The 47,914-nt window shown below is 72.8% G+C and carries 49 protein-coding genes (1 of these 49 only partly in view); 23 read left to right on the top strand and 26 right to left on the bottom strand.

Features of this window, described 5'->3' with window-relative positions; translation table 11 throughout:
- Positions 1-468: 468 nt before the first annotated feature.
- Positions 469-1,110: a DNA-3-methyladenine glycosylase gene (locus ACFYWQ_RS40370; RefSeq protein ID WP_389524781.1), complete on the bottom strand. Its 642-nt coding sequence runs from the start codon at positions 1,108-1,110 to the stop codon at positions 469-471.
- A gap of 147 nt (positions 1,111-1,257) precedes the next feature.
- Here ACFYWQ_RS40370 and ACFYWQ_RS40365 point away from each other — a divergent pair, with 147 nt between their 5' ends.
- From ACFYWQ_RS40365 to ACFYWQ_RS40355, 3 genes are all read left to right on the top strand, one after another.
- Complete coding sequence (locus ACFYWQ_RS40365; RefSeq protein ID WP_389524778.1) at positions 1,258-2,040, top strand: sporulation protein; 783 nt, start codon at positions 1,258-1,260, stop codon at positions 2,038-2,040.
- A gap of 42 nt (positions 2,041-2,082) precedes the next feature.
- Positions 2,083-2,622, top strand: coding sequence for a YbhB/YbcL family Raf kinase inhibitor-like protein (locus ACFYWQ_RS40360; RefSeq protein WP_389524775.1), 540 nt, complete (start codon positions 2,083-2,085; stop codon positions 2,620-2,622).
- Positions 2,623-2,833: 211 nt separating this feature from the next.
- Positions 2,834-3,340 (top strand): HNH endonuclease, encoded by a 507-nt coding sequence (locus ACFYWQ_RS40355; RefSeq protein ID WP_389524772.1) that lies wholly within the window; start codon positions 2,834-2,836, stop codon positions 3,338-3,340.
- Positions 3,341-3,434: 94 nt separating this feature from the next.
- Here the strand turns inward: ACFYWQ_RS40355 and ACFYWQ_RS40350 are convergent, their stop codons facing one another.
- From ACFYWQ_RS40350 to ACFYWQ_RS40340, 3 genes are all read right to left on the bottom strand, one after another.
- Positions 3,435-4,385: an SPFH domain-containing protein gene (locus ACFYWQ_RS40350; protein WP_389524769.1), complete on the bottom strand. Its 951-nt coding sequence runs from the start codon at positions 4,383-4,385 to the stop codon at positions 3,435-3,437.
- A 141-nt stretch (positions 4,386-4,526) separates the two neighbouring features.
- Positions 4,527-4,958 (bottom strand): NfeD family protein, encoded by a 432-nt coding sequence (locus ACFYWQ_RS40345; protein WP_389524767.1) that lies wholly within the window; start codon positions 4,956-4,958, stop codon positions 4,527-4,529.
- A gap of 65 nt (positions 4,959-5,023) precedes the next feature.
- The gene (locus ACFYWQ_RS40340; RefSeq protein ID WP_389524764.1) at positions 5,024-5,821 is read right to left on the bottom strand and encodes an ABC transporter ATP-binding protein; all 798 of its coding nucleotides are present in this window, start codon (positions 5,819-5,821) and stop codon (positions 5,024-5,026) included.
- 154 nt (positions 5,822-5,975) lie between these two features.
- On the opposite strand from ACFYWQ_RS40340, the gene ACFYWQ_RS40335 reads away from it, so the two are divergent.
- Positions 5,976-6,764: a hypothetical protein gene (locus tag ACFYWQ_RS40335; protein ID WP_389524761.1), complete on the top strand. Its 789-nt coding sequence runs from the start codon at positions 5,976-5,978 to the stop codon at positions 6,762-6,764.
- Positions 6,765-7,117: 353 nt separating this feature from the next.
- Here ACFYWQ_RS40335 and chpE read toward each other — a convergent pair whose 3' ends face one another.
- The 3 genes from chpE to ACFYWQ_RS40320 all read right to left on the bottom strand — a co-directional run bounded on the left by chpE (position 7,118) and on the right by ACFYWQ_RS40320 (position 9,331).
- On the bottom strand, positions 7,118-7,363 hold the full coding sequence (chpE, locus tag ACFYWQ_RS40330; RefSeq protein ID WP_389524758.1) for a chaplin ChpE: 246 nt from the start codon (positions 7,361-7,363) through the stop codon (positions 7,118-7,120).
- A gap of 188 nt (positions 7,364-7,551) precedes the next feature.
- On the bottom strand, positions 7,552-8,193 hold the full coding sequence (locus tag ACFYWQ_RS40325; RefSeq protein ID WP_389524755.1) for a response regulator: 642 nt from the start codon (positions 8,191-8,193) through the stop codon (positions 7,552-7,554).
- Positions 8,186-9,331 carry a GAF domain-containing sensor histidine kinase gene (locus ACFYWQ_RS40320; protein WP_389524752.1) on the bottom strand — a complete coding sequence of 382 codons (1,146 nt, stop codon included), beginning with the start codon at positions 9,329-9,331 and terminating at the stop codon, positions 8,186-8,188. The genes ACFYWQ_RS40325 and ACFYWQ_RS40320 overlap by 8 nt, the downstream gene beginning before the upstream one ends.
- Before the next feature lie 270 nt (positions 9,332-9,601).
- Between ACFYWQ_RS40320 and ACFYWQ_RS40315 the strand changes: the two genes are divergently transcribed.
- The 3 genes from ACFYWQ_RS40315 to ACFYWQ_RS40305 all read left to right on the top strand — a co-directional run bounded on the left by ACFYWQ_RS40315 (position 9,602) and on the right by ACFYWQ_RS40305 (position 12,626).
- Complete coding sequence (locus ACFYWQ_RS40315) at positions 9,602-10,300, top strand: SDR family NAD(P)-dependent oxidoreductase (protein ID WP_389524749.1); 699 nt, start codon at positions 9,602-9,604, stop codon at positions 10,298-10,300.
- On the top strand, positions 10,297-11,460 hold the full coding sequence (locus tag ACFYWQ_RS40310; RefSeq protein ID WP_389524747.1) for an S-adenosylmethionine:tRNA ribosyltransferase-isomerase: 1,164 nt from the start codon (positions 10,297-10,299) through the stop codon (positions 11,458-11,460). The genes ACFYWQ_RS40315 and ACFYWQ_RS40310 overlap by 4 nt, the downstream gene beginning before the upstream one ends.
- Positions 11,461-11,873: 413 nt before the next feature.
- Positions 11,874-12,626 (top strand): transglycosylase SLT domain-containing protein, encoded by a 753-nt coding sequence (locus tag ACFYWQ_RS40305; protein WP_389524744.1) that lies wholly within the window; start codon positions 11,874-11,876, stop codon positions 12,624-12,626.
- Positions 12,627-12,714: 88 nt separating this feature from the next.
- Here the strand turns inward: ACFYWQ_RS40305 and ACFYWQ_RS40300 are convergent, their stop codons facing one another.
- Complete coding sequence (locus tag ACFYWQ_RS40300) at positions 12,715-15,312, bottom strand: FHA domain-containing protein (RefSeq protein WP_389524741.1); 2,598 nt, start codon at positions 15,310-15,312, stop codon at positions 12,715-12,717.
- 247 nt (positions 15,313-15,559) lie between these two features.
- On the opposite strand from ACFYWQ_RS40300, the gene ACFYWQ_RS40295 reads away from it, so the two are divergent.
- Together ACFYWQ_RS40295 and serB are read left to right on the top strand one after the other, a co-directional pair.
- Positions 15,560-17,953: a streptophobe family protein gene (locus ACFYWQ_RS40295; RefSeq protein ID WP_389524739.1), complete on the top strand. Its 2,394-nt coding sequence runs from the start codon at positions 15,560-15,562 to the stop codon at positions 17,951-17,953.
- Positions 17,954-18,122: 169 nt separating this feature from the next.
- Positions 18,123-19,337: a phosphoserine phosphatase SerB gene (gene serB / locus ACFYWQ_RS40290; RefSeq protein WP_389524735.1), complete on the top strand. Its 1,215-nt coding sequence runs from the start codon at positions 18,123-18,125 to the stop codon at positions 19,335-19,337.
- 247 nt (positions 19,338-19,584) lie between these two features.
- Here the strand turns inward: serB and ACFYWQ_RS40285 are convergent, their stop codons facing one another.
- From ACFYWQ_RS40285 to ACFYWQ_RS40270, 4 genes are all read right to left on the bottom strand, one after another.
- Positions 19,585-20,103, bottom strand: coding sequence for a SixA phosphatase family protein (locus ACFYWQ_RS40285; protein ID WP_389524732.1), 519 nt, complete (start codon positions 20,101-20,103; stop codon positions 19,585-19,587).
- Positions 20,104-20,209: 106 nt separating this feature from the next.
- Positions 20,210-20,419, bottom strand: coding sequence for a hypothetical protein (locus ACFYWQ_RS40280; RefSeq protein WP_389524730.1), 210 nt, complete (start codon positions 20,417-20,419; stop codon positions 20,210-20,212).
- Positions 20,420-20,589: 170 nt separating this feature from the next.
- Positions 20,590-20,706 carry an SGM_5486 family transporter-associated protein gene (locus tag ACFYWQ_RS40275; protein ID WP_385077999.1) on the bottom strand — a complete coding sequence of 39 codons (117 nt, stop codon included), beginning with the start codon at positions 20,704-20,706 and terminating at the stop codon, positions 20,590-20,592.
- A 147-nt stretch (positions 20,707-20,853) separates the two neighbouring features.
- Entirely contained in the window at positions 20,854-22,143 is a 1,290-nt protein-coding gene (locus tag ACFYWQ_RS40270; RefSeq protein ID WP_389524726.1) for a CynX/NimT family MFS transporter, read from the bottom strand.
- Positions 22,144-22,213: 70 nt separating this feature from the next.
- Between ACFYWQ_RS40270 and ACFYWQ_RS40265 the strand changes: the two genes are divergently transcribed.
- Complete coding sequence (locus ACFYWQ_RS40265; RefSeq protein WP_389524723.1) at positions 22,214-22,903, top strand: FadR/GntR family transcriptional regulator; 690 nt, start codon at positions 22,214-22,216, stop codon at positions 22,901-22,903.
- A 15-nt stretch (positions 22,904-22,918) separates the two neighbouring features.
- Here ACFYWQ_RS40265 and ACFYWQ_RS40260 read toward each other — a convergent pair whose 3' ends face one another.
- The 3 genes from ACFYWQ_RS40260 to fabG form a co-directional block, all read right to left on the bottom strand.
- Positions 22,919-23,284, bottom strand: coding sequence for a hypothetical protein (locus ACFYWQ_RS40260; RefSeq protein ID WP_389524720.1), 366 nt, complete (start codon positions 23,282-23,284; stop codon positions 22,919-22,921).
- A gap of 171 nt (positions 23,285-23,455) precedes the next feature.
- Positions 23,456-24,223 (bottom strand): enoyl-ACP reductase FabI, encoded by a 768-nt coding sequence (gene fabI, locus ACFYWQ_RS40255; RefSeq protein ID WP_389524717.1) that lies wholly within the window; start codon positions 24,221-24,223, stop codon positions 23,456-23,458.
- A gap of 5 nt (positions 24,224-24,228) precedes the next feature.
- Positions 24,229-24,948, bottom strand: coding sequence for a 3-oxoacyl-[acyl-carrier-protein] reductase (gene fabG, locus ACFYWQ_RS40250; RefSeq protein ID WP_389524715.1), 720 nt, complete (start codon positions 24,946-24,948; stop codon positions 24,229-24,231).
- Positions 24,949-25,315: 367 nt separating this feature from the next.
- Between fabG and ACFYWQ_RS40245 the strand changes: the two genes are divergently transcribed.
- From ACFYWQ_RS40245 to tyrS, 3 genes are read left to right on the top strand one after another with little or no spacing between them, the layout of a single operon-like run.
- The gene (locus ACFYWQ_RS40245; protein ID WP_389524713.1) at positions 25,316-26,839 is read left to right on the top strand and encodes a TldD/PmbA family protein; all 1,524 of its coding nucleotides are present in this window, start codon (positions 25,316-25,318) and stop codon (positions 26,837-26,839) included.
- Positions 26,836-28,239, top strand: coding sequence for a metallopeptidase TldD-related protein (locus tag ACFYWQ_RS40240; RefSeq protein ID WP_389524710.1), 1,404 nt, complete (start codon positions 26,836-26,838; stop codon positions 28,237-28,239). Before ACFYWQ_RS40245 ends, ACFYWQ_RS40240 begins: the two co-directional genes overlap by 4 nt.
- Positions 28,240-28,296: 57 nt before the next feature.
- Positions 28,297-29,568 carry a tyrosine--tRNA ligase gene (gene tyrS / locus ACFYWQ_RS40235; protein ID WP_389524708.1) on the top strand — a complete coding sequence of 424 codons (1,272 nt, stop codon included), beginning with the start codon at positions 28,297-28,299 and terminating at the stop codon, positions 29,566-29,568.
- Positions 29,569-29,700: 132 nt separating this feature from the next.
- On the opposite strand, the gene ACFYWQ_RS40230 is transcribed toward tyrS, so the two are convergent.
- On the bottom strand, positions 29,701-29,982 hold the full coding sequence (locus ACFYWQ_RS40230; RefSeq protein ID WP_389524706.1) for a GlsB/YeaQ/YmgE family stress response membrane protein: 282 nt from the start codon (positions 29,980-29,982) through the stop codon (positions 29,701-29,703).
- Between the two features lie 201 nt (positions 29,983-30,183).
- Between ACFYWQ_RS40230 and ACFYWQ_RS40225 the strand changes: the two genes are divergently transcribed.
- Entirely contained in the window at positions 30,184-30,603 is a 420-nt protein-coding gene (locus ACFYWQ_RS40225; RefSeq protein WP_389524704.1) for a DUF3099 domain-containing protein, read from the top strand.
- Positions 30,604-30,790: 187 nt separating this feature from the next.
- Positions 30,791-31,027 carry a hypothetical protein gene (locus tag ACFYWQ_RS40220; RefSeq protein WP_389524701.1) on the top strand — a complete coding sequence of 79 codons (237 nt, stop codon included), beginning with the start codon at positions 30,791-30,793 and terminating at the stop codon, positions 31,025-31,027.
- 11 nt (positions 31,028-31,038) lie between these two features.
- On the opposite strand, the gene moaA is transcribed toward ACFYWQ_RS40220, so the two are convergent.
- The 3 genes from moaA to ACFYWQ_RS40205 form a co-directional block, all read right to left on the bottom strand.
- Positions 31,039-32,028 (bottom strand): GTP 3',8-cyclase MoaA, encoded by a 990-nt coding sequence (moaA, locus tag ACFYWQ_RS40215; protein WP_389524698.1) that lies wholly within the window; start codon positions 32,026-32,028, stop codon positions 31,039-31,041.
- A gap of 171 nt (positions 32,029-32,199) precedes the next feature.
- Positions 32,200-33,825 (bottom strand): cation acetate symporter, encoded by a 1,626-nt coding sequence (locus ACFYWQ_RS40210; protein WP_389524696.1) that lies wholly within the window; start codon positions 33,823-33,825, stop codon positions 32,200-32,202.
- The gene (locus ACFYWQ_RS40205) at positions 33,822-34,178 is read right to left on the bottom strand and encodes a DUF485 domain-containing protein (protein ID WP_389524693.1); all 357 of its coding nucleotides are present in this window, start codon (positions 34,176-34,178) and stop codon (positions 33,822-33,824) included. The genes ACFYWQ_RS40210 and ACFYWQ_RS40205 overlap by 4 nt, the downstream gene beginning before the upstream one ends.
- A gap of 318 nt (positions 34,179-34,496) precedes the next feature.
- Between ACFYWQ_RS40205 and ACFYWQ_RS40200 the strand changes: the two genes are divergently transcribed.
- Both ACFYWQ_RS40200 and ACFYWQ_RS40195 read left to right on the top strand, forming a co-directional pair.
- Complete coding sequence (locus ACFYWQ_RS40200; RefSeq protein WP_389524690.1) at positions 34,497-36,026, top strand: S8 family serine peptidase; 1,530 nt, start codon at positions 34,497-34,499, stop codon at positions 36,024-36,026.
- A gap of 215 nt (positions 36,027-36,241) precedes the next feature.
- On the top strand, positions 36,242-37,954 hold the full coding sequence (locus tag ACFYWQ_RS40195) for a CoA transferase (protein WP_389524687.1): 1,713 nt from the start codon (positions 36,242-36,244) through the stop codon (positions 37,952-37,954).
- 209 nt (positions 37,955-38,163) lie between these two features.
- On the opposite strand, the gene ACFYWQ_RS40190 is transcribed toward ACFYWQ_RS40195, so the two are convergent.
- A complete protein-coding gene (locus ACFYWQ_RS40190) occupies positions 38,164-38,886 on the bottom strand; it encodes a VIT family protein (protein WP_389524684.1) in 723 nt (240 codons plus the stop codon).
- Positions 38,887-39,103: 217 nt separating this feature from the next.
- On the opposite strand from ACFYWQ_RS40190, the gene ACFYWQ_RS40185 reads away from it, so the two are divergent.
- The 5 genes from ACFYWQ_RS40185 to ACFYWQ_RS40165 all read left to right on the top strand — a co-directional run bounded on the left by ACFYWQ_RS40185 (position 39,104) and on the right by ACFYWQ_RS40165 (position 44,022).
- The gene (locus ACFYWQ_RS40185; RefSeq protein ID WP_389524682.1) at positions 39,104-40,102 is read left to right on the top strand and encodes a DEDDh family exonuclease; all 999 of its coding nucleotides are present in this window, start codon (positions 39,104-39,106) and stop codon (positions 40,100-40,102) included.
- Positions 40,103-40,307: 205 nt separating this feature from the next.
- Positions 40,308-40,541 carry a hypothetical protein gene (locus ACFYWQ_RS40180; RefSeq protein ID WP_130437465.1) on the top strand — a complete coding sequence of 78 codons (234 nt, stop codon included), beginning with the start codon at positions 40,308-40,310 and terminating at the stop codon, positions 40,539-40,541.
- A 48-nt stretch (positions 40,542-40,589) separates the two neighbouring features.
- Positions 40,590-41,381, top strand: a complete 792-nt coding sequence (locus ACFYWQ_RS40175) for an SURF1 family protein (protein WP_389524679.1) — start codon at positions 40,590-40,592, stop codon at positions 41,379-41,381.
- A gap of 92 nt (positions 41,382-41,473) precedes the next feature.
- Positions 41,474-43,261, top strand: a complete 1,788-nt coding sequence (locus tag ACFYWQ_RS40170) for a glycoside hydrolase family 15 protein (protein ID WP_389524677.1) — start codon at positions 41,474-41,476, stop codon at positions 43,259-43,261.
- A 5-nt stretch (positions 43,262-43,266) separates the two neighbouring features.
- Entirely contained in the window at positions 43,267-44,022 is a 756-nt protein-coding gene (locus ACFYWQ_RS40165; protein WP_389524674.1) for an SDR family oxidoreductase, read from the top strand.
- Positions 44,023-44,410: 388 nt separating this feature from the next.
- On the opposite strand, the gene amaP is transcribed toward ACFYWQ_RS40165, so the two are convergent.
- From amaP to ACFYWQ_RS40140, 5 genes are read right to left on the bottom strand one after another with little or no spacing between them, the layout of a single operon-like run.
- Entirely contained in the window at positions 44,411-44,998 is a 588-nt protein-coding gene (amaP, locus tag ACFYWQ_RS40160) for an alkaline shock response membrane anchor protein AmaP (RefSeq protein ID WP_389524671.1), read from the bottom strand.
- Positions 44,995-45,645, bottom strand: coding sequence for a DUF6286 domain-containing protein (locus ACFYWQ_RS40155; RefSeq protein WP_389524668.1), 651 nt, complete (start codon positions 45,643-45,645; stop codon positions 44,995-44,997). Before ACFYWQ_RS40155 ends, amaP begins: the two co-directional genes overlap by 4 nt.
- Complete coding sequence (locus ACFYWQ_RS40150) at positions 45,642-46,061, bottom strand: Asp23/Gls24 family envelope stress response protein (protein ID WP_389524665.1); 420 nt, start codon at positions 46,059-46,061, stop codon at positions 45,642-45,644. The genes ACFYWQ_RS40155 and ACFYWQ_RS40150 overlap by 4 nt, the downstream gene beginning before the upstream one ends.
- Positions 46,058-46,243, bottom strand: coding sequence for a hypothetical protein (locus tag ACFYWQ_RS40145; RefSeq protein WP_389524663.1), 186 nt, complete (start codon positions 46,241-46,243; stop codon positions 46,058-46,060). Before ACFYWQ_RS40145 ends, ACFYWQ_RS40150 begins: the two co-directional genes overlap by 4 nt.
- Before the next feature lie 35 nt (positions 46,244-46,278).
- Positions 46,279-46,761 carry an Asp23/Gls24 family envelope stress response protein gene (locus ACFYWQ_RS40140; RefSeq protein ID WP_389524660.1) on the bottom strand — a complete coding sequence of 161 codons (483 nt, stop codon included), beginning with the start codon at positions 46,759-46,761 and terminating at the stop codon, positions 46,279-46,281.
- 86 nt (positions 46,762-46,847) lie between these two features.
- Here ACFYWQ_RS40140 and ACFYWQ_RS40135 point away from each other — a divergent pair, with 86 nt between their 5' ends.
- Positions 46,848-47,591, top strand: coding sequence for a nucleopolyhedrovirus P10 family protein (locus tag ACFYWQ_RS40135; protein ID WP_389524658.1), 744 nt, complete (start codon positions 46,848-46,850; stop codon positions 47,589-47,591).
- A 207-nt stretch (positions 47,592-47,798) separates the two neighbouring features.
- On the opposite strand, the gene ACFYWQ_RS40130 is transcribed toward ACFYWQ_RS40135, so the two are convergent.
- Positions 47,799-47,914: the 3' end of an enoyl-CoA hydratase/isomerase family protein gene (locus ACFYWQ_RS40130; protein ID WP_389524656.1), read on the bottom strand. Its footprint extends 688 nt past the window's final position; 116 of the gene's 804 nt are visible here — the last part of the coding sequence; the start codon falls outside the window, past its right edge; its stop codon occupies positions 47,799-47,801.

Genomic DNA, 47,914 nt, shown 5'->3' with positions numbered 1-47,914 from the left:
ATTTTTGGCACGCTGTTGAGTTCTCAAGGAACGGACGCTTCCTTTGTACTCACCCGAGAGACTCTCTCAGGCTTTCCTCCGGGCTTTTCCCTTCGATCTTGCGTTTCCGACTCTATCAGATCTTTTCTCGATCCGATTTCCTCGGCGCTTTCCAGGTTTCCGCTCTCGCGGTTTCCTTTCCGGCGGTTCCGACTCTATCAGACCGTTTCCGATCCGATTCCCTGTCGGCGGGATTTGCCTGGGGCCTTCCGGCTTTCGCCTGTCGGCCTTTCGACATTCACTACGTTAGCCGATTCCCTCGCGAGCTCATAATCGAGTTCCGTCGAGTTCGAATTCGGGCGTGCGGGCACGACGAATTCGACCCTGCTGAGGGGCGTTCTAGGTAGTGGGTTGGCCGCTTCCGGCTGCAGGCGAATGCCGTACCCGGTTCAGCGGCTCGGGCTACGTTACGCGCCCGTCAAGAGCGAGTCAACTTCGACGGCGCCTAGGGACATGGGGGCGGTAGGGGCTCACCGTCGGGTCGTCGTCGACCCAGTAACGCCATGGGTGGACGGCTCCGTCGCCGGAGACTCCCGTCCTGGGGCCGTTGCGTACCTGCTCGGGAGGTACGGGGGTGCCTGCCAGGATGCGGAGGGGGGTGTCTCCGGGGGTGCAGGCGTCCGTGCCGTCGAGGGCGCGGTCCACGTCCAGGGCTGTGGCCAGGCGGGCGGGACCTTTGGCCAATTCCTTGTCGTTGCGGGCCGAGAGTCGGCGGGTGCGGGCCAGCTCGGCGCCCTCGACGATCTCGCCGGCCCGCAGCAGGACGGCGCTCGCGCTGCCGTCCGGGCCGCAGACGAGGTTCATGCAGTGCCACATGCCGTAGGTGAAGTAGACGTACACGTGTCCGGGCGGACCGAACATCACGCTGTTGCGGGCGGTACGGCCACGGAAGGCGTGGGAGCCGGGGTCGTTCGGGCCGTCGTAGGCCTCGACCTCCGTGAGGCGCAGGGTGATCGGACCGTCCGGGGTCGTGCGGACGAGAAGGCGGCCGAGGAGGCCGGGGGCGACCTCCAGGACAGGGCGGTCGAAGAAGGACCGGGGAAGGGGCGTACGGTCGGGGGTCGCGATCATGCCCTCCGAGCGTAGTGCAGGGGGGTGGGTACGGCGGGGTGGTCGGCGGGCCCTCGGCTTGCCAGGGTGTGGGTGACGGAACCGGCCACGGCCGGGTCGCGTTTAGAGGATCAAGGATCCAGTCGTAGAGGTCGTAGAGGGGAAGTCATGGCGTTCAAGAAGCTGCTCGCGAGTCTCGGGGCCGGCGGGGCTTCGGTCGAGACGGTGCTGACCGAGGTCAACGTGGTCCCGGGCGGCGTGGTCCAGGGCGAGGTGCGGATCCAGGGCGGGTCCGTGAACCAGCAGATCGAGGGGCTGTCCGTCGGGCTGCAGGCCAAGGTCGAGGTGGAGAGCGGCGACCAGGAGTACAAGCAGGACATCGAGTTCACCAAGCAGCGGCTGGGCGGGGCCTTCGAGCTGCAGGCGGGTGCGGTGCACGCGGTGCCGTTCGGCCTGGAGATCCCGTGGGAGACGCCGATCACGATGATCGACGGGCAGGCGCTGCGCGGGATGAACATCGGTGTGACCACCGAGCTGGAGATCGCGCGGGCCGTGGACTCCGGCGACCTGGACCCGGTCAACGTGCACCCGCTGCCCGCGCAGAAGGCGATCCTGGACGCCTTCATCCAGCTGGGCTTCCGCTTCAAGAACGCCGACCTGGAGCGCGGCCACATCCGGGGCACCCGGCAGAAGCTGCCGTTCTACCAGGAGATCGAGTTCTTCCCGCCGTCGCAGTACCGGGGCCTGAACCAGGTCGAGCTGAGCTTCGTGGCCGACGCGCAGGCCATGGACGTCGTGCTGGAGATGGACAAGAAGCCCGGGCTGTTCGGTGAGGGCAGCGACACCTTCCGCTCGTTCCAGGTGGGGCTGAACGACTACCAGGGGACCGACTGGGCGGCGTACCTCAACCAGTGGCTGTCCGAGGTCGGCAGCAAGCGCAACTGGTTCTAGGCTCGGAACCACTGACTCCAGAACTGTTCAGGAGGTACCGAGGTGACCGAGCACAAGAGGCGGCCGCTCCCCCACGACTTCCATCCTCCCGTCCCGTCGTTCACGGTGACGAGCGAGGACGTCGAGGAGGGCGCGACCCTCAAGAGTGCGCAGGTCCACGCGGAGGGGAACACCTCGCCGCAGCTGCGGTGGGAGGGGTTCCCGCCCGAGACCAAGAGCTTCGCCGTGACGTGCTACGACCCGGACGCCCCCACGGGCAGCGGGTTCTGGCACTGGGTCCTGTTCGACATCCCGGCCTCGGTGACCGAGCTGCCGGTGGGTGCGGGCAGCGGGAAGTTCGACGGCCTGCCGGAGGGCGCCGTCCACGCGCGCAACGACTACGGGACGAAGGACTTCGGGGGCGCCGCGCCGCCGCCCGGGGACGGTCCGCACCGCTACGTCTTCACCGTGTACGCGGTGGATCAGGACAAGCTCGGTCCGGACGCGAACACCTCGCCCGCCGCCGTGGGCTTCAACCTGCGGTTCCACACGATCGCGCGCGCCCAGCTGATCGGTGAGTACGAGAACCCCGCGCAGAGCTGACGCCGTCGGCTGAGCGAGCTCATCGTTCATTCAACGTTTGTCCGCCCCTGGTCTTGGAAGTGATCAGGGGCGGGCATTTTTGTTGCCGGGGGTCGCGGGGGTCACCCCCCGTGGGAGCAGCAGATATTGCGTTGTCCATCCCGGCGTGCCCGGCCAGAGTTGATCCCAGCCCGCCAGGGGGTGGGCCGGTGCACACGGGAGGTGGGCTGGTATGCGGGACACGCTGGTACTCAACGCGAGCTTCGAGCCGTTGTCGACGGTGACGCTGAACCGAGCCGTCGTTCTGGTGCTTCAGGACAAGGCCGTCGTCGAACAGTCCCACCCCGAACTGCGTATGCGAGGGGCCGCCGTGGACATACCGGCGCCCCGGGTGATCAGGCTCTGCCGGTACGTGAGGGTGCCGTTCCGAAGACAAGCACCGTGGTCGAGGCGGGGTGTGCTGGTCAGGGACCGGCACCGGTGCGCGTACTGCGGGCGGCGGGCGACGACCGTGGACCACGTGGTGCCGCGGGCGCAGGGCGGGCGGGACTCGTGGCTGAACACGGTCGCCTCGTGCGCGGAGGACAACCACCGCAAGGCGGACCGGACTCCGGAGCAGGCGGGAATGCCGTTGCTGCGGCTGCCGTTCGAGCCGACTCCGCAGGACGCGATGCTGTTGGCCCTGGGGCAGGAGGACTTCGCCGCGCTGCCGGAGTGGCTGGCCGTGGACGCGGCTTAGCGGTGCGCCGCGGGGCCGCCCTGTGCGGCCCGTGTACGGACGGAGCCCCGCACCCCTTCGAACGGGGTGCGGGGCTCTCCGCTTTCCGGTTCCGTCAGTCGATCGACGGCTTCTCGCGGCGCTCCGGGATCTTCTTCTCGGTGCCGCCGTTGGAGCCCGAACCGCCGCCCATCGCGCCGAAGTTGCCCATCGCGCCGGAGAGGCCCTTGAGGGCGTCGCCGATCTCGCTGGGGACGATCCAGAGCTTGTTGGCGTCGCCCTCGGCGATCTTCGGGAGCATCTGGAGGTACTGGTAGGAGAGCAGCTTCTGGTCCGGGTCGCCGGCGTGGATCGCCTCGAAGACGGTGCGGACCGCCTGGGCCTCGCCCTCGGCGCGCAGGGCGGCGGCCTTGGCCTCACCCTCGGCGCGCAGGATCTGGGACTGCTTCTCGCCCTCGGCGGTGAGGATCGCGGCCTGGCGCGTACCTTCGGCGGTGAGGATCGCGGCGCGCTTGTCGCGGTCGGCGCGCATCTGCTTCTCCATCGAGTCCTGGATGGAGGTCGGCGGCTCGATCGCCTTGAGCTCGACACGGTTGACGCGGATGCCCCACTTGCCGGTGGCCTCGTCGAGGACGCCGCGCAGAGCCGCGTTGATCTCCTCGCGGGAGGTCAGGGTCCGCTCCAGGTCCATGCCGCCGATGATGTTGCGCAGCGTGGTGACGGTGAGCTGCTCGATCGCCTGGATGTAGCTGGCGACCTCGTAGGTCGCGGCCCGGGCGTCGGTCACCTGGTAGTAGATGACCGTGTCGATGTTGACGACCAGGTTGTCCTGGGTGATCACCGGCTGGGGCGGGAACGGCACGACCTGTTCACGCAGGTCGATGCGGTTGCGGATGGTGTCGATGAACGGGACGACGATGTTGAGTCCGGCGTTCAGCGTGCGCGTGTAGCGGCCGAAGCGCTCCACGATCGCGGCGCTCGCCTGTGGGATGACCTGGATCGTCTTGATCAGGGCGATGAAGACCAACACCACCAGAATGATCAAGACGATGATGACCGGTTCCATCGTGCTCCCCGTCCCCTTCTCCGCCTCGGCGCTTTCGGAAGATCTTAGGCTTGTTGAAGATCTTGCTGGTCGAGTCTGACAGACGGTCGTGCGGCTCGTGGTGTGTTCTGTCCACTTGCGTGGTGCGGGAGTTGTGCAAGGTCAGATGACGATCGCCGTGGCTCCCTCGATGTCCACGACGTCGACCTCCTGACCCACCTCGTAGGCGTGGTCGGTGTCGAGGGCGCGGGCCGACCAGACTTCGCCGGCGAGTTTGATGCGTCCGCCGGAGCCGTCGACCCGTTCCAGTACGACGGCCTGTTTGCCCTTCAGCGCGTCGACACCGGTGACGAGTTGGGGGCGCTGTCTGCTGTGGCGGGCCGCGATGGGCCGTACGACGGCGATGAGGGCGACCGAAACGGCGAGGAAGACGAGCACTTGGGCGACGGTGCCGAGGCCGAGGCCCGCGGCGACGGCGGCCGCGACGGCGCCGACCGCGAGCATGCCGAACTCCGGCATCGCGGTCACCACGAGCGGTATGCCGAGCGCTGCCGCCCCCACGAGCCACCACACCCACGCGTCGATGTCGTCCACGCGTTCATGGTAGGACCGAGGGTCGTGCCGCCGACAGAGCGCGAAGGGGGGCGGTCGGGACGGGGTCAGGACAGCGGCAGGCCGTGGGCGGTCCAGCGGTCGCCGACCTGTTCCACGACGAGGGGGAGGCCGAAGCAGTGGGAGAGGTTGCGGGAGGTGAGTTCGAGTTCGACCGGGCCGGCGGCGAGGACCTTGCCCTGGCGGATCATGAGGACGTGGGTGAAGCCGGGGGCGATCTCCTCGACGTGGTGCGTCACCATGATCATCGACGGGGCGATGGGGTCGCGGGCGAGGCGGCCGAGGCGGCGGACGAGGTCCTCGCGGCCGCCGAGGTCAAGGCCGGCGGCGGGCTCGTCCAGGAGCAGCAGTTCGGGGTCGGTCATGAGGGCGCGGGCGATCAGGGTGCGCTTGCGTTCGCCCTCGGAGAGGGTGCCGAACCTGCGGTCGAGGTACTCGGTCATGCCGAGGCGGTCGAGGAAGGCGCGGGCGCGCTGCTCGTCGACGGCCTCGTACTCCTCCTGCCAGCCGGCCGTCATGCCGTAGGCGGCGGTGAGGACGGTCTGGAGGACCGTCTGGCGCTTGGGGAGCTTCTCGGCCATGGCGATGCCGGCCATGCCGATGCGGGGGCGCAGCTCGAAGACGTCGGTGCCGGGCTTGCCGAGGGTCTCGCCGAGGATGGTGGCGGTGCCCTTGCTGGGGTAGAGGTAGCTGGACGCGAGGTTCAGGAGGGTCGTCTTGCCGGCTCCGTTGGGGCCGAGGATGACCCAGCGTTCGCCCTCCTTGACCGACCAGGAGACCTGGTCCACCAGAGCCCGGCCCTCGCGGACCACGGATACGTCCTGAAGCTCCAGAACATCGCTCATGAGCGCGTTGTCTCCCCTTGCAGTGTGGCCGGACTCGGTCGTCGCGTACGCCTGTGGCTCGGACCGCCGCGCGCGGGTGGGCGCGGCCCTCCGGGAAAATCTACGCCACCGGTCGGGGGAGCCGTTCCATCGGTCCGGTCCTTAGGGTGGGGGGATGCTTTCGGAACCGCGCTCTGGTCGCCTTGCCGCTTGGGGAAACGCACTTCTGTCCGGATTTGTCTCTCCGGACGATGCGGTGCACGCCATAGTCGGTGCCGATGCCGTGCACCGGGTGGCGGGGCTGCCCGGCGAGGCGTCGCCCGTCGGACTCACGCTCGCTCTGGGGCGGCTCCGGGCGCTGGGGGTGAGGGGGTTCCGGGTGGCGCTGCCCGCGTCCGGGCATCCGCTGGGGCTGAGCGGGCCGCCGGAGTTCAACGCGCGGGCGCTGGAGGCGGAGGAGGCGGTGATCTGCCACGGGTCCGCGCTGGGGTTGGTGCCGGAGGTGTCCGAGGCCGGGCCCGAGGGCGATGTGCATGTCGAGGTGGTGTGGCGCTGTCTCGCGGTGCGGGAGGCGCCGCCGGCCGATGTGCCGTCGCTGGGCGAGGCGGAGCGGGAACTGGCGGAGGCGTTGCGGGACGCCACGGCGGTGTTGTCGCGGCTGGACGTGGCGGGGTCCGGGCCGGTGGCGGAGGCGGCGATCGACGCGTACCGGGCTCGGTCGGAGCGTGGGCGGGAGGTGCTCGCGCCGGGGTATCCGCCGCGGGCGGTGCGGGTGCTGGAGCTGGCGCAGCGGGTGGGGTTGCTGGTCTCCCTCGCCCTGGAGCGCGGGCACGGGGGTGCGGTGAGCGCGTCGGAGATGGCGGCGCGCGGGGAGGCGCTGCGGCCGGTGGAGCGGACGGCTCGGCGGGCGCAGGTCGCCGCGTACAACGCGTATGTGGAGGAGTTGGAACGAGGGGTGCGGTGAGGGCCTCGCCGGGGTGGGCGTCGGTCGGGCGGACGGCCGACGCCGGTGGGAGCCCGCGGTACGAGGGCGGGTCACGGACGGGGTCCCGTGTTCTTCCCGACGGGGCCGGGTCGTACGGGGTCCCGTGTTCTTTCTGACGGGGCCAGGTCGTACGGGGTCCCGTGTTCTTTCTGACGGGGCCGGGTCGTACGGGGTCCCGTCTTCTTTCTGACGGGGCCGGGTCACGCACGGGGTCCTGTGTTCTTCCCGACGCGGGGCTCCGTGCGGGCCGTGCGGTCTCGGTCGGTCTCGGCGGTGAGCGGACCGGCCTCCCCCGGAGTGGGGCCGGGGGAGGCCGGTGTCCGCGAAGGGCGTCAGTGGTTGAGGCCCGAGTTGCCGAAGGCCGGGTTCAGCACGCCGATGACATTGACGCTGTTGCCGACGGCGTTGACCGGGACGTGCACCGGGACCTGGACGACGTTGCCCGAGAGGACGCCCGGCGAGCCCTCGGCCACGCCGTGGGCCGCCGCTCCGCCGGTGGCGGAGGCCATGCCGGCGCCCGCGGCGACCAGACCGCCGGCCACCATCGTCACGGCCGCTGCCTTCTTCAGGTTCTTCACTTCTGAGCCCTCCTGGCCCTCCTGGCGAGTGCCGCGGCAGTCGCCGCGGTACGCACTGGAGAACGCGGGCGCCCGGTGAAGGGTGCGCCGTCCGGGGGACATTCCCACGACGGTATGAATCTCGGACCGGAGGGAACCGCTCCGCGAGGGCGCCCCGGAACGCTCCGGATCGTGCGCCGGAGCGCATTTCAGCCGGTCACGCCATGGCGTACGGCCCACAGGGCGGCCTGGGTGCGGTCGGCCAGGTCGAGTTTCATCAGGATGTTCGAGACGTGGGTCTTGACGGTCTTCTCGGAGAGGACCAGGGCGCGGGCGATCTCCCGGTTGGAGCGGCCGTCCGCTATCAGCCCGAGGACCTCGCGCTCCCGCTCGGTGAGCGAGCCTCCCCTGCCCTGCCCGGTGGTGGCCTCCTCCTGGGAGAGCAGCGCGCCCGCGACCTCCTGCTGGAGCAGGATGTGGCCGGCGTGGACGGAGCGGATGGCGCCGGCCAGGGCGTCGGGGTCCACGTCCTTGTAGACGTATCCGGCGGCGCCCGCGCGCAGGGCCGGGACCACGGTGCGCTGTTCGGTGAAGCTGGTGACGATCAGCACGCGCGCGGGGTTGTCGAGTTCGCGGAGCCTGCGGAGGGCCTCCACGCCGTCCATGCCGGGCATCTTGACGTCCATCAGGACGACGTCGGGTTTCAGCTCCTCGGTGCGGGCGACGCCCTCGGCGCCGTCGACCGCCTCGCCGACGACCTCGATGTCGTCCTGGACCTCCAGGAAGGTGCGCAGGCCCCGGCGGACGACTTGGTGGTCGTCGACGAGCAGCACCTTGATTGGGTCAGCCACCGGGGGCCTCCATCTCGATCGTGGTGCCCTTGCCGGGCGCCGATTCCACCACCAGGCTGCCGCCGACGCCGCTCGCCCGGTCCCGCATGGAGACCAGGCCGAGGTGGCGGCCGGCCCTGCGGACCGTCGTGGGGTCGAAGCCGCCGCCGTCGTCCGTGACGCGCAGGACCGCGGCCGGGCCGCGCCGGTGGAGGCTGACCTCGACGTGCTCGGCGCCGGAGTGGCGCAGCGCGTTGTGCAGGGCTTCCTGGGCGACGCGCAGCAGGGCTTCCTCCTGGGCGGCGGGCAGGGCGCGGACGCCGCGGCTGGTGAAGGTCACGCGCGCGGAGTGGGCGCGGTCGAGGACCTGTATCTGGGTGCGGAGGGTGGCGACCAGGCCGTCCTCGTCGAGGGCGGCGGGGCGCAGCTCCACGACGGCGGCGCGCAGTTCGTCGGCGGCCTCGGCGGCGAGCGCGGCGACCTGCTGGAGTTCGCCCTTGGCGCGGGAGGGGTCGCGGTCGACGAGGGCGGCGGCGGCCTGGGCGGTCAGGCGCAGGGAGAACAGCTTCTGGCTGACCGCGTCGTGCAGTTCGTGGGCCAGTCGCGAGCGTTCCTCGGCGATCGTCAGTTCGCGGCTGCGCTCGTACAGGCGGGCGTTGGTGAGGGCGATCGCGGCGTGCTGGGCGAGGATGGAGAGCAGTTCCTCGTCGTCCTCGGTGAAGCCGCAGCCGCCGGCCGGCTTGGCGCAGTTCTTGTTGGCGAGGTACAGCGCGCCGACGACCTCGTCGCCGTCGCGGATGGGCAGGCCGAGGAAGTTGGACATGTCCGGGTGGGCGGACGGCCAGCCCTCGAAGCGCGGGTCCTGGCGCACGTCGGCGAGGCGCTCGGGCCGGGCCTCGTGGAGCATCGCGGCGAGGATGCCGTGCTGGCGGGGCAGGGGGCCGATGGCCTTCCACTGCTCCTCGCCGATGCCGTCGACGACGAACTGGGCGAAGCCGCCGTGGTCGTCCGGGACGCCGAGCGCGGCGTACTGCGCGTCGAGCAGCTCGCGGGCCGAGGCGACGATCGTCTTGAGGACGTCGCGCACCTCGAGGTGCCTGCTCATGGCCAGCAGCGCGGAGCTCACCGCGGCGAGGCCGGACCGGGGGCCTTGACTCATGCCCTCACGGTACCGGCGGGGTGTGACGGGGGGATCGGACCGGTGGCGGCGTCGGGGTGGGGCCCGGGGCCTAGGTCCGCGGTCCCGGGCGCCGGGCCTAGGTCCGAGGTCCCGGGCGCCGGGCGTAGGGCGCGCGGCGGGGGTGCGGGGACGTACGCCGAAGGGCCCCGGTGTCCCCCGCCCCGCGTCCGAGGCGGGGCGGGCGGGGCGGTTCCTACGGTGAGGGCACCGCCGAGCGGAGGCGGGTCGTCGGACGAAGGGACGGTTGTCATGCCGGTGGCGATCATCACGGGAGCGTCGAAGGGCCTGGGGAGGGCGTTGGCCGAGGCGCTGGCCGGGCGGGGCTGGGATCTGGTGCTGGACGCCAGGACGGCGGAGGTGCTGAAGGAGACGGCGGCGGTCGCGGCGGAGCACGGGACGCGCGTCGAGGCGGTGGCCGGGGACGTCACCGATCCCGCGCACCGGTCGGAGCTGGTGGCGGCCGCCCGCCGGCTCGGCGGCTGCGACCTGCTGGTGAGCAACGCGAGCGCGCTGGGCGCCGAGCCGCTGGTCAGGCTGGCGGAGCTGCCCGCGGACGGGCTGCGGCGGGCGCTGGAGGTGAACGTCGTGGCCGCGCTGGGGCTGGTCCAGGAGGCGCTGCCGCTGCTGCGGTCGGCGCGGGCGGGTGCGGTGGTCACGGTCAGTTCGGACGCGGGCGCCGAAGCGTACGGGACGTGGGGCGGCTACGGGGCCTCGAAGGCGGCGCTCGACCAGTTGGCGGCGGTGCTCGGCGTGGAGGAGCCGGGGCTGCGGGTGTGGGCGGTGGACCCCGGGGACATGGCCACGGACCTGTACGCGGCGGCCGTACCGGACGACGACGCTCCACGGCCGGATCCGCGCGCTGTGGCGCCGGCGTTCCTGCGGTTGCTGGACGAGCGGCCGGCCAGCGGGCGGTACGGGGCTCCGGCGCTGCTGGGGGGAGGGCGATGACGTCGGCCACCGGGGTCCCCCTGCACGAGCGCGGTCGAAGCCGGGGCAGTGTGCCCGAGGAGCTGTCGGCGCGGGTACCGGCCGAGCAGCGCGGCCCCGGCCGGGGCCGGGATTCCGTACGGCTGCTGGTGTCGCGGGGGACGGAGGTGGCGCACCACGCGTTCCGTGAGCTGCCCGGGCTGCTGCGGGCCGGGGACCTGCTGGTGGTGAACACCTCGCCCACGCTGGCGGCCGCGGTGGACGGGTGGATCGGGCACGCGCGCGTGGTGGTGCACTTCTCCACGCGCGGGGACGACGGGCGGTGGGCGGTCGAGCTGCGGGATCCGGACGGGAGGGGCACCACGCGCGCGCGGGTGGGGAGAGCGGCGGGCGCGGTCCGGGGGACGGAGGTGCGGCTGCCGGGAGGCGTGCGGCTCGTGTGCGAGGAGGCGCTGGGCGGGGGCGGCGGGCGGCTGTGGTGGGCGCGGGTGTCCGGCGGGCCGGTGCCGGTGCTGCTGCGGGGGCACGGGCGGCCCATCCGGTACTCCTACACGGAGCGGGACCAGCCGCTGTCGGTGTACCAGACGGTCTTCGCGCTGCCGTCGGACGACGGGTCGGGCAGTGCGGAGATGCCGAGTGCGGCGCGGCCGTTCACCGCCCGGCTGGTGACGGAGCTGGTCAGCCGCGGGGTGCGGTTCGCGCCGGTCACCCTGCACACGGGGGTGGCCTCGGCGGAGGCGCACGAGCCGCCGTACCCGGAGTGGTTCGCGGTGCCTGAGGCGTCGGCCCGGCTGATCAACGCCGTGCGGGCCGAGCGGGACGGGCGCGGGGCGCTCGCCCGGCAGGGCGGCGGGAGGCGGACGGTGGGGCGGGTGATCGCGGTGGGGACGACGGCCGTGCGGGCCGTGGAGTCGGCGTCCGGGGCGGACGGGGTGGTGCGCGCGCGGGAGGGGTGGACGGACCTCGTCGTCACGCCCGGGCGCGGGGTGCGGGTGGTGGACGGGCTGCTGACCGGGCTGCACGAGCCGGAGGCCTCGCACCTGCTGATGCTGGAGGCGGTGGCGGGCCGGGCCGCGGTCGACCGGGGCTACGAGGAGGCGCTGCGCGGGCGGTACCTGTGGCACGAGTTCGGGGATCTGCACCTCCTGCTGCCGGGGGACGGGGATCGCGGTCCCGCCTGAGCGGGGCGGTCCGATCCGGTCCGGACGAGGCCTTCCGGTCGCGGCCGGACGGGGCGGTGGCGAGCCCGCCGCGAAACCACTCACGCTCGGCATTGCTCCAGCAACTGACAGTGAGAAGGCTGAGAGGCGGATGTGAGCCCGCGCATAGGGTGCACATCACGTACGAAGGGCGTTAGGAGTCAAAAGGGTCCGGGTTGAACGGGGCAGACGTTGTGGTCTGTCCCGTTTTGCCGTTCCCTGATCCACTACCTGGCTTCGTACGTCACATGATTGCCTCCGAATTTTGCGGCCGCTAACAATGGCTGCCGTCGCTCAGCGCCGCGGGCTCTCCCCGCGGCGTTCGTGCCGAAAGCACCCGTGTCCGCCGTGGACAGACAGAGCGACCTCCGCGCTATCGAAGAGGTCATTCCGCCATGCCCAAGAACACTCGCAGGATCGCGATCGCCGGTGTCACCACGCTCGGTGCCGCCGCCATCGCCCTCTCCGTGGTGCCGGCCGACACGCACACGACCACGACGGACGCCGCCTCCCCGTCCCGCGTCGCCTACAGCTCCGAGCCGGTGAAGGACGTCAAGGCCGGCGTGACCGGCCAGCAGGCCGGCGTGACCGTGAAGCTGGACGCCATCGAGGCGAAGCAGAAGGCGGCCGCCGACGCCGCGGCCGCGCAGAAGAAGGCCGCCGCCGCTGCCGCCGCGGCGAAGAAGAAGGCCGCAGCCGACGCGGCCGCCCAGAAGAAGGCAGTGGCCCGTGCGGTCGCGAAGGCCGCCGCCGAGCGCAAGGTGCAGCAGGCCACGAGCCGGGCCTCCCTGCGCGCCGCCGTCCAGCCGGCCTCCGTCAAGAGCTACTCGAACAACCTCGACGGCTGGATCCGCGAGTCGCTCGCCATCATGAAGAAGCACGGCATCCCGGGCTCCTACTCGGGCATCCACCGCAACATCATGCGTGAGTCCTCCGGCAACCCGTACGCCATCAACAACTGGGACATCAACGCCATCAACGGCGTCCCGTCGAAGGGCCTGCTCCAGGTCATCCCGCCGACCTTCTCGGCCTACCACGTCCCGGGCACGTCCTGGAACATCTACGACCCGGTCGCCAACATCACCGCCGCCTGCAACTACGCGGCCCACCGCTACGGCTCCATGGACAACGTCAACAGCGCGTACTGAGCCTGTCGGCCGACGCCGAAGGTCCGCAGACGCCGAAGGGCGGCACCCCCGGTCGGGGTGCCGCCCTTCGGCGTCTGCCGTGTGCGGACTACTTCCGCATGACCTCGGGCTCGTGGCGGCGCAGGAAGCGGGCCACGAAGAAGCCGCAGATCACGCCGAGGGCGATCAGCGCGACCATGTCCATGGCCCAGGCGCCGACGGTGTGCTCCCACAGCGGGTCGTTGCCGACGCCCTCCTCGGGCGGGCTGATCTTGTTGAAGTCCAGCGTGGCGCCCGCGGCGGCGACCGCCCAGCGCGAGGGCATCAGGTACGAGAACTGGTTGACGCCGATCGAGCCGTTCAGGGCGAACAGGCAGCCGGTGAAGACGACCTGGATGATCGCGAACATGACCAGCAGGGGCATGGTCTTCTCGGCGGTCTTCACCAGCGCGGAGATGATCAGGCCGAACATCATCGAGGTGAAGCCGAGCGCCATGATCGGCAGCGACATCTCGAGGAGCGTGAGCTTGCCGAGGACCAGGCCCTCCTCCGGGATCTCCCGGCTGGAGAGGCCGATGACGCCGACCAGCAGGCCCTGGAGCACGGTGATCATGCCCAGCACGAACACCTTGGACATCAGGTACGCGGAGCGCGACAGGCCGGTCGCGCGCTCCCGCTCGTAGATGACCCGTTCCTTGATCAGCTCACGGACGGAGTTCGCGGCACCGGCGAAGCAGGCGCCGACGGCCAGGATCAGCAGGACCGTGGTGGCCGTGCCGTTCGGGATGATCCGGCCGGTCTTCGGGTTGGCCGGGTTCGGCAGCAGCCCGCGGTCCGGGTCGATGAGCAGGCTCACCGCGCCGAGGACGGCCGGCAGGATCACCATGAGGGCGAGGAAGCCCTTGTCGGAGACGATCACCGAGACGTAGCGGCGCACCAGTGTGACGAACTGGGACATCCAGCCCTGCGGCTTCGGTGGCCGCAGCGCCTGCATCGGCGGCATCTGTACGGACTGCGGCGCGGTGGCGTCGATGTCCGCGGCGTACATCTGGTAGTGCTGCGAGCCCTTCCAGCGGCCCGCCCAGTCGTAGTCGCGGTAGTTCTCGAAGGCGGAGAAGACATCGGCCCAGGTGTCGTAGCCGAAGAAGTTCAGCGCCTCCTCCGGCGGGCCGAAGTAGGCGACCGAGCCACCCGGCGCCATCACCAGCAGCTTGTCGCAGATCGCCAGTTCGGCCACCGAGTGCGTGACGACGAGGACCGTGCGCCCGTCGTCGGCGAGGCCGCGCAGCAGCTGCATGACGTCGCGGTCCATGCCCGGGTCGAGGCCGGAGGTCGGCTCGTCCAGGAAGATCAGCGACGGCTTGGTGAGCAGCTCCAGGGCCACCGAGACACGCTTGCGCTGGCCGCCGGAGAGGGAGGTGACCTTCTTCTCCTTGTGGATGTCCAGCTTCAGTTCGCGCAGCACCTCGTCGATGCGGGCCTCGCGCTCGGACGCCGTGGTGTCGGCGGGGAAGCGGAGCTTGGCCGCGTACTTGAGGGCCTTCTTGACGGTCAGCTCCTTGTGCAGGATGTCGTCCTGCGGGACCAGACCGATGCGCTGGCGCAGCTCGGCGAACTGCTTGTACAGGTTCCGGTTGTCGTAGAGGACGTCGCCCTGGTTGGCGGGCCGGTAGCCGGTGAGCGCCTTGAGCAGGGTGGACTTGCCGGAACCGGACGGGCCGATGACCGCGATCAGCGACTTCTCCGGCACTCCGAAGGAGACGTCCTTCAGGATCTGCTTGCCGCCGTCGACCGTGACGGTCAGGTGGCGGGCGGAGAAGGACACCTCACCGGTGTCGACGAACTCCTCGAGGCGGTCGCCGACGATCCGGAACGTCGAGTGGCCGACGCCGACGATGTCGGCCGGGCCGAGCAGCTGCGAGCCGCCCTTGGCGATCGGCTGGCCGTTGACGTACGTGCCGTTGTGCGAGCCGAGGTCGCGGATCTCCATACGGCCGTCGGGCGTGGAGTGGAACTCGGCGTGGTTGCGGGAGACCTGGAGGTCGGAGACGACCAGGTCGTTCTCCAGGGCACGGCCGATGCGCATGACACGGCCGAGGGAGAACTGGTGGAAGGTGGTCGGGCTGCGGTCGCCGTAGACCGGCGGCGCCCCCGCGCCGACGCCGGGGCCCTGCTGCTGCGGGATGGGCGCGGCGGCCTGCTGCGGCGGCTGCCAGCCGGCCTGCGGTGCCGGCGGCTGCCAGCCGGCCTGCGGTGCCGGCTGCTGCGGCGCTTGCTGGTGCGGCGCTTGCTGGTGCGGTGCCGGCTGCTGCGGTGCCTGCTGCTGCGGTGTCGGCTGGCCCCAGCCGGGGTTCGCGCCCTGCGCCGCGTACGGCTGCTGCTGCGGCTGGGCCTGCGGCGCGGCGACGCCCGCCGCCGCGCCGGAGAGGTTCAGGCGGGGGCCGTCGGTCGCGTTGCCGAGGTGCACCGCCGAACCGGCGCCGAGCTCCACCTGCTGGACCCTTTGGCCCTGCACGAACGTGCCGTTGGTGCTGCCGTGGTCCTCCAGGACCCAACCACGGCCGTTGAAGCTGACCGTGGCGTGACGCCAGGAGACCCTGGCGTCGTCGAGGACGATGTCCCCCTGCGGATCGCGTCCCAGGGTGTAGGCCCTGGACGGATCCAGTCTCCAGGTACGTCCGTTCAATTCCAGTACGAGTTCCGGCACTCCATGCCCCACTGAGTAGTCCCCCGATTTACCCCCGTCACAGGGAGTCTAGGGATGTCGAACATCGTCGGGAACTATTTCAGGCACGGCCCCCTGACCGAAAGCCGGGCCTTGTGAAGACCGCGTAGGGGCTCCTCGGCCGTATCCGTTGACGAGGTTGAAACCGGGCCGGAGAGTGGTAAACACACGCGAGAAGGGACGGAAACGGCGATCTTCGCCGCTCCGCACCGCGGATCGGGGGGTCTGCATGGGTGCCGGCACGGATGTCGGGGGCGTCGGGGGCTCGGAGCGCGGCACTGGTGTGCCGTGGGCCGACGTGCTGGTGTCCGCGATCGCCGCGGTGAGCTGGGCGTTGATCGGGATGGCGGGGACCGCGGCGCTCGGGCTGCATCTGCTGGAGGCCGACGCGGCGGGCTCGTTGGGCCCGATGACGGCGGCGGTGGTGGCGCTCGGGGCGGGTGGTGCGGTGACGCCGTCGGGGGATGTGTCGGCGTTCGGCCTCACGGGCGCGGAGGCGGTGACGGCCGTCGAGATCACGCCACTTGGCGTCGGCCTGGTCGGGGCGCTGCTGCTGTCGTGGTTCTTCCTGCGGTCCCTGCGCACGGCGGGCGCGGTGATCGCGCCCGCCGAACTCCTCGCCCGCGCGGCCACGATGGTCGCGCTGTTCGTGGCGGTGCTGGGCGGGCTGGCCTGGGCGGGACACGACGTCGTCACGATCGACGGGGGCGCGCTGGGGCTGGACGACCTGCCCGGCGGGGGCGGGGGCGGTGGGGTCGAGATCCCCGGGCTGGGCGACCTCGGGGACGTCGGTGGTCTGCTGCCGGACCGGCTCGGGGATCTGATGGACGCTCAGGCGGCCGTCGGCTTCACCGTCGACACGGTCCCGACGCTGCTCGGCGGACTGCTGTGGTCGGTGGGGGTCCTGACGATCGCCCTGCTGGCCTCGCGCCGTACACCCCTGCCGCCGGGGTGGGAGGCCGTGCACCGGGTGGTACGGCCCGCCGTCTCCGCCGTCGTCACCGTGCTGCTGGTGTCCGTGGCGGCCGGGTTCGCCGCGGCCGCGTACGGGGCGATCGGCGACGACCGCCCCGGGCGCATCGCGGGGGCGGCGCTGCTGGGCGCGCCGAACGGGGCCTGGCTCGGTCTCGGCATCGGCCTGTTCGTGCCGTGGGACGGCAGGGCGACGGGCGTCCTGACCGGTGTGCTGCCGGCTCCGCTGGACCGACTGCTGGGCATGGGCACCGAGCAGTCGGTGACGCTGGGCCGACTGGCCGAACTGGACGGTCGTGTGTGGCTGTTGGCGGTGGCGGTGGTCGTGATGATGCTGCTGGCCGGGGTGTTGGCGGCCGTACGGACGCCGTTCGAGGCGGCCCGGGACTCGGGCGCCGTCGGGGGCGCCGGCGCCGTCGGCTTCGCCGGCTTCACCGGACGGTGTGCGCTGCGGCTGGGGGTCGTGACCGGGGTGGCCCTGCCGTTGCTCGTCCGGCTGACGGACGTGTCCGCGGACGCCTCCCTGTCCGTGCTGGGGTTCGACGCCTTCGAGGCCGGGATCGAGCTGCACGGGCACCTCGGCACGGCGGTGCTGCTGGGCGTCGCGTGGGGTGCCGGGGCGGGGGCCGTCGGCGCGGCACTGGCCTGCGCGACCGGGGCGGCGGGCGGACGGGCTGCGCCGCTGGCACGGGGTGTCAGGGGGGTGGGGGTGTCGGGGGTAGTGGGTGATGGGGCAGGAGGCGGTGGTGGAGGAGGCGCTGCTGTTGGGGGCGGTGCTGCTGGGGGCGGGTTCGCGGGTGTCGGGCTCGGGGGCGCGGGCGCTACGGGTGTCGGGTACGGGGGTGAGGGTGATGCCGGTGTCGGGCGCGGGGGTGCGGCAGGTGCAGGTGTCGGACACGGGAATGCGGCAGGTGCAGGTGTCGGGCACGGAGACGCGGGGGACGCAGGGGGCGGGCTTCGGGACGCCGGGGCCGGGAAGGCGGAGCGTCCGGCCGCGGGGTCCGGCGAGGGCCGGTCCGGGCCGTACACGCCGAGCGTGCCGTACCGGCCGCCCAATCCGGCGACCAATCCGTACCTGCGCGTGCCGGACCGTCTGCGGGAGCCGGAGGACGCCCGCCCGGGGTCCCCGGGCGGGCGCGGCACGGACGCGTCCCCGCCCGAGGACGCCCGTCCCGCCCCGCCGCCGGGCGGTCCCGGGCCCCGCCCCGGTGGGGCTGCGGCGTCCACGCCTGCGCCGTCTGCGCCGGGTTTCCCGCCCAGGCCGAGCGGATCCGTGGGGCCTGCGGGCGGCGCCCGGCCCGTCGGTCCTCCTGCCCCGAACGTTCCGGGGCCTCCGGGTGCTCCGGACACTCCGGGGGACGAGCGGCGTCCGGACGGGCCGCCGCCGCTCGGCGACCTGTACGACGCGCCCACCATGGTCCGGCCAGTAGGACCGCCGCCCCGGTCGCCGCGGCGTCCCGGCGACCCTCCGCGGCCCGGGGAGCGACCGGCACGGGACGCCGACGACGGGCCGCCTCCGCCGCCCCCACCACCCCCGCGGCCCCCCTCGTCTCCCCCGCCTTCACCGCCGCACCCTCCGTCGGTTCCTCCCCCACCGCCTCCCCCGCCTCCGGCCGCGCCCCCGCCCGACAGGCCGAAACGGCCCCGCTGAGCCGTCCGACGCGTCCCGCTGAGCCGTCCGGCCGCAGGGCGGGACGTGGCACCGGCAGTCGTGGCCGCGTCGTCATGCGCGGGTCACCGGCACGCCACCCACTGTTCCGTGTCCGCTAGGCGGACCTGGGCGGCGGTCGGCACTGGGTGCCGGATACGGTGGGTACACCATGAGCGCTGAGCAGACCTCGCCGACCGACGTCCCCACCCTCCTTGTCAAGATCTTCGGCAAGGACAGGCCGGGCATCACGGCCGGCCTCTTCGACACCCTCGCCGCCTACTCCGTCGACGTGGTCGACATCGAGCAGGTCGTCACCCGTGGCCGTATGGTGCTGTGCGCGCTCGTGACCGAGCCGCCGCACGGGCTGGAGGGGGACCTTCGGGCGACCGTCCACAGCTGGGCGGAGTCGATGAAGATGCAGGCGGAGATCATCTCCGGCATCGGTGACAACCGGCCGCGCGGTCTGGGCCGCTCCCTCGTCACCGTGCTCGGCCACCCGCTGACCGCGGAGGCCACGGCCGCCGTCGCCGCCCAGATCACCAAGGTGGGCGGCAACATCGACCGCATCTTCCGGCTGGCGAAGTATCCGGTGACGGCCGTCGAGTTCGCGGTCTCCGGTGTGGAGACGGAGCCGCTGCGCACCGCCCTGGTCACCGACGCGGCCGCGCTGGGTGTCGACATCGCCGTCGTGGCGGCGGGCCTGCACCGGCGCGCCCAGCGGCTCGTGGTCATGGACGTCGACTCCACGCTCATCCAGGACGAGGTGATCGAGCTCTTCGCCGCGCACGCCGGCTGTGAGGAGCAGGTCGCCGAGGTGACGGCGGCGGCGATGCGGGGCGAGCTGGACTTCGAGCAGTCGCTGCACGCGCGCGTGGCGCTGCTGGAGGGGCTGGACGCGTCGGTCGTGGAGAAGGTGCGCGCGGAGGTGCGGCTGACGCCGGGTGCGCGCACCCTCATCCGGACGCTGAAACGACTCGGCTACCAGGTGGGGGTCGTCTCCGGCGGCTTCACCCAGGTCACCGACGACCTCAAGGAGCGGCTGGGGCTCGATTTCGCCCAGGCGAACACATTGGAGATCGTCGACGGGAAGCTGACGGGCCGGGTCACCGGGGAGATCGTGGACCGCGCGGGCAAGGCGCGGCTGCTGCGCAGGTTCGCCGCCGAGGCGGGCGTACCGCTGTCGCAGACGGTGGCGATCGGCGACGGCGCCAACGACCTGGACATGCTCAACGCGGCCGGTCTCGGTGTCGCCTTCAACGCCAAGCCGGTCGTGCGACAGGCCGCCCACACCGCGGTGAACGTGCCGTTCCTGGACACCGTCCTGTATCTGCTGGGCATCACCCGCGAAGAGGTCGAGGCGGCGGACACCCACGACGAGCGCTAGCCGGCGCTAGCCGTATCGACATCGACCCGCAGCGGTCGACGGCAGGGCCCGGCACCGTAGGGGTGCCGGGCCCTCGCGCGTGCCGGTGCGTCCCGCGTGCGAGTGCCGGCGCGTCCGCGTGCGGGTGCCGGAGCACCCCGCGTGCGGGGCCGCGCCCGCCGGGGAGGTCGGCGGGACGGTCCCCGGAGACGGAGCCGCGCCCGCCCGCGGGTGCTTCGGCCGCCCGCGGATCACTCCTGCCGCGGGCTCACTCGGACGGCGCCCAGTAGTCGGTCAGGGTGCCGACGGCAGGCTCCAGGGACTTCCAGGAGCCGTCGAAGGACACGACGGCGAAGGCGGCGGCCGGGAAGCCTCGGCGGTTCATGCGCTCGCGGGCGTCGTCCTCGGCGGTGCCGGAGAGGATGTCGGCGAGGCCGTGGATGCCCGGGTTGTGGCCGACGAGGAGGATGCTGCGCACGTCGTCGGGGGTTTCGTTGAGCAGGGCGATCAGCTCGCCCGGGGAGGCCTCGTAGATCCGCTCTTCGTAGACGGTTTTCGGCCGCTGCGGGAACTCCTGGACGGCGAGCTTCCACGTCTCGCGGGTGCGGGTGGCGGTGGAGCACAGCGCGAGATCGATGGGGATGTCGGTGTCGGTCAGCTTGCGTCCGGCGATGGCGGCGTCATGACGGCCCCGCTCGGAGAGCGGCCGCTCGTGGTCGGTCACCTGGGGCCAGTCGGCTTTCGCATGCCGGAAGAGGACGATCCTGCGGGGTTCTACGACGCTCATGGCTCCCAGCTTCGCATGAAACAGGCCATGTGGCGCAGGGAGTTGACATGCGCCTTCGCCGGTCGGCCGGGGGGTGAAGGGCGTGTCCGGGGCGTGATCGACACGGCTAGCGCGCGAGCAGGTGGCGCACGCGCTCGACGAGGTGCGGGATCGTCGGGTCGCCGGCGGCCGCCTGGGCGTCGGACGGGTTCAGTATCAGCGTGAGCAGGGCGACGAAGGCCAGGGCCGGGAGCGCCAGGGCCCACCAGGGCAGCCGGGTGGCGATGCCGCCGCTCGGGGCGACCGGGTGGGGCCGGGTGTGCGTAGGGGCCGGCATGAGTGCCTCCGCGGGTCTTCGAGTCGTCCGTGGTCCGCGTCGCGCGGTCACTTCTCGAAGGTACGGATCCGGCGGGCCTCCCCCCATCCGGTGGTCCACCCACTTGACCCTGACCCTGGCCCCCTAGGGGACAGGGGGGTTAACCCCACCGCCCAGGGGGAGCGGGCCCGTCAGGGCGAGGCGATCGTCGCGACGACGGCGATAATCACGAAGATGAGGAGGAACGAGCCGAAGACGAGCAGCATCTTCTTCTGGCCGTTCTGGGGGTTCGGGTCGAGCACGGGCATGCGCCCAGTCTCGCACCCGCCGTGCGATGCGGTGCGCCCGGGGTCGACGCGGTTCACTCCCGGGTCGACGCGGTTCGCCCCCGGGTCGACGCGGTTCGCCCCCGGGTCGACCCGGGGCGTCCGAGGTCGACCCGGTGCGCACCGAGGTCAGCGGGCGGCGGCCTCGTCCTCCACGGTGCGGTCGCGCCCGGCGAGCACGCCCACCACCGTCTGCGGGACCATCAGCGCCGCCATCAGCGCGAGGGGCAGGCCCCAGCCCCCGCTGTGCTGGTAGAGGACGCCCACCAGGAGCGGGCCGGGGATGGAGATCAGATAGCCGGTGCTCTGGGCGAAGGCCGACAGCTGGGCCACGCCCGCGCCGGTCCTGGCCCGCATGCCGACCATGGTGAGGGCCAGCGGGAAGGCGCAGTTGGCGACGCCGAGCAGCACCGCCCAGGCCCAGGCGCCGCCGGCGGGCGCGAGGTAGAGGCCGGCGTATCCGGCGAGGCCGCAGACACCGAGCGCGAGCACGATCGGGCCCTGGTGCGGCAGCCGGGCCGCCACGCGCGGGATGACGAAGGCCAGGGGCACGCCCATCACCATCGTGACGGCGAGGAGCAGGCCCGCCGTGCTCGCCGCCACGCCCGCGTCCCGGAAGATCTGCGCCATCCAGCCCATGGTGATGTAGGCGGCGGTGGCCTGGAGCCCGAAGAAGACGGCGAGCGCCCAGGCGGTGCGGCTGCGGGTGACGCGCATCCCGGCCGGCGCCTCCGCGCGCGCGGTGGCCCGCGCGTCGGGCGCCGCCTCCCGCCTGCGCACCTGTGGCAGCCACGCCAGGACGGCGACCGCCGCCAGGACCGCCCAGACCGCGAGTCCGGGCTGCCACCCACCGCCCAGCGCGTCGGTCACGGGCACGGTGATCGCCGCGGCGGTCGAGGTGCCGAGGGCGAGGGCCATCGAGTACAGGCCGGTCATGGAACCGACCCGGTCGGGGAACCAGCGCTTGACGATCACCGGCATCAGGACGTTGCTGACGGCGATGCCCATGAGGGCGAGGGCGCTGGCGGCCAGGAAACCGGGCGTGCTCCCGGCGTACGGCCGTATCAGCAGGCCCGCGGTGATCGCGGCCATGCCGGCGCAGACCACCGCGCCCGGTCCGAAGCGGCGGGCGAGGCGGGGGGCGGTGACGCCGAAGACGGCGAAGCAGAGCGGGGGCACGGAGGTGAGCAGGCCGGCCAGGCTGCCGCTCATGCCGAGGCCGTCGCGGACCTCTTCGAGGAGGGCGCCGAGGCTCGTGATGGCCGGTCGGAGGTTGAAGGCGGCCAGCACGATGCCGACCACGAGCAGGCGTTGCGCCCACGCGCGCGTGTCCGTCCGCGGCGCTTCGTCAACCGCCGGGGCGGGCGGGGCGGGGGACGGCGTCGTCCGTGTTTCCTCACTGGCCATGAGGCCCATCATAGAATCATGGGATGATTGGTTGTCCATCCCCGGGTGCCGTCGCCCCGTCCCGCCCGTGCGAAGGTGTGCCATGCCCCTGAGCCATCCCCGTCGCTCGGCGCTGTCCGAGCAGGTCATCACCGCGCTGCGTACCCAGATCACCTCGGGTGAGTGGCCGGTGGGCTCGCGCATCCCGACGGAGCCCGAGCTGGTCGAGCAGTTGGGCGTCGCCCGCAACACCGTCCGCGAGGCCGTCCGCGCCCTCGCGCACAACGGCCTGCTGGACATCCGGCAGGGCTCGGGCACGTACGTGGTGGCGACGAGCGAGCTGGCCGGCGTGATGCACCGCCGCTTCGCCACCACCGATCCGCGGCACATCGCCGAACTGCGCTCCACGCTGGAGTCCGGCGCGGCGAAACTGGCCGCCGAGCGGCGCACCGAGAAGGACCTCAAGCAGTTGGACGCGCTGCTGCTGCGGCGCGAGGAGACGTGGGAGTCGGGCGACGCCGAGACGTTCGTCGCGGCGGACGCGACCTTCCACCTGGCGGTGGTGGCCGCCTCCCACAACGACGTCATGACCGCGATGTACGCGGACCTCGGCGAGGTGCTGCGGGACTGGCTGCGCGAGGACGTGGGCGAGGAGCTGACGCCGGAGACGTACATGGACCACACGCGGCTGGTGGACGCGATCCGCGCCGGTGACGCGGAGCGGGCGGCCACGGAGGCGGCCGGCTATCCGTTCCTGTGCCGGCCCGGGCGGTTCACGGCGTCCGGTAGCTGACCCGGGCCGTGGTGCTCATGGCCTGCGGTGGCTGACCCAGGCCGCGCCGACCTCCTTCCAGCACCGGCCGGTCAGCCGTACGGTCATGGCGGGTCCGGCGTCGGCGGGGGCTCCGTCGGTGTCCAGGTCCCACCAGCGGGCGCACTCGATGTGCAGGCGGACGCGGTCGACCTCGGCGTAGGGGTTGTGGCAGTAGGCGACGACGTGGGAGCCGCGGACCGTGACGCGGCACTCCGCGCCGAACGGTTCCGGCGAGGCGGCGGGCTTCGGTGCCTGCGCGGGCGATGCCTCCCCGCGCGCGTGGGGCAGGGCGTGGTACGGCAGGGAGAGAACGACGAAGACGGCGACGGTCACTGGGGCCACGCTGCGGGACAGGCGCACAAGGGGGACCTCCTCGGCCGTGCTGGGGAGGGAAGCGCGTGCGGAACGCACACCTCATCATGGCTGGTGACGGCCCCTCCCCGCCCGGTCGAGTAGCCCGGACGGGTGACGCCCCGCCCCCCGCGAGACCCGGGGGACGGGGCGTCGGTGCTTCGGTGCTTCGGCCGGAGGTCAGGCGCCGATGGCGTGCAGACCGCCGTCCACGTGGATGATCTCGCCCGTGGTCTTCGGGAACCAGTCGCTGAGCAGGGCGACGACACCGCGGCCGGCCGGCTCGGGGTCCTTGAGGTCCCACTCCAGCGGGGAGCGGCTGTCCCACACGGCGGCCAGGTCGTTGAAGCCCGGGATGGACTTGGCGGCCATGGAGCCGATCGGGCCGGCGGAGATGAGGTTGCAGCGGATGTTCTGCTTGCCCAGGTCGCGGGCCATGTAACGGCTGGTGGCCTCCAAGGCGGCCTTGGCCGGGCCCATCCAGTCGTACTGCGGCCAGGCGTACTGCGCGTCGAAGGTGAGGCCGACGACCGAGCCGCCGTTCTGCATCAGCGGCAGGCAGGCCATGGTGAGCGACTTCAGGGAGTACGCCGAGACGTGCATGGCCGTGGCGACCGACTCGAACGGCGTGTTGAGGAAGTTGCCGCCGAGCGCGTCCTGCGGCGCGAAGCCGATGGAGTGGACGACGCCGTCGAGGCCGCCCAGCTCCTCGCCGACGATGTCGGCCAGACGGCCGAGGTGCTCGTCGTTGGTGACGTCGAGCTCGATGACCTTGGTGGGCTTCGGCAGCTTCTTGGCGATGCGCTCGGTCAGCGTGGGCCGCGGGAACGCGGTCAGGATGATCTCGGCGCCCTGCTCCTGGGCCAGCTTGGCGGTGTGGAAGGCGATGGAGGACTCCATCAGCACACCGGTGATCAGGACGCGCTTGCCCTCGAGAATTCCGCTCATGGTGATCAGTGACCCATTCCCAGTCCGCCGTCAACGGGGATGACGGCTCCAGTGATGTACGAGGCGTCGTCCGAGGCGAGGAACCGCACCGTCGCGGCGATCTCCTCCGGCTGCGCGTACCGGCCGAGCGGGACCTGCGAGACGATGCCCGCGCGCTGCTCGTCGGTGAGCACCTTGGTCATGTCGGTGTCGACGAAACCGGGCGCGACGACGTTGAAGGTGATGTTGCGCGAGCCCAGCTCACGGGCGAGGGATCGCGCGAAGCCGACCAGGGCGGCCTTGGAGGCGGCGTAGTTGGCCTGACCCGCGGAGCCGAGGAGCCCGACGACCGAGGAGATCAGCACGACGCGGCCCTTCTTGGCGCGCAGCATGCCGCGGTTGGCGCGCTTGACGACCCGGAAGGTGCCGGTGAGGTTGGTGTCGACGACCGAGGTGAAGTCCTCCTCGGACATGCGCATCAGGAGCTGGTCCTTGGTGATGCCGGCGTTGGCGATCAGGACCTCGACCGGGCCGTGCACGGCCTCGATCTCCTTGTAGGCCTGCTCCACCTGCTCGGCATCGGTGATGTCGCACTTGACGGCGAGGCAGCCCAGTTCCGTCAGGGCGGCCGGCGGCTCACCCGAACGGTACGTGATCGCGACCTTGTCGCCGGCGTCGGCGAACGCGCGGGCGATGGCGAGGCCGATGCCCCGGTTTCCTCCGGTGACGAGAACCGAGCGGCTCAACGGATCACCCTTTCCCTAGGGGTCTGACACGACCGCCCGGACGCTGGGTGACAGGCGGCTTCCCTCGAACCTATCGGTCCGGTCGCGCTCGCGGACAAGGGGGCACCGACAGTGGCGCAGGGGGCTGACTGTCGGGTCCCTACAGTTTCGCCCGGCGCCGGGCGGCAGTCGGCACCCGGCGTGGCCCACGAGGAGGCCGGGCTCCCGCGGAACGCGCCCACCGCCGTTCCCCAACTCCCCTCGGCCGCCTCACGAAACAGGGTGGACACGGCATGATCGGATGTGACGTGCTTGACTGCGGCCTGTCCCTTCCACAGAGCACGCGCAAAGAACACCTTGAGAACACTTCGATAGGGGAGAGCCTCCTGTGGCCCACGGCATCGATCCGACCTTTCTCGCGCTACCCCTACGCGCCCTCGCCGACGCCGCGCTCGCACGCGCGCGTGCGCTGGGGGCGGAGCACGCGGACTTCCGGTTCGAGCGGGTGCGCAGCGCGTCCTGGCGGCTGAGGGACGCGCGGCCCGCCGGGTCGTCCGACACCACGGACCTCGGGTACGCGGTGCGCGTGGTGCACGGCGGCACATGGGGGTTCGCCTCCGGCGTGGACCTGACGATGGACGCGGCGGCCAAGGTCGCCTCGCAGGCGGTGGCCATGGCCAAGCTCTCCGCCCGGGTGATCGAGGCGGCCGGGTCGCAGGAGCGCGTGGAGCTGGCCGACGAGCCGGTGCACGCGGAGAAGACGTGGGTGTCGTCGTACGCGATCGACCCGTTCACCGTGCCCGACGAGGAGAAGGCGGCGCTGCTGGCGGAGTGGAGCACACGGCTGCTCTCGGGCAACGGCGTCAACCACGTCGACGCCTCGCTGCTCACCGTCCACGAGAACAAGTTCTACGCCGACACGGCGGGCACGGTGACCACGCAGCAGCGGGTGCGGCTGCATCCGTCGCTGACGGCGGTGTCGGTGGACGAGTCGAGCGGCGAGTTCGAGTCGATGCGGACGCTCGCCCCGCCGGTCGGGCGCGGCTGGGAGTACCTCACGGGCACCGGCTGGGACTGGGACGATGAGCTGGAGCGCATCCCGGAGCTGCTCGCGGAGAAGATGCGGGCGCCGAGCGTCCAGCCGGGGCTGTACGACCTGGTCGTGGACCCGTCGAACCTGTGGCTGACCATCCACGAGTCCATCGGGCACGCCACCGAGCTGGACCGGGCCCTCGGCTACGAGGCCGCCTACGCCGGCACCTCCTTCGCCACGTTCGACCAGCTCGGCAAGCTCAGGTACGGCTCGGAGCTGATGAACGTCACCGGCGACCGCACCGCCGAGCACGGCCTCGCCACCATCGGCTACGACGACGAAGGGGTGCGGGCGCAGTCCTGGGACCTGGTGAAGGACGGCACCCTCGCCGGCTACCAGATGGACCGGCGGATCGCGAGGCTCACCGGCTTCGACCGCTCCAACGGGTGCGCGTACGCCGACTCCCCCGGCCATGTCCCGGTGCAGCGCATGGCGAACGTGTCGCTGCGGCCGGACCCCGCCGGCATGTCCACGGAGGACCTCATCGGGGGCGTCGACCGCGGCATCTACGTGGTCGGGGACCGGTCCTGGTCGATCGACATGCAGCGGTACAACTTCCAGTTCACCGGGCAGCGCTTCTTCCGCATCGAGAACGGGCGGATCACCGGGCAGGTGCGGGACGTGGCCTACCAGGCGACGACCACCGACTTCTGGGGGTCCATGGCCGCGGTCGGCGGTCCGCAGACGTACGTGCTCGGGGGTGCCTTCAACTGCGGCAAGGCCCAGCCGGGGCAGGTCGCGGCCGTCTCGCACGGCTGCCCGTCGGCCCTGTTCAAGGGCGTCAACATTCTGAACACCACGCAGGAGGCCGGCCGATGAGCGCGCGCACCAGCAAGGCGGTCCAGCCGCACGAGATCGTGGAGCGGGCCCTGGAGCTGTCGCGGGCCGACGGCTGTGTGGTGATCGCCGACGAGCAGTCGACCGCCAACCTGCGCTGGGCGGGCAACGCCCTCACCACCAACGGGGTGACGCGCTCGCGCACGCTCACGGTGATCGCGACGGTGAACGGCAAGGAGGGCACCGCCTCGGGGGTCGTCTCGCGGGCGGCGGTCACCCCGGACGAGCTGGAGCCGCTGGTGCGGGCCGCCGAGGCCGCCGCGCGCGGCGCCGGGCCCGCCGAGGACGCGCAGCCGCTGGTCACGGGTGCGGAGCGGTCCCCCGAGTTCACGGAGGCGCCCGCCGAGACCTCGTCCGCCGTGTTCGCCGACTTCGCGCCGGCGCTCGGCGAGGCGTTCGCCCGCGCGCGGGCGGGCGGGCGGGAGCTGTACGGGTTCGCCAACCACGAGATGGTGTCGACGTACCTGGGCACGTCGACCGGGCTGCGGCTGCGGCACGACCAGCCGAACGGGACGCTGGAGCTGAACGCGAAGTCGCCGGACCGTACGCGGTCGGCGTGGGCGGGCCGGTCGACCCGGGACTTCAAGGACGTCGACCCGGCGGCGCTCGACGCCGAGCTCGCCGTACGCCTGGGCTGGGCCCGGCGGCGGATCGAGCTGCCCGCCGGGCGGTACGAGACGCTGCTGCCGCCGACCGCCGTGGCGGACCTGATGATCTACCAGCTGTGGTCGGCGTCGGGCCGGGACGCGGCCGAGGGGCGGACGGTGTTCTCCCGGCCGGGTGGGGGCACCCGCCTCGGCGAGAGGCTGACCGAGCTGCCGCTGTCGCTGCGCAGCGACCCGCACGCGCCGGGTCTGGAGTCGGCGCCGTTCGTCGTCGCGCACTCCTCCGGCGGCGACCAGTCGGTGTTCGACAACGGGCTGCCGATCCGGGCGACCGAGTGGATCGGCGGGGGCGAGGTGAGGCACCTCACGACCAGCCGGCACAGCGCGGGCCTGACCGGGCTGCCGGTGGCGCCCGCGGGCGACAACCTGATCCTGGACGGCGGCGACGACCGCTCCCTGGAGGAGATGGTCGCGGGCACCGCGCGCGGGCTGCTGCTGACCTGCCTGTGGTACATCCGCGAGGTCGACCCGGCGACGCTGCTGCTGACCGGCCTGACCCGGGACGGTGTGTACCTCGTCGAGGACGGCGAGGTCGTGGGCGAGGTGAACAACTTCCGCTTCAACGAGTCGCCGGTCGATCTGCTGGGCCGGGCGGCCGAGGCCGGGCGCACGGAGAAGACGCTGCCCAGGGAGTGGAGCGACTGGTTCACCCGGGCCGCGATGCCGCCCCTGCGGGTGCCGGATTTCAATATGAGCTCTGTCAGCCAGGGCGTATAACCTCGTAGCCGGTAGTCGTCCCGGCTGCCCGAGGATCATCGAGGAGACACGAGAACCGTGACGGACATCGTCGACGAGCTGAAGTGGCGCGGGCTGTTCGCCCTGTCCACCGACGAGGACGCTTTGCGCAAGGCGCTCGCGGACGGTCCCGTCACGTTCTATTGCGGCTTCGACCCGACCGCGCCGTCCCTGCACGTCGGGCACCTGGTGCAGGTGCTCACCGTGCGCCGGCTCCAGCAGGCCGGGCACAGGCCGCTGGCCCTGGTCGGCGGGGCGACCGGCCTGATCGGCGACCCGCGCCCGACGGCGGAGCGCACGCTGAACGACCCGGAGACGGTCGCCGGCTGGGTCGACCGGCTGCGCGGCCAGATCGAGCCGTTCCTCTCCTTCGAGGGCGAGAACGCGGCCGTGATGGTCAACAACCTCGACTGGACGGCCGGGCTGTCCGCGATCGAGTTCCTGCGCGACATCGGCAAGCACTTCCGCGTCAACAAGATGCTGACGAAAGACTCCGTGGCCCGCCGCCTGGAGTCCGACCAGGGCATCAGCTACACCGAGTTCAGCTACCAGCTGCTCCAGGGCATGGACTTCCTCCAGCTCTACCGGCGCCACGGCTGCACGCTCCAGCAGGGCGGCAGCGACCAGTGGGGCAACCTCACGGCCGGCCTGGACCTGATCCACCGGCTGGAGCCGGACGCCTCCGTGCACGCGCTGGCGACGCCGCTGATGACCAAGGCGGACGGCACCAAGTTCGGCAAGACCGAGGGCGGCGCCGTCTGGCTGGACCCGGAGATGACGACGCCGTACGCGTTCTACCAGTTCTGGCTGAACGTGGACGACCGGGACATCTCGCGGTACATGCGGATCCTGTCCTTCCGCTCCCGTGCGGAGCTGGAGGAGCTGGAGCGGCAGACGGAGGAGCGGCCGCAGGCCCGGGCCGCGCAGCGCGCGCTGGCGGAGGAGCTGACGACGCTGGTGCACGGCACCGACCAGACGGCCGCCGTGATCGCCGCGTCCAGGGCGCTCTTCGGTCAGGGCGACCTGGCGGAGCTGGACGACCGGACGCTGGCGGCGGCCCTCTCCGAGGTGCCGCACGTGCGGGTCGCCGAGCTGGGGCCGGTCGTGGACCTGTTCGCCGAGGTCGGCCTGGTGGCGAGCAAGTCCGCCGCGCGACGGACGGTGAAGGAGGGCGGCGCCTACGTGAACAACGTCAAGGTCACCGCGGAGGACGCCGTGCCCGCCGCCGGGGAGCTGCTGCACGGGCGGTGGCTGGTGCTGCGCCGGGGCAAGAAGAACCTGGCCGCCGTGGAGGTCACCGGGGCCGCCTGACCGGTTCGCCGGCGCCCACCGCCGGCCGGCCCGGCCCCCGCGCCCCTCGGAGCATGTGTTCCGGGGGGCGCGTCCCTTCGTACGGCTCCCGTCTCACTGCCGTCCCCGGTGGTGCGGGGCGGTGCTCGCGCCTCAGGTGGTGCGGTGCTTGCGCTTGCCCAGCGTCGCCATGTACAGCATGTCGCCGAAGGCCACGATGACGATCGCGGCGATCAGCTGGAAGATGTGGCGGCTCCAGTCGATGCCGGGAGTCTCGTCGACGCCGAAGCCGCGCGCGACGGCGTTGCCCACGATCGCGCCCAGGATGCCGAAGATGGTGGTCAGCCAGAGCGGGCTGTGCTGTTTGCCCGGGATGACCGCCTTGGCGATCAGGCCCAGTACGAATCCCACGATGATCGCCCACAACCAGCCCATGGCTGCCTCCTCGTACGGCTCGACGTGAGCATTGCACCCAGTCTGGGTTCGTACGCCGTACGGCGCATGTCGGACACGGCCGTACGGGGTACGGCGCAGAAAGTCCGCCCGGGCGGGGAGCGACCCGGCCTCGAAGGCGGTCGGGGCCGGGCGTACCGTGGGTGCCGGGGAGAGTTCGATGCGGTCGGATGGTGGAATGTGATGCGGAAGCAGAACGGCGCCGGCAACGTCCAGGTGTTCCGGATCACCGGAGCCCGTCAGGGGCTCCAGGAGGACGTGCGCGGCCGGCAGCGGCGGTACGTGATCTCGATGGCGATCCGCACCCTGTCGGTGATCCTGGCGGCGGTGCTGTGGAACGTGGAACGGCATGTGGCCGTGGTGGCGCTGATCCTGGGGGGCGTCCTGCCGTACGTCGCGGTGGTGATCGCCAACGCCGGGCGGGAGAACGCGCCGGGACTGCCGTCGACGTTCGTGACCACGCCCGGGCGGCCGGTGCTGACCCCGCCGCCCGCGGAAGACGGTTCCGGGGTGTCCGGTCCGCAAGAGGAGCCCTCCGCGGAATCCGCCCGGGAGCCCGCGGACGGCGGTCCGACGGAGCGGCGGCCACGCGCCACCCCATGAGCCCGCTGTGGACCAAGCTCAAGAAAAGCTCAGATCCATCATGTTGTTCCAGTGCCGTACGGCCGGTCACCCGTGACATACTGCGTACGCGCTCCGCATCCCCCGTCGGAGCGACGGACCGACGCCGGGCAGCTCCCCCCGTGGCTGCTCGGCGTCGCCTTGTTCACCGCACCTGTGGGACGAACCAGTGAGTGAAGAGACCCCCATCTGCTCCGCCAAGGGCTGTCGTGCCGACGCCGTGTGGGTCCTCGCCTGGAACAACCCGAAACTGCACACGCCGGAGCGGCGCAAGACCTGGCTGGCCTGCGAGGAGCACCGGGAGCACCTGTCGCAGTTCCTCGGGGTGCGGGGGTTCCTCAAGGACGTCGTGAGGTTCGACGAGTGGCGGGCGCCCGAGGAGGCCGACGGGGCCCAGGGCTCCTGAGGGGTGCTCGGTCAACCGCCGATCGCGGACATGGGGCGGTCCGGCTGGACGAACGACGGGTCGTCGAGGCCCGCGCCCGCCTTCTTGCCCCACATCGCCAGGCGCCAGATGCGGGCTATCTCCTCGTCGGGTGCGCCGGAGCGCAGGGCGGCCCGGAGGTCGGTCTCCTCGCGGGCGAAGAGACAGGTGCGGACCTGGCCGTCGGCGGTGAGGCGGGTGCGGTCGCAGGCCGCGCAGAACGGGCGGGTGACGGAGGCGATGACGCCGACGCGGTGGGGGCCGCCGTCGACCAGCCAGCGTTCGGCCGGGGCGGAGCCGCGCGCGGACTCGCCCTCCGCGGTGAGGTCGAAGCGGGTGCGGAGCGAGGCGAGGATGTCGCCCGCCGTGACCATGCCGTCGCGCTTCCAGCCGTGCTGGGCGTCGAGGGGCATCTGCTCGATGAAGCGCAGTTCGTAGTCGTGGGCGACGGCCCAGGCCAGCAGGTCGGGGGCCTCGTCGTCGTTCAGCCCCGGCATCAGGACGGAGTTGACCTTCACCGGGGTCAGACCGGCCTCGCGGGCGGCGGCGAGTCCCTCGAGGACGTCCTTGTGGCGGTCGCGGCGGGTGAGGGTCTTGAAGACGTCGGGGCGGAGGGTGTCGAGGGAGACGTTGACCCGGTCCAGGCCGGCCGCCTTCAGGGCGGTCGCCGTGCGCCTCAGGCCGATGCCGTTGGTCGTCAGCGACATCTGGGGGCGCGGGGTGAGGGCGGCGACCCGCTCGACGATGCCGACGAGGCCGGGGCGCAGCAGGGGCTCACCGCCGGTGAAGCGGACCTCGTCGACGCCGAGGGTGGTCACGGCGATGCCGATCAGGCGGACGATCTCGTCGTCCGTGAGGAGGTCCGGCTTGGCCAGCCACTGGAGTCCCTCCTCGGGCATGCAGTACGTGCACCGCAGGTTGCACCGGTCGGTCAGAGAGACCCGCAGGTCGGTGGCCACGCGGCCGTAGGTGTCGATGAGCACGTGGGCCCCCTTCCCTCGTAGCGCTCGGAGCGGATCGCGTGTGGTCCGTCGTCTGCGAGCCTACGTGACCGGACCGACAAGGTCAGCCGCCGATCCCACGACGTAGGACGCGGCCGCGTCGTAGGGACCTCCTAGGTGCCCTGCGGCGCGGCCGCTGCGGGGGGGGGCGGGTCAGTGGGCGCCGGTGCCGGTCAGGGACCGCACCTCCAGCTCCGCGTACTTGCCGGCGTCGGGTTCCTCCTTGGACAGGACGGTGCCGAGCCAGCCCATCAGGAAGCCGAACGGGATAGAGATGATGCCGGGGTTCTTCAGCGGGAACCAGGCGAAGTCGACGTCGGGGAACATCGCCTTGGGGTCGCCGGAGACGACGGGCGAGAACAGCACCAGGCCGACGGCGACGATCAGGCCGCCGTAGATCGACCAGAGGGCGCCCTGGGTGGTGAACCGCTTCCAGAACAGGCTGTAGAGGATGGTCGGCAGGTTGGCGGAGGCGGCGACCGCGAAGGCGAGGGCGACCAGGCCGGCCACGTTGAGGTCGCGGGCGAGGGCGCCCAGGCCGATGGAGACGATGCCGATGAAGAGGGTCGCCCAGCGGGCCGCCTTCATCTCCTCCTTCTCCGTCGCGTTCCCCTTGCGGATGACGTTGGCGTAGATGTCGTGGGCGAAGGACGACGACGAGGCGAGGGTCAGGCCGGCGACCACCGCGAGGATCGTCGCGAAGGCCACCGCCGAGATGGTGGCCAGCAGGATGGCGCCCCAGGTGGAGTCCACGCCGCCCAGGTGGAGGGCGAGCAGGGGCGCGGCCGTGTTGCCGGACGGGTTGGAGGCGATGATCTCGTCCTGGGAGATCAGGGCGGCGGCGCCGAAGCCGAGCGCGATGGTCATCAGGTAGAAGCCGCCGATGATGCCGATCGCCCAGTTCACCGACTTCCGGGCGGCCTTGGCGTTGGGGACCGTGTAGAAGCGGATCAGGATGTGCGGCAGACCGGCCGTGCCGAGCACCAGGGCGATGCCCAGGGAGATGAAGTCCAGCTTGGAGGTGCCGGTCGCGCCGTACTGGAGGCCGGGCTCCAGGAAGGCGGCGCCCTTGCCGCTGTTCTCTGCGGCCTTGCCGAGCAGGTCGGAGATGTTGAAGTCGAACTTCAGCAGCACCAGGAAGGTGATCAGGAGGGTGCCGCCGATGAGCAGCACGGCCTTGACCATCTGGACCCAGGTGGTGCCCTTCATGCCGCCGATGGAGACGTACACGATCATCAGGACGCCGACGAGGGCGACGATGAGGATCTTGCCGGCGTCGGAGGTGATGCCGAGCAGCAGGGAGACGAGGACGCCGGCGCCCGCCATCTGGGCCAGCAGGTAGAAGATCGAGACGACGATCGTGGAGGTGCCGGCCGCCGTGCGGACCGGGCGCTGGCGCATGCGGTACGCCAGCACGTCGCCCATGGTGTACCGGCCGGAGTTCCTGAGCGGCTCGGCCACCAGGAGCAGGGCCACCAGCCAGGCGACGAGGAAGCCGATCGAGTAGAGGAAGCCGTCGTAGCCGAAGAGGGCGATGGCGCCGGCGATGCCGAGGAACGACGCGGCCGACATGTAGTCGCCGGAGACCGCGAGGCCGTTCTGGAAGGCGCTGAACTGGCGGCCGCCCGCGTAGAAGTCGGCGGCGTCCTTGGTCTGGCGGCCCGCCCAGACGGTGATGACGAGGGTCGCGACGACGAAGAGGGCGAACAGGGTGATGATCAGCGGCCGGTGTTCGCTGGCCTCGTTGGCGGCGAGGAAGGTGTGCTGTGCGGGGCTCATGCGCCGCCCTCCATCCGGGACTTGATGGCCTCGGCCTGGGGGTCGAGCTTCGCGGCGGCGTGCCGCGAGTACCACCAGGCGATGAGGAAGGTGGTGGCGAACTGGGCGACGCCGAAGAGGAGGGCGACGTTGACGTTGCCGAACAGCTTGGTGCCCATGAAGCCGCCCGCGTAGTTGGACAGCAGGACGTACAGCAGGTACCAGGCGATGAAGGCCACGGTCAGCGGGAAGGCGAAGCTGCGGTAGGAGCGGCGCAGTTCACCGAACTCCGCGCTCTCCTGCACCGCGACGAACTCCTCGGTGGAGGGGAGTCGGGCTTGGGTTTTCGAGGGGGGCGGTGCATCGGTGGCCACGGAGTCTCCTCGCGTTGCGGACGGCGGGTGTACCGGGGGGCTCGATCGTCCTCGGGCTCCCTGCCCAAGGTCACGGCGGCGCGCAAGCCGCGGTTCAACTCGATCGGGTTGTTTCGGAAGTCGTCGGGGGGTTGTTCCGGGGGCCGTTCCGGGATGTCGGCCGGGGCCGCGGGGAGGTTTCCGGAGAAGTCGTGGCCGTGGGTCATTGCTGGCCGGCGAGTCAGGAAGATAGCTTCACCCCAGCACCATGCGTCATGTACCTGCCCAGACACGACCTGTGTCCCGGGCGGTCCTGTTCCCGGATGATGTGGAGACCCCATGGCTCATCTGCCGTCCAGACGCCGTCTCGCCCTCGCGGTGCCCGTCGTGCTCTCGCTGACCGCCTCGCTCGGCTTCCTGCCGACGGCGGCCGCGGCGGCCCCGGTCACGGCCTCCGCCACGGAGGCGGCCGACGCCGGCACGTTGACGTACGTCGTCAACACGAGGGTGGACCACCGCACGATCGGGTCGGTGAAGGAGGCGATCACCGCGGCCGGCGGCACCGTCACCGTGGCGTACGACCGGATCGGCGTGCTCGTCGCGCGCTCGGCGGACCCCGGCTTCGGCGCGACGATACGCGCGGTGCGCGGGGTGGAGTCGGCGGGTGCGACCCGTACCGCCCCGCTGAGCCCGGCGGGCACCACCGACGAGGGCGCGGCGCAACTGCTGTCGGAGGCGGACGCCGCGAGGACCGCGAGCGCGTCGGCGGCGGCGGGCGAGAGCGAGCCCCTCGAGGCCGACCAGTGGGACCTGCGCGCGATCGGCGCCGACAAGGCCGCCGAGATCGACCCGGGCAGCAGGAAGGTGACGGTCGCCGTGATCGACACCGGCGTCGACGACACCCACCCGGACCTCGCCCCGAACTTCTCCGCGTCCCAGTCGGCCAACTGCGTCGGCGGCGTCGCGGACACCTCCGAGGGCGCCTGGCGCCCGTACACCGCGCAGGACTACCACGGCACGCACGTCGCCGGTGAGATCGCGGCGGCCCGCAACGGCATCGGCGTGGCCGGTGTGGCGCCCGGGGTGAAGGTCGCCAGCATCAAGGTGAGCGACCCCGTGGACGGCCTCTTCTACCCGGAGAACGTCGTCTGCGCCTTCGTGTTCGCCGCCGACCACGGCGTCGAGATCACGAACAACAGCTACTACGTGGACCCGTGGCTGTACAACTGCCTGGACGATCCCGACCAGCGGGCCATCGTCGACGCGGTCAACAGGGCGCAGCTGTACGCCCAGCGGAAGGGCACGCTCAACGTCGCCTCCGCGGGCAACTCCAACCACGACCTGGACGCCGACGAGGTCGTCGACTCCAGCAGCCCGGACGACTCCACGCCGGTGACGCGGACGGTCGACCCGCACACCTGCCTCGACGTGCCGACCCAGCTGCCGGGCGTGGTCACGGTGAGCGCGACGGGCGTCAAGGGCACCAAGTCGTACTACTCCAGCTACGGCCTGGGCGTCGTCGACGTCGCGGCTCCGGGCGGCGACCGGTACCAGGTCCCGGACACCCCGTCGGCCAACGGCCGCATCCTGTCGACGATGCCGAACAACGCGTACGGCTTCCTCCAGGGCACCTCGATGGCGTCCCCGCACGTCGCCGGTGTGGCGGCGCTGCTGAAGTCGACGTACCCGTCCGCGTCCCCGGCGACGTTGCAGGCGCTGCTCAAGGCGCAGGCGGACAACCCCGGGTGCCCGGCCGAGCCGTACGACGGCAACGGTGACGGCGTGGTGGACGCCACGTGCGCGGGCGGCACGCGGCTCAACGGGTTCTTCGGCTTCGGCGTCGTGAACGCGTTGCGCGCGGTGCAGTAGCCGGAGGTCCGGGGCTCTCCCGGGGCCGGACGGGGGTCCCGTCCGGCCCCGCCCGGACCCCGCCCGGCCCGGGTCCGGCCCGGGTCCGGACGGACGGGTGGGCGGGTGGGCCGGTGGGTCGGTGGGTCGGTGGGTGGCTGCGAGGGGTTCCTGTGGTGATCCGGTCGGCTCCGGTCGGCTCCGGTCGGCTCCAGTCGGTGATGCATAGTGCGGTCATGATGGATATCGCGTCCGCCTGGGCGGACCTGGGCGGCCGCCCCGCCCTCCTCGCGCGCGTGACGACCCTGCCGCGGGAGGGCGTCCTCCCCTCCCGGCTTCCGGTACGGGAACTGGCGCGGGCCTGCGTCGGCGCGTGCGCGCTCGCCGGAGCCGAGCTCGCGGCGGTACGGGCCGGGCTCACCGAGGTGCCGCGGGTGCGGGTGGACGACGGGGCGGTGGCCACCGCGTTCGTCAGCGAGCGCCATCTGCTGGTCGACGGGCGGGCGCCCGTCTCCTTCGCGCCGCTGTCGCGGTTCTGGCGGACGGCCGACGGATGGGTGCGCACGCACGCCAACTACCCGCACCATCGTGAGCGGTTGCTGCGGGCGCTGGACCTGCCCGGCGGTGCGGGTCCGGCCGCCGTCGAGGCGGCCCTCGCCGGGCGCTCCGCCCTGGAGGTGGAGGAGACGGTGACCGCCGCCTCGGGCCTGGCCGTGGCGCTGCGCACGCCCGCGCAGTGGGCCGCGCACCCGCAGGCGGCGGAGGTCGCCCGCCGGCCGCTCGTCGAGAGCGAATCGCTGGACACCGCGCCCGCGCGTGCGCTGCCGCACCTCGACGGCACTCCCCTGCTGCCGGCCGCCGGACTGCGCGTGCTGGACCTGACCCGGGTCATCGCCGGCCCGGTCGCCACCCGCACCCTCGCGCTGCTGGGCGCGGACGTCCTGCGCGTCGACGCGCCCCACCTGCCCGAGCTCCCCGACCAGCACGCCGACACGGGGTTCGGGAAACGGTCGGCGGTCCTGGATCTCGGTGTCGACCGGCGGACGTTCGAGGAACTGCTCGCCACGGCGGACGTCGTCGTCACGGGGTACCGGCCCGCGGCCCTGGACCGGTTCGGCCTCTCCCCCGAGGCACTGGCCGAGCGCCGGCCCGGGCTGGTCGTGGCGCAGTTGTCGGCGTGGGGGGCGTACGGGCCGTGGGGCGGGCGGCGTGGCTTCGACAGCCTCGTCCAGGCCGCGACGGGCATCGCTGCCGTCGAGGGGACGGACGGTCGGCCCGGCGCACTGCCCGCCCAGGCGCTCGACCACGGCACCGGGTACCTCCTGGCGGCGGCGGTCCTGCGCGCGCTGACCGACCGGTCGGCGCAGGGCGGCGGCCGGGTCCTGCGACTGTCACTGGCGCGCACGGCGGCTTGGCTGACGGAGGGGGCGCGGCCGGGCGGCGTGGACGGCGGTGCCGCGTCGGCGGGCGGGGGCGACGCCGACTTGGCGGGTAGAGAAGGGGCCGACGCCGGCTCGGCGGGCGGGGGCGACGCCGCCAGGGCGGGCCTGAGCAGGGTCGCCGCCGGCTCGGCGGGCGGGCAAGGAGCCGACGCCGCCTCAGCGGGCCGGAGCAGGGGCGACGCCACCTCGGCGCGCGGCGCAGGAGCCGACGCCGCCTCAGCGGCCGAGGGCGGGGCCGACGCCCGCCACGACGAAGTCGCGCCCGGCCCCCGCGAGATCGGCTACGACGAAGTCGCACCCCGACTCCCCGAGACCACGCACGACGAACCCGTCCCTCGGCCCCCCGAGCCCGCGCGCGGCGAGTCCGCTGTCCGGCTCGCCGAGGCCGACAGTCGGCTCGGGCGGCTGCGGTACGTGCTCCCGCCGGTGTCCTTCGACGGCGGGCCGGTCGACTGGGCGGTGCCGCCGGGACCCTGGGGGGCGGATCCGGCACGCTGGGCGGGGTGAGCGGCCGGACCCGGCGGTACCGCCCGCGCCCGGGGGGGGAGTCGCCCGGTCCTGCGGCACCGCCCGCACCCAGGGGAGTGAGTCGCCCAGCCCGGCCGCACCGCCCCGCACCCACGGCAAGCTGAGCGGCCCGGCCCGGCCGCACCACCCGCACCCACGGCAAGCCGAGCGGCCCGGCGGAGGGTGGGCGGTGGTCCGTCGCCCCGGCCTCACGCCCCCGCCGCCCCCAGCAGGATCCCGGCCGCGTGCGTCACCCCCATCGCCAGGGCCCCGCCGCCGACGTTCCGCACCACCGCGCGCCGCGGTCGCGCCGCGCCCAGCCGGGCGCTGGTCCATCCCGTGCAGGCGAGGGCGAGCAGCACCGAGACCACCGTCACCGGCAGCCGCCGGTCCGGCGGTGGCAGCACGATCGCCAGAAGGGGCAGCAGGGCGCCGACCGTGAAGGCGAGGAAGCTGGCCCAGGCCGCGTGCCAGGGGTTGGTGAGGTCGTCGGGATCGATCCCGAGCTCCACGCGCGCGTGGGCCCTCAGCGCGTCCCGCCGGGTCAACTGGACGGCCGCCTCCCGGGCCACCGGCCGGCTCAGGCCCCGCTCCTCCAGCAGTACGGTCAGTTCCTCCAGCTCCGCCTCCGGCTGTTCGCGCAGCTCCCGTTTCTCCTGGGCGAGGGCGGCCTTCTCGGAGTCCCGCTGCGTCGACACCGAGACGTACTCCCCCGCCGCCATGGACATCGACCCGGCCAGCAGTCCGGCCAGGCCGGCCGTGAGCAGGGTCGAGCGGTCGCCCGTCGCACCGGCCACGCCGACGACGAGACCGGCGGTGGAGACGATGCCGTCGTTGGCGCCGAGGACGGCGGCGCGCAGCCAGTTGAGGCGGGATCCGAGCGTGCTGTCGTGGGCCTTGCCCCCGGGAGGTTCCGGCGTGGGTTCCGTCACAGGTCGGAGGATCGCACCCCGGGCGCCGCCCGCACCGTACCGACGCTCCACGCGCGCGTGACGGGGTGTGACACCCCGTCCGGGCGGACCGGCCGAACTGCCGTGCGCCGCGGGCACCTTCCGTCCGGCTTCGTCCCGCACGCGCGTGTGGCGGCGGCCGGGGCCGGGCGGGGACACGTGCGCGGGGTGTCAGTGGCGGCCCGTATCCTCAGGGACCATGCTCGAAGACCGCACGACCACAGCGCCCTCCGCCACGGAGTGGCCGGCCGCGTATCCCCAGGGGTACGCGGTCGTTGACGTGGAGACCACCGGCCTGGCCCGCGACGACCGGATCATCTCCGCCGCCGTCTACCGGCTGGACGCGCGCGGTGAGGTCGAGGACCACTGGTACACGCTGGTCGATCCGGAGCGCGATCCCGGCCCGGTGTGGATCCACGGTCTGACGAGCGACGCCCTGGCCGGGGCGCCCGTGTTCCGTGACGTCGCCGAGGAGTTCGCGGCGCGGCTCGCGGGCCGGGTGCTCGTGGCGCACAACGCGGTCTTCGACTGGCAGATGATCGCCCGGGAGTACGCGCGCGCGGAGCGCGAGGCCCCGGTGAAGCAGCGGCTGTGCACCATCGCCCTCTCGAAGGAGCTGGGCCTGCCGCTGCCCAACCACAAGCTGGAGTCGCTGGCGGCCCACTTCGGCGTGGTCCAGCGGCGGGCGCACCACGCGCTCGACGACGCGCGCGTGCTGGCGGAGGCGTTCCGGCCGAGCCTGCGGGCCGCGGCGGCGGGCGGCGTACGGCTGCCGCTGCACGAGTGCCGCCCGCTGACGGAGTGGCAGGACCGGCCCGCGCCCAGGATCGGGCAGCAGCCGGGAGGTTCGGGCGGTTACGGAAACTATCGACCGACCAGTTGGCGTCCGTCCCGGAAACGCCCGGTATGCCCCTACCCCAACCCCGGCCGGTACGAAGACGGGAAAAGGCTGAAGCAGGGCATGCGGGTGGCGTTCTCGGGCGACACGTCCGTCGACCGCGAGCTGCTGGAGGACCGTGCGGCGGAGGCGGGGCTGCACGTGGCGACGAGCCTGTCACGGCTGACCAGCCTGCTGGTCACCAACGACCCCGACTCGGGCACGTCGAAGGTGGTCAAGGCGCGCCAGTTCGGGACTCCGGTGATCGACGAGGCCGCCTTCGGGCAGTTGCTGCGGGACGTCGAGCCCGCGGACGAGTGACCGACACGGACAAGTGACCAGCACGGACGGGTGACCGTCACGGACGGGTGACCCCTGCGGACGGGTGACCCCTGCGGACGCCCCCGCCGGGAGGCCGGGCGGGGCCGCCGGCCGCCTCGCCGCGACCCGTACGTACGGGTGATTGCCGCACGACTCGCCCGCCGCCCGCTCGCCCGCGCCACCGCGACCGCCCACCCTGTGGCCCATGGCGACCTGTGAAGTCTGCGGAAACAACTACGGCATGACCTTCGAGGTGCACGCGCAGGGCGCGGTGCACGTCTTCGACTGCTTCTCCTGCGCGATCCACCGCATGGCCCCCATCTGCGAGCACTGTCGTGTCCAGATCATCGGTCAGGGTGTCGACGTCGAGGGCCACTGGTACTGCGGCGCGCACTGCGCGCGGGCGGAGGGGAAGGTGGGCATCGTCGACCGCGTCTGAGCGCCCCCTGCCCGAGGCACCCCACGGCCCGGGAGGTACGGTCGTGGGGTGTACCGCTTCCTGTTGTCCCGGCAGTGGGTGATCCTCACGCTGGTCGCCCTCCTCCTCATCCCCACGATGATCAGGCTGGGCTTCTGGCAGATGCACCGCTACGAGGAGCGCACCGCCCGCAACCAGCTGGTCTCCGACGCGCTCACCGCCGACCCGGTGCCCGTGGAGAAGCTGACCGCTCCGGGTCACACCGTCACCACCGGCGAGCGGTACCGCACCGTGACGGCGGAGGGCCGCTTCGACCCCGAGCGGGAGGTCGTGGTCCGGCGACGCGTCAACGCGGACGAGGAGGTCGGCTTCCACGTCCTCACCCCGTTCGTCCTGACGGACGGCACGGTGCTGCTGGTCAACCGCGGCTGGATCCCCGCCGACGGCGCGAGCCAGACCGAGTTCCCGAAGGTCCCGGCACCCCCCACCGGCACGATCACCGTCACCGGGCGGCTGATGCCCGACGAGACGACCGAGGCGAGCGGCATCAAGAACCTCGACGGGCTGCCGGACCGGCAGGTCATGCTGATCAACAGTGAGCAGGAGGCGGAGCGCCTCGGCGCCCGGGTGCTCGGCGGCTACGTCGTGCAGACCGCGCCCGAGCCCCGCGGCGACACCCCGGAGCTGATCGGCAAGCCCGGCGACGAGGACGCCGCGCTGAACTACGCCTACGCCATACAGTGGTGGCTGTTCTCCGCGGGCGTGCCCGTCGGCTGGGTGATCCTGGTCCGCCGGGAGCGACGGGACCGGACCCAGGCGGCCCGGCAGGAGACCGACCGGACGGAACCGGCGACGGTGTAGCCGGGGCCGGCGGCACGGCCGCCACGGACCGCGTCTCACTCCCCCGGCCGCAGCCCTGATTGCCCCCGGGGCGAGCCGGGAACCCGCACCCCGTGCACCCCCGCATCGAGGACTACGCCGTGATCGGCGACGAACAGACCGCCGCGCTGGTCGGCCTGGACGGCTCCGTCGACTGGCTCTGCCTGCCCCGCTTCGACTCCGGCGCCTGTTTCGCCCGCCTCCTCGGCGACGAGCGCAACGGTCACTGGCGCATCGCGCCCAAGGGGGTCGACGGCCCCTGCACCCGGCGCGCGTACCGCCCCGACACCCTCGTCCTGGACACCGAGTGGGAGACGGACGAGGGCGCGGTCCGCGTCACCGACCTGATGCCGCAGCGCGACCGCGCCCCCGACGTCGTCCGCGTGGTACAGGGCCTGCGCGGCCGGGTCACCGTCCGCTCCACACTGCGGCTGCGCTTCGACTACGGCTGGGTCGTCCCCTGGATGCGCCGGGTCGACGGCCACCGGGTGGCGGTCGCCGGACCGGACGCGGTCTGGTTCCGCAGCGAACCCGCCGTGCGCACGTGGGGCGAGGACTTCGGCACGCACGCGGAGTTCACCGTCGCCGAGGGCGAGTCGGTGGCGTTCGTCCTGACCTGGCACGCCTCGCACCACGCGCGGCCGCCTCTCGTCGACCCGTACGAGGCGCTGCGGTCCAGCGTCGAGGACTGGCAGGCGTGGTCGGCCCGCTGCCGCTACGACGGACCGCACCGGGACGCCGTCGTGCGCTCCCTCATCACGCTGAAGGCCCTCACGTACGTGCCGACGGGCGGTATCGTCGCCGCGCTCACCACCTCCCTGCCGGAGGAGATCGGCGGGCTGCGCAACTGGGACTACCGCTACTGCTGGCTGCGCGACTCCACCCTCACCCTGGGCGCGCTGCTGGCGGCCGGGTACCAGGAGGAGGCCGAGGCCTGGCGCGACTGGCTGCTGCGCGCCGTCGCGGGCGACCCCGCGGACCTTCAGATCATGTACGGGCTGGGCGGCGAGCGCCGGCTGCCCGAGTGCGAACTGCCCTGGCTGTCCGGCTACCTGGACTCCCGGCCCGTACGCATCGGCAACGGGGCCGTGAACCAGCTGCAACTGGACGTCTACGGCGAGGTCATGGACTCCCTGTCCCTCGCCCGCGCCGCGGGCATGTCACCCAAACCGCACATATGGTCGTTGCAGTGCTCGCTGATGACCTGGCTGGGCGAGCACTGGCGGCAGCCGGACGAGGGGCTGTGGGAGGTGCGGGGCGGCCGCCGTCAGTTCGTGCACTCCAAGGTGATGGTGTGGGTGGCCGCCGACCGGGCCGTGACCGCGCTGGAACGCCATCCCGGGCTCCGCGGCGACCTGGAGGGCTGGCGGGCGTTGCGCGACGAGGTGCACCGCGAGGTGTGCGCGAAGGGCTACGACGCCGAGCGCAACACGTTCACCCAGTCCTACGGCTCGCGCGAGCTGGACGCCTCGCTGCTGCTGATCCCCCGCGTCGGCTTCCTGCCGCCCGACGACCCACGCGTGGTCGGCACCGTCGACGCGGTCCGCGCGGAGCTCGGCCACGGCGGCCTGGTCCGCCGCTACAGCACCGACGGCACCACGGTCGACGGCCTCCCCGGCGACGAGGGCACCTTCCTGGCGTGCTCGTTCTGGCTCGCCGACGCGCTGCACCTGACGGGCCGTACGCAGGAGGCCCGCGAGCTGTTCGAGCGGCTGGTGGGCCTGGCCAACGACGTGGGGCTGCTGGCCGAGGAGTACGACCCGGTGAGCGGCCGCCACCTCGGCAACTACCCCCAGGCGTTCAGCCACATCGGCCTGGTCAACACCGCCCTCACCCTGTTCGGCGGCGAGGAGGCAGGATAGGGGCCATGGATCTTGGACTGAAGGACCGGGTGTACGTCGTCACCGGGGCCACGCGCGGCCTCGGCAACGCCGCCGCGCGCGAGCTGGTCGCGGACGGCGCGAAGGTCGTCGTCACCGGACGGGACGCGCAGCGCACCGCCGACGCGGCGCGGGAACTGGGACCGAACGCGGTCGGGGTGGCCGTCGACAACGCCGACCCGCAGGCGCCCGCGCAGTTGATCGCGGCCGCCCGCGAGCACTTCGGCGGCTTCGACGGCGTGCTCGTCAGCGTCGGCGGCCCGCCGCCGGGGTTCGTCGCCGACAACACCGACGAGCAGTGGCAGGCGGCGTTCGAGTCGGTGTTCCTCGGCGCGGTCCGGCTCGCGCGGGCGGCCGCCGCCGAGCTGGAGGCCGGTGGTGTCATCGGGTTCGTGCTGTCCGGTTCGGTGCACGAGCCGATCCCCGGGCTGACGATCTCGAACGGGCTGCGGCCGGGGCTCGCGGGGTTCGCGAAGTCGCTGGCGGACGAGCTGGGACCGCGGGGCGTCCGGGTCGTGGGCCTGCTGCCGGCGCGGATCGACACGGACCGGGTGCGCGAACTGGACGCCCTGTCGGCCGATCCGGAGGCCACGCGGGCCGCCCACGAGTCCCGCATCCCGCTGCGGCGGTACGGCAGGCCGGAGGAGTTCGGCAAGACGGCGGCGTTCCTGCTGTCCCCGGGCGCCTCCTACCTCACCGGCATCATGCTGCCGGTCGACGGCGGCATGCGACACGGCTTCTGACCACCGGGACGACACACCGGCCCCGGGCGGCAGGACGGCAACGCGCCTCCCGACCGGCAGGACGACACACCGGCCACGCCGACCGGACAGCGCACCGGCCCCGACCGACGGGACGGCACACGCCTCCCGACCGACCGGACAGCACACCGGCCCCGACCGACGGGACGGCACACGCCTCCCGACCGACCGGACAGCACACCGGCCCCGACCGACGGGACGGCACGCGTCTTCGGCCGGTAGGAGACGCACGGGTTTCGCCGGGCGCTGCCCAGCGCGGCCCCCAGGCGCGCGGCCCCCAGGCGCGCGGTGCGCCCGCGGAGCCGTGCGCCGGGACGCCGGCCGGCCACGTCGGCTCACCGGTGACCGGCACGCCGTCCCCCGCGGCCGCTCAGCTCACCCGTTCGGCCTTGTGTCTGGCCGTCCGCAGGCGGACCTCCGCCGGGAGGGAGCCCAGCGCCGCGGAGTCCCGCGCGTGGGTGAGGGACTCGGCCGCCAGGTGGTGCAGGGCGTCCGCCGGGTCGACGTGCGGCTCCAGCAGGAGACGGACGCGGACCTCGGGGGCGTCCCTGCGGCCCGTCAGGTGGGCGTGGGCGTGGGCCACGCCGTCCAGACGGGTCGCGTCGTCGGCCAGGACCCCCTCCAGGGCCCGGCCGCGCAGCAGGGCGCCCGCGCCGTCGCCGGTGTCGACGAGGACCTCGGCGAGCCGGTGGCGGCGCAGGACCGCGACCAGCCACCACAGCGCGAGCAGGACGAGGACCGTGAGGACGGCCAGCACGGCCGGCCACCACCAGGCCTCACCCCGCCAGTGGGTGCGCTCGGCGGTGCTGAGGAGCACGTCGTGGGGGCCGTCGTGGATCCACCAGGAGGGCGGGGAGACGCCCAGGCCGACGGCCAGCACCGCGCCGCCGAGGGCGAGCAGGACGAGGCCCACGAGCCCCAGCACCACCCGGTCGACCGTCCTGAGCACCGCCCTCACCCCTTCCCGCCGAGCCTGCGCACGTGCACCTTCAGCGCGGGCGGACGGGCCAGGCCCAGACCGCGGACCGCGTCACCGAGCACGGCGTCCAGGTCGGCGCGTACGTCGTCCAGGTCCCGGAAGTGGGAGACCGCGCGGACGTCGGCCCTGCGGCGGCCGACGCGGACCCGCACCGACTGCACACCGGCGACCTCCATGGCCCGGTCGCGCAGCACCAGCGCGGCGGCGCCGCGGCTGAGACCGGCGCGGACCTCCGGCCGGCTGCGCCGCATGGGCAGCACGTCGCGCAGGCCCGGCGTCATCGCGAGGACGATCAGCCACAGGCCGAGGGCGACGGCGCCGCCCGCGCCGACGAGCACCCAGGTGTCGTCCAGGGGCCGTTCGGCGAGCTGCCGGGCGAGTTCCCGGCGCGCCTGGAGGGCGGGCCGGTCGGCGCGGACGGCGGCGATGTCGTACAGGAAGGCGCCCGCGAGGCCCAGGAGCGCGAGGGCGACGACGGCCGCCGGGACCCGGCGCGCCGACCAGAAGCGGCCGCTGCTCGCCGCGGGAGCGGGCTCGCTCTCCGGTGTCTCCGGTGGGTCGTCGGGTGTCTTCTCCAGGACCGGCAGCCGCTGTGTGGTGCCCTCGGAGCCCCGGGGCTCGCTCATCGCGTCCTCCCGTGTGCCACGCCGTGTGCCGCCGTCGGATGCAGCCGTTCGACCCTGACGGCGACTTCCGGCACCTCCATTCCCACCAACGCGCCTACCCGCTCGGTGACATGACGACGCACCGCGTGACAGCGCGGGCCGATGTCGGCCGGATAGCCGAGTTCGAGGTGGACGCTGACGTGGGCGGCCTCGACGGGCGTCCCCCCGCTCGGACGGAGGGAGGAGTGGGGGCGTACGACGACGGTGGCGTGCGGGCGCGCGGCCTCCGGCGGCAGCGGGCCCACCGCCTCCCGGGCGGCCTGGGCCGCCACCTTGGCGACGACCCGGTCGGCGATCCGCGTCGCGCCGCGCTCCCGCGGCGGGACGACGTCCGGACCCCGGCCGGGCGCGTCGTTGCCCTCGCTCACGGACGTCACCGGCGGCGGCCGTCACGCGTGCGGAACAGATCGCCGAGTTCCAGGTCCCCTTCCAGGAACCGGCCGACGACGAAGCCGACGGCGCCCAGCGCCGCCACCAGCAGAAAAGCCCCGAACCCGCCGAAATACCCGGCGAAGCCCAGCGCCATGCCGGCGATCAAGCCGACCACGGCCATGCTCAAGGTGGTCTCCCCTCACCGGTCGCCCGGGGGACGTGTCACTGGATCCGGGTCTCCGGTTCCTCTTCCTCTTCCTCCGGCAGCTTGACGTCGCTCACCGCGATGTTGACCTCGACGACCTCGAGGCCGGTCATCCGCTCCACGGCCGCGATCACGTTCTCCCGCACGTCGCGTGCGACGTCCGAGATGGCGACGCCGTAGTCGACGACGATCTCCAGGTCGAGCGCGGTCTGCACCTCGCCGACCTCGGCCTTGACGCCCCGGGTCACCGACTTCGACCCGCCGGGCACCCGCTCCCGCACCGCGCCGAAGGTGCGGCTCAGACCGCTGCCCATGGCATGGACGCCGACGACGTCCCGTGCCGCCAGTCCGGCGATCTTCTCCACGACTCCGTCGGCGATGGTGGTACGGCCCCGGCTGCCCGGGGCGCCCCCGCCACGCCTGGTGGGCTTGCGGGTCTGCGCCGGATCGGTTCCCACGTCCGGGGTCTGCGTCCGGTTCTGCTCCGATGTCTCGCTCATCACCGTACGTCCTTTTCGGTCGTATTCCTTCGACCACGGTAAGCGCGGTTGCCCGTGCGCGCGCCGGGATGCGGCAGGCTGGAGGAATGACGGCGGACAGATGGACGCGTGCGGTACGGGATCAGCTCGGCCTGGGCAGGCTGCTCCCTCTGGGTGGGCCGCGGGACGGCGCGTGGATCGCGGAGAGCGCGGCGGAGGTGGTGCTGCGCCGGGCGGTGGGGGGACTGGCGGGCGTGCGCCTGGGGGTGCTGCGGATCGCGCCGGCCGATCCGGAGGGCGGGTACGAGCCGGCCGTCCCGGCGCCGCCGAGCGCGCTGCCGCCGGGCCCGCTCCGGGTGACGGCGGGCTTCGCCGCGGAGGCCGCCGAGCCCCTGCCGGCCATCGCGGCCCGGCTGCGGACGGCGCTGGCGACGGTCGCGGCGGAGCGGCTCGGTCTGGAGGTGGCGGAGGTGGACCTGCGGGTGACGGCGCTCCTCGACCGGGGCGAGGAGGACACGGCCGGCCGGGAACCGCAGGGCGTGCCGGGCGGCCGGGTCGTCCTGCGGCTGTCGGGGGCGGCCGGGGAGGGGGACGAGGCGCGCGTCGCCGCGGCGGTCCTCGCCGTGCCGGGGGTGACGGGGCTGACGGCCGCGCTCGGACGGGCGGTGCGGATCGAGGCACGGCGCGGCGGGACGGCCGCCGCGCTGTCGCGCTCCCACGCGCGCGTGGAGTTCGGGGTGGGGGCGGACCATCGGGCCCTGGACGTGGCCCGGGAGGTCCGCGGCGCGGTCGCGGAGGTGCTGCGGGATCAGCAGCCGACGGTGGCGGTGCTGGTCACCGCGGTGAGCTGAGCCCGCTCGCGCACCGGCGCCCGCTCGCTCACCGGCACGCGCTCGACCACCGGCGCAAGCTTGACCCCGGCGCACGCTCGACCACCGGTGCGCGCCCATTCACCTCCGCGCACCCATGCACTGGCGCGCGCCCATGCACTGGCGCACGCCCATTCACCGGCGCGCGCCCACGCACCGGCCGCGCGCCCGTGGGCTCCTGCCGCCCGTTCATTCGCCGACGCCCGCCAGGTCCCGCAGCCGTCGGGCCTGGGCGGCGCGTTCGGCGGCCCGCTGCTCGTCGTAGGTGCGGTCGCCGGCGCCGCGCAGCAGTGCCTTGGTCTCGA

It is taken from the genome of Streptomyces sp. NPDC003247 (assembly GCF_042888135.1).
In the GTDB taxonomy this organism is placed as follows: domain Bacteria; phylum Actinomycetota; class Actinomycetes; order Streptomycetales; family Streptomycetaceae; genus Streptomyces.
The sequence above is the reverse complement of the archived record's forward strand: the minus strand, read 5'-3'. Positions and strand labels throughout refer to the sequence as shown.

Bases quoted from the DNA above. Each gene is read 5' to 3' on its own strand.
- ACFYWQ_RS40285 (WP_389524732.1), bottom strand. From the start codon at position 20,103: ATGAGCGTCGTAGAACCCCGCAGGATCGTCCTCTTCCGGCATGCGAAA.
- ACFYWQ_RS40165 (WP_389524674.1), top strand. From the start codon at position 43,267: ATGGATCTTGGACTGAAGGACCGGGTGTACGTCGTCACCGGGGCCACG.
- ACFYWQ_RS40240 (WP_389524710.1), top strand. From the start codon at position 26,836: ATGAGCGCGCGCACCAGCAAGGCGGTCCAGCCGCACGAGATCGTGGAG.
- ACFYWQ_RS40365 (WP_389524778.1), top strand. From the start codon at position 1,258: ATGGCGTTCAAGAAGCTGCTCGCGAGTCTCGGGGCCGGCGGGGCTTCG.
- ACFYWQ_RS40350 (WP_389524769.1), bottom strand. From the start codon at position 4,385: ATGGAACCGGTCATCATCGTCTTGATCATTCTGGTGGTGTTGGTCTTC.
- ACFYWQ_RS40315 (WP_389524749.1), top strand. From the start codon at position 9,602: ATGCCGGTGGCGATCATCACGGGAGCGTCGAAGGGCCTGGGGAGGGCG.
- ACFYWQ_RS40320 (WP_389524752.1), bottom strand. From the start codon at position 9,331: ATGAGTCAAGGCCCCCGGTCCGGCCTCGCCGCGGTGAGCTCCGCGCTG.
- ACFYWQ_RS40230 (WP_389524706.1), bottom strand. From the start codon at position 29,982: ATGGGCTGGTTGTGGGCGATCATCGTGGGATTCGTACTGGGCCTGATC.
- ACFYWQ_RS40310 (WP_389524747.1), top strand. From the start codon at position 10,297: ATGACGTCGGCCACCGGGGTCCCCCTGCACGAGCGCGGTCGAAGCCGG.
- ACFYWQ_RS40155 (WP_389524668.1), bottom strand. From the start codon at position 45,645: ATGAGCGAGCCCCGGGGCTCCGAGGGCACCACACAGCGGCTGCCGGTC.
- ACFYWQ_RS40335 (WP_389524761.1), top strand. From the start codon at position 5,976: ATGCTTTCGGAACCGCGCTCTGGTCGCCTTGCCGCTTGGGGAAACGCA.
- ACFYWQ_RS40340 (WP_389524764.1), bottom strand. From the start codon at position 5,821: ATGAGCGATGTTCTGGAGCTTCAGGACGTATCCGTGGTCCGCGAGGGC.
- ACFYWQ_RS40135 (WP_389524658.1), top strand. From the start codon at position 46,848: ATGACGGCGGACAGATGGACGCGTGCGGTACGGGATCAGCTCGGCCTG.
- ACFYWQ_RS40185 (WP_389524682.1), top strand. From the start codon at position 39,104: ATGCTCGAAGACCGCACGACCACAGCGCCCTCCGCCACGGAGTGGCCG.
- ACFYWQ_RS40195 (WP_389524687.1), top strand. From the start codon at position 36,242: ATGATGGATATCGCGTCCGCCTGGGCGGACCTGGGCGGCCGCCCCGCC.
- ACFYWQ_RS40180 (WP_130437465.1), top strand. From the start codon at position 40,308: ATGGCGACCTGTGAAGTCTGCGGAAACAACTACGGCATGACCTTCGAG.
- ACFYWQ_RS40210 (WP_389524696.1), bottom strand. From the start codon at position 33,825: ATGAGCCCCGCACAGCACACCTTCCTCGCCGCCAACGAGGCCAGCGAA.
- ACFYWQ_RS40270 (WP_389524726.1), bottom strand. From the start codon at position 22,143: ATGATGGGCCTCATGGCCAGTGAGGAAACACGGACGACGCCGTCCCCC.
- ACFYWQ_RS40265 (WP_389524723.1), top strand. From the start codon at position 22,214: ATGCCCCTGAGCCATCCCCGTCGCTCGGCGCTGTCCGAGCAGGTCATC.
- ACFYWQ_RS40305 (WP_389524744.1), top strand. From the start codon at position 11,874: ATGCCCAAGAACACTCGCAGGATCGCGATCGCCGGTGTCACCACGCTC.
- fabI (WP_389524717.1), bottom strand. From the start codon at position 24,223: ATGAGCGGAATTCTCGAGGGCAAGCGCGTCCTGATCACCGGTGTGCTG.
- ACFYWQ_RS40370 (WP_389524781.1), bottom strand. From the start codon at position 1,110: ATGATCGCGACCCCCGACCGTACGCCCCTTCCCCGGTCCTTCTTCGAC.
- ACFYWQ_RS40140 (WP_389524660.1), bottom strand. From the start codon at position 46,761: ATGAGCGAGACATCGGAGCAGAACCGGACGCAGACCCCGGACGTGGGA.
- ACFYWQ_RS40280 (WP_389524730.1), bottom strand. From the start codon at position 20,419: ATGCCGGCCCCTACGCACACCCGGCCCCACCCGGTCGCCCCGAGCGGC.
- ACFYWQ_RS40355 (WP_389524772.1), top strand. From the start codon at position 2,834: ATGCGGGACACGCTGGTACTCAACGCGAGCTTCGAGCCGTTGTCGACG.
- ACFYWQ_RS40275 (WP_385077999.1), bottom strand. From the start codon at position 20,706: ATGCCCGTGCTCGACCCGAACCCCCAGAACGGCCAGAAGAAGATGCTG.
- ACFYWQ_RS40295 (WP_389524739.1), top strand. From the start codon at position 15,560: ATGGGTGCCGGCACGGATGTCGGGGGCGTCGGGGGCTCGGAGCGCGGC.
- ACFYWQ_RS40200 (WP_389524690.1), top strand. From the start codon at position 34,497: ATGGCTCATCTGCCGTCCAGACGCCGTCTCGCCCTCGCGGTGCCCGTC.
- serB (WP_389524735.1), top strand. From the start codon at position 18,123: ATGAGCGCTGAGCAGACCTCGCCGACCGACGTCCCCACCCTCCTTGTC.
- ACFYWQ_RS40225 (WP_389524704.1), top strand. From the start codon at position 30,184: ATGCGGAAGCAGAACGGCGCCGGCAACGTCCAGGTGTTCCGGATCACC.